The sequence below is a fragment of the Sneathia sanguinegens genome, from assembly GCF_001517935.1.
Taxonomy (GTDB): Bacteria; Fusobacteriota; Fusobacteriia; order Fusobacteriales; family Leptotrichiaceae; genus Sneathia; species Sneathia sanguinegens.
Window position 1 is genome coordinate 1 of the sequence record NZ_LOQF01000001.1, and the last position, 57,671, is coordinate 57,671.

54 protein-coding genes, 2 rRNA genes and 1 other annotated feature (1 of these 57 running past the window's edge) are annotated in these 57,671 nt (G+C 27.5%); of the genes, 45 read left to right on the plus strand and 11 right to left on the minus strand.

Translation table 11 applies throughout. The features are described from left to right. Positions 1-55: 55 nt before the first annotated feature. The 8 genes from rrf (AWT65_RS00005) to AWT65_RS00035 all read left to right on the plus strand — a co-directional run bounded on the left by rrf (AWT65_RS00005) (position 56) and on the right by AWT65_RS00035 (position 6,334). A 5S ribosomal RNA gene (gene rrf, locus AWT65_RS00005) occupies positions 56-163 on the plus strand. Positions 164-174: 11 nt separating this feature from the next. Continuing rightward, positions 175-282, plus strand: a 5S ribosomal RNA gene (gene rrf, locus AWT65_RS00010). Positions 283-311: 29 nt separating this feature from the next. Beyond that, positions 312-764, plus strand: coding sequence for a PTS sugar transporter subunit IIA (locus tag AWT65_RS00015; protein WP_066728030.1), 453 nt, complete (start codon positions 312-314; stop codon positions 762-764). A gap of 37 nt (positions 765-801) precedes the next feature. Then, a complete protein-coding gene (locus AWT65_RS00020; RefSeq protein ID WP_066728034.1) occupies positions 802-1,836 on the plus strand; it encodes a Y-family DNA polymerase in 1,035 nt (344 codons plus the stop codon). A gap of 1 nt (position 1,837) precedes the next feature. Beyond that, entirely contained in the window at positions 1,838-1,987 is a 150-nt protein-coding gene (locus AWT65_RS06545) for a hypothetical protein (RefSeq protein ID WP_198142918.1), read from the plus strand. Positions 1,988-1,997: 10 nt separating this feature from the next. Beyond that, positions 1,998-3,464, plus strand: coding sequence for an aminoacyl-histidine dipeptidase (locus AWT65_RS00025; protein ID WP_066728036.1), 1,467 nt, complete (start codon positions 1,998-2,000; stop codon positions 3,462-3,464). Then, on the plus strand, positions 3,457-4,536 hold the full coding sequence (rnmV, locus tag AWT65_RS00030) for a ribonuclease M5 (protein WP_066728037.1): 1,080 nt from the start codon (positions 3,457-3,459) through the stop codon (positions 4,534-4,536). The genes AWT65_RS00025 and rnmV overlap by 8 nt, the downstream gene beginning before the upstream one ends. Before the next feature lies 1 nt (position 4,537). Further along, positions 4,538-6,334 (plus strand): hypothetical protein, encoded by a 1,797-nt coding sequence (locus AWT65_RS00035; protein ID WP_066728038.1) that lies wholly within the window; start codon positions 4,538-4,540, stop codon positions 6,332-6,334. Positions 6,335-6,371: 37 nt separating this feature from the next. Here the strand turns inward: AWT65_RS00035 and AWT65_RS00040 are convergent, their stop codons facing one another. From AWT65_RS00040 to AWT65_RS00050, 3 genes are read right to left on the minus strand one after another with little or no spacing between them, the layout of a single operon-like run. Beyond that, positions 6,372-7,367 (minus strand): AEC family transporter, encoded by a 996-nt coding sequence (locus tag AWT65_RS00040; protein WP_066728039.1) that lies wholly within the window; start codon positions 7,365-7,367, stop codon positions 6,372-6,374. Positions 7,368-7,380: 13 nt separating this feature from the next. After that, positions 7,381-8,376 carry a 2-hydroxyacid dehydrogenase gene (locus AWT65_RS00045; protein WP_066728040.1) on the minus strand — a complete coding sequence of 332 codons (996 nt, stop codon included), beginning with the start codon at positions 8,374-8,376 and terminating at the stop codon, positions 7,381-7,383. A 13-nt stretch (positions 8,377-8,389) separates the two neighbouring features. Beyond that, a complete protein-coding gene (locus AWT65_RS00050; protein WP_066728041.1) occupies positions 8,390-9,385 on the minus strand; it encodes an AEC family transporter in 996 nt (331 codons plus the stop codon). Positions 9,386-9,514: 129 nt separating this feature from the next. Here AWT65_RS00050 and recA point away from each other — a divergent pair, with 129 nt between their 5' ends. From recA to spoVG, 7 genes are all read left to right on the plus strand, one after another. After that, positions 9,515-10,600: a recombinase RecA gene (gene recA / locus AWT65_RS00055; RefSeq protein WP_066728042.1), complete on the plus strand. Its 1,086-nt coding sequence runs from the start codon at positions 9,515-9,517 to the stop codon at positions 10,598-10,600. Continuing rightward, positions 10,572-11,123: a regulatory protein RecX gene (locus tag AWT65_RS00060; RefSeq protein WP_066728044.1), complete on the plus strand. Its 552-nt coding sequence runs from the start codon at positions 10,572-10,574 to the stop codon at positions 11,121-11,123. The genes recA and AWT65_RS00060 overlap by 29 nt, the downstream gene beginning before the upstream one ends. A 43-nt stretch (positions 11,124-11,166) precedes the next feature. Next, positions 11,167-11,751, plus strand: coding sequence for an RdgB/HAM1 family non-canonical purine NTP pyrophosphatase (gene rdgB / locus AWT65_RS00065; protein WP_066728045.1), 585 nt, complete (start codon positions 11,167-11,169; stop codon positions 11,749-11,751). Then, positions 11,741-13,798, plus strand: a complete 2,058-nt coding sequence (gene recG, locus AWT65_RS00070; RefSeq protein WP_066728046.1) for an ATP-dependent DNA helicase RecG — start codon at positions 11,741-11,743, stop codon at positions 13,796-13,798. The genes rdgB and recG overlap by 11 nt, the downstream gene beginning before the upstream one ends. A gap of 3 nt (positions 13,799-13,801) precedes the next feature. Then, positions 13,802-14,710 carry a DMT family transporter gene (locus tag AWT65_RS00075; protein ID WP_066728048.1) on the plus strand — a complete coding sequence of 303 codons (909 nt, stop codon included), beginning with the start codon at positions 13,802-13,804 and terminating at the stop codon, positions 14,708-14,710. Then, positions 14,711-16,417, plus strand: coding sequence for a proline--tRNA ligase (locus AWT65_RS00080; protein WP_066728050.1), 1,707 nt, complete (start codon positions 14,711-14,713; stop codon positions 16,415-16,417). A 71-nt stretch (positions 16,418-16,488) separates the two neighbouring features. Then, positions 16,489-16,758, plus strand: a complete 270-nt coding sequence (gene spoVG / locus AWT65_RS00085) for a septation regulator SpoVG (protein ID WP_066728052.1) — start codon at positions 16,489-16,491, stop codon at positions 16,756-16,758. A gap of 146 nt (positions 16,759-16,904) precedes the next feature. Here spoVG and AWT65_RS00090 read toward each other — a convergent pair whose 3' ends face one another. From AWT65_RS00090 to rpsO, 5 genes are read right to left on the minus strand one after another with little or no spacing between them, the layout of a single operon-like run. Further along, on the minus strand, positions 16,905-17,690 hold the full coding sequence (locus tag AWT65_RS00090) for a TrmH family RNA methyltransferase (protein WP_232292766.1): 786 nt from the start codon (positions 17,688-17,690) through the stop codon (positions 16,905-16,907). Beyond that, positions 17,671-18,012: a histidine triad nucleotide-binding protein gene (locus tag AWT65_RS00095; protein ID WP_066728053.1), complete on the minus strand. Its 342-nt coding sequence runs from the start codon at positions 18,010-18,012 to the stop codon at positions 17,671-17,673. The genes AWT65_RS00090 and AWT65_RS00095 overlap by 20 nt, the downstream gene beginning before the upstream one ends. Before the next feature lies 1 nt (position 18,013). Continuing rightward, positions 18,014-18,451, minus strand: a complete 438-nt coding sequence (gene rpiB, locus AWT65_RS00100) for a ribose 5-phosphate isomerase B (protein WP_066728055.1) — start codon at positions 18,449-18,451, stop codon at positions 18,014-18,016. Further along, positions 18,432-19,799 carry an MATE family efflux transporter gene (locus tag AWT65_RS00105; protein WP_066728057.1) on the minus strand — a complete coding sequence of 456 codons (1,368 nt, stop codon included), beginning with the start codon at positions 19,797-19,799 and terminating at the stop codon, positions 18,432-18,434. Before AWT65_RS00105 ends, rpiB begins: the two co-directional genes overlap by 20 nt. 54 nt (positions 19,800-19,853) lie before the next feature. Further along, positions 19,854-20,111, minus strand: coding sequence for a 30S ribosomal protein S15 (gene rpsO, locus AWT65_RS00110; RefSeq protein ID WP_066728059.1), 258 nt, complete (start codon positions 20,109-20,111; stop codon positions 19,854-19,856). 175 nt (positions 20,112-20,286) lie between these two features. Between rpsO and AWT65_RS00115 the strand changes: the two genes are divergently transcribed. The 23 genes from AWT65_RS00115 (at position 20,287) to AWT65_RS00225 (ending at position 47,177) form a co-directional block, all read left to right on the plus strand. Beyond that, positions 20,287-20,484: a hypothetical protein gene (locus tag AWT65_RS00115; protein WP_066728063.1), complete on the plus strand. Its 198-nt coding sequence runs from the start codon at positions 20,287-20,289 to the stop codon at positions 20,482-20,484. A gap of 17 nt (positions 20,485-20,501) precedes the next feature. Next, on the plus strand, positions 20,502-21,605 hold the full coding sequence (tnpB, locus tag AWT65_RS00120) for an IS200/IS605 family element RNA-guided endonuclease TnpB (RefSeq protein ID WP_066728065.1): 1,104 nt from the start codon (positions 20,502-20,504) through the stop codon (positions 21,603-21,605). A 129-nt stretch (positions 21,606-21,734) separates the two neighbouring features. Further along, positions 21,735-22,655: a carbon-nitrogen hydrolase family protein gene (locus AWT65_RS00125; protein ID WP_066728067.1), complete on the plus strand. Its 921-nt coding sequence runs from the start codon at positions 21,735-21,737 to the stop codon at positions 22,653-22,655. Between the two features lie 63 nt (positions 22,656-22,718). Further along, positions 22,719-23,051: an SdpI family protein gene (locus tag AWT65_RS00130; RefSeq protein WP_066728068.1), complete on the plus strand. Its 333-nt coding sequence runs from the start codon at positions 22,719-22,721 to the stop codon at positions 23,049-23,051. 106 nt (positions 23,052-23,157) lie between these two features. Beyond that, on the plus strand, positions 23,158-24,306 hold the full coding sequence (locus AWT65_RS00135) for an MFS transporter (protein ID WP_198142919.1): 1,149 nt from the start codon (positions 23,158-23,160) through the stop codon (positions 24,304-24,306). Between the two features lie 20 nt (positions 24,307-24,326). Continuing rightward, positions 24,327-24,441 (plus strand) — a sequence feature (ribosomal protein L10 leader region). A gap of 15 nt (positions 24,442-24,456) precedes the next feature. Continuing rightward, a complete protein-coding gene (gene rplJ / locus AWT65_RS00140) occupies positions 24,457-24,939 on the plus strand; it encodes a 50S ribosomal protein L10 (protein WP_066728071.1) in 483 nt (160 codons plus the stop codon). Between the two features lie 20 nt (positions 24,940-24,959). Then, on the plus strand, positions 24,960-25,328 hold the full coding sequence (rplL, locus tag AWT65_RS00145) for a 50S ribosomal protein L7/L12 (RefSeq protein ID WP_066728073.1): 369 nt from the start codon (positions 24,960-24,962) through the stop codon (positions 25,326-25,328). Positions 25,329-25,461: 133 nt separating this feature from the next. Continuing rightward, positions 25,462-28,899 carry a DNA-directed RNA polymerase subunit beta gene (rpoB, locus tag AWT65_RS00150; protein WP_066728075.1) on the plus strand — a complete coding sequence of 1,146 codons (3,438 nt, stop codon included), beginning with the start codon at positions 25,462-25,464 and terminating at the stop codon, positions 28,897-28,899. A 13-nt stretch (positions 28,900-28,912) separates the two neighbouring features. Further along, on the plus strand, positions 28,913-32,884 hold the full coding sequence (gene rpoC, locus AWT65_RS00155) for a DNA-directed RNA polymerase subunit beta' (protein WP_066728077.1): 3,972 nt from the start codon (positions 28,913-28,915) through the stop codon (positions 32,882-32,884). An 8-nt stretch (positions 32,885-32,892) separates the two neighbouring features. After that, positions 32,893-33,462, plus strand: coding sequence for a guanylate kinase (gene gmk / locus AWT65_RS00160; protein WP_066728079.1), 570 nt, complete (start codon positions 32,893-32,895; stop codon positions 33,460-33,462). Next, complete coding sequence (locus AWT65_RS00165; RefSeq protein ID WP_066728081.1) at positions 33,446-33,631, plus strand: DNA-directed RNA polymerase subunit omega; 186 nt, start codon at positions 33,446-33,448, stop codon at positions 33,629-33,631. The genes gmk and AWT65_RS00165 overlap by 17 nt, the downstream gene beginning before the upstream one ends. 55 nt (positions 33,632-33,686) lie before the next feature. Next, positions 33,687-35,459, plus strand: a complete 1,773-nt coding sequence (gene dnaG / locus AWT65_RS00170; protein WP_066728082.1) for a DNA primase — start codon at positions 33,687-33,689, stop codon at positions 35,457-35,459. Beyond that, the gene (gene rpoD / locus AWT65_RS00175; protein WP_066728084.1) at positions 35,449-36,555 is read left to right on the plus strand and encodes an RNA polymerase sigma factor RpoD; all 1,107 of its coding nucleotides are present in this window, start codon (positions 35,449-35,451) and stop codon (positions 36,553-36,555) included. Before dnaG ends, rpoD begins: the two co-directional genes overlap by 11 nt. A 12-nt stretch (positions 36,556-36,567) precedes the next feature. Next, positions 36,568-36,927, plus strand: coding sequence for a Rid family detoxifying hydrolase (locus tag AWT65_RS00180; protein ID WP_066728086.1), 360 nt, complete (start codon positions 36,568-36,570; stop codon positions 36,925-36,927). Between the two features lie 155 nt (positions 36,928-37,082). Beyond that, positions 37,083-38,198 carry a hypothetical protein gene (locus AWT65_RS00185; protein WP_066728093.1) on the plus strand — a complete coding sequence of 372 codons (1,116 nt, stop codon included), beginning with the start codon at positions 37,083-37,085 and terminating at the stop codon, positions 38,196-38,198. 205 nt (positions 38,199-38,403) lie between these two features. Next, the gene (locus tag AWT65_RS00190; protein ID WP_066728095.1) at positions 38,404-39,987 is read left to right on the plus strand and encodes an ABC transporter substrate-binding protein; all 1,584 of its coding nucleotides are present in this window, start codon (positions 38,404-38,406) and stop codon (positions 39,985-39,987) included. Continuing rightward, positions 39,987-40,925: an ABC transporter permease gene (locus AWT65_RS00195; RefSeq protein ID WP_066728098.1), complete on the plus strand. Its 939-nt coding sequence runs from the start codon at positions 39,987-39,989 to the stop codon at positions 40,923-40,925. Before AWT65_RS00190 ends, AWT65_RS00195 begins: the two co-directional genes overlap by 1 nt. 9 nt (positions 40,926-40,934) lie before the next feature. Then, positions 40,935-41,771, plus strand: coding sequence for an ABC transporter permease (locus AWT65_RS00200; RefSeq protein ID WP_066728104.1), 837 nt, complete (start codon positions 40,935-40,937; stop codon positions 41,769-41,771). A gap of 1 nt (position 41,772) precedes the next feature. Next, positions 41,773-43,641, plus strand: a complete 1,869-nt coding sequence (locus tag AWT65_RS00205; protein WP_066728106.1) for a dipeptide ABC transporter ATP-binding protein — start codon at positions 41,773-41,775, stop codon at positions 43,639-43,641. Beyond that, positions 43,619-44,914, plus strand: a complete 1,296-nt coding sequence (locus tag AWT65_RS00210) for a glycoside hydrolase family protein (protein WP_198142920.1) — start codon at positions 43,619-43,621, stop codon at positions 44,912-44,914. Before AWT65_RS00205 ends, AWT65_RS00210 begins: the two co-directional genes overlap by 23 nt. Beyond that, positions 44,911-45,396, plus strand: coding sequence for a phosphatidylglycerophosphatase A family protein (locus tag AWT65_RS00215; RefSeq protein WP_066728113.1), 486 nt, complete (start codon positions 44,911-44,913; stop codon positions 45,394-45,396). The genes AWT65_RS00210 and AWT65_RS00215 overlap by 4 nt, the downstream gene beginning before the upstream one ends. Before the next feature lie 105 nt (positions 45,397-45,501). Continuing rightward, entirely contained in the window at positions 45,502-46,593 is a 1,092-nt protein-coding gene (locus AWT65_RS00220; protein WP_066728115.1) for an ABC transporter ATP-binding protein, read from the plus strand. Continuing rightward, positions 46,590-47,177: a LacI family DNA-binding transcriptional regulator gene (locus AWT65_RS00225; protein WP_066728119.1), complete on the plus strand. Its 588-nt coding sequence runs from the start codon at positions 46,590-46,592 to the stop codon at positions 47,175-47,177. Before AWT65_RS00220 ends, AWT65_RS00225 begins: the two co-directional genes overlap by 4 nt. Here AWT65_RS00225 and AWT65_RS00230 read toward each other — a convergent pair whose 3' ends face one another. The 3 genes from AWT65_RS00230 to AWT65_RS00240 form a co-directional block, all read right to left on the minus strand. After that, a complete protein-coding gene (locus AWT65_RS00230; RefSeq protein WP_066728125.1) occupies positions 47,178-47,867 on the minus strand; it encodes a GTP pyrophosphokinase in 690 nt (229 codons plus the stop codon). Positions 47,868-47,944: 77 nt separating this feature from the next. Beyond that, positions 47,945-49,528 (minus strand): hypothetical protein, encoded by a 1,584-nt coding sequence (locus AWT65_RS00235; RefSeq protein ID WP_066728127.1) that lies wholly within the window; start codon positions 49,526-49,528, stop codon positions 47,945-47,947. Between the two features lie 167 nt (positions 49,529-49,695). Next, complete coding sequence (locus AWT65_RS00240) at positions 49,696-51,237, minus strand: hypothetical protein (RefSeq protein WP_066728129.1); 1,542 nt, start codon at positions 51,235-51,237, stop codon at positions 49,696-49,698. A gap of 223 nt (positions 51,238-51,460) precedes the next feature. Here AWT65_RS00240 and AWT65_RS00245 point away from each other — a divergent pair, with 223 nt between their 5' ends. The 7 genes from AWT65_RS00245 to AWT65_RS00275 all read left to right on the plus strand — a co-directional run. Then, positions 51,461-53,251 (plus strand): peptidylprolyl isomerase, encoded by a 1,791-nt coding sequence (locus AWT65_RS00245; protein ID WP_066728131.1) that lies wholly within the window; start codon positions 51,461-51,463, stop codon positions 53,249-53,251. 86 nt (positions 53,252-53,337) lie between these two features. Then, positions 53,338-54,258: an ABC transporter permease gene (locus AWT65_RS00250; protein WP_066728133.1), complete on the plus strand. Its 921-nt coding sequence runs from the start codon at positions 53,338-53,340 to the stop codon at positions 54,256-54,258. After that, complete coding sequence (locus AWT65_RS00255; RefSeq protein WP_066728135.1) at positions 54,255-55,022, plus strand: ABC transporter permease; 768 nt, start codon at positions 54,255-54,257, stop codon at positions 55,020-55,022. Before AWT65_RS00250 ends, AWT65_RS00255 begins: the two co-directional genes overlap by 4 nt. Next, positions 55,003-55,725, plus strand: coding sequence for an ATP-binding cassette domain-containing protein (locus tag AWT65_RS00260; RefSeq protein ID WP_066728137.1), 723 nt, complete (start codon positions 55,003-55,005; stop codon positions 55,723-55,725). Before AWT65_RS00255 ends, AWT65_RS00260 begins: the two co-directional genes overlap by 20 nt. Before the next feature lie 14 nt (positions 55,726-55,739). After that, complete coding sequence (locus AWT65_RS00265; protein ID WP_066728139.1) at positions 55,740-56,513, plus strand: undecaprenyl-diphosphate phosphatase; 774 nt, start codon at positions 55,740-55,742, stop codon at positions 56,511-56,513. 18 nt (positions 56,514-56,531) lie between these two features. Next, positions 56,532-57,044, plus strand: coding sequence for a hypothetical protein (locus AWT65_RS00270; RefSeq protein WP_066728141.1), 513 nt, complete (start codon positions 56,532-56,534; stop codon positions 57,042-57,044). Between the two features lie 38 nt (positions 57,045-57,082). Beyond that, positions 57,083-57,671, plus strand: partial view of an Mbeg1-like protein gene (locus AWT65_RS00275; protein WP_066728143.1) — the 5' portion only. The gene runs 398 nt beyond the window's last position; the window shows 589 of its 987 coding nt (coding positions 1-589); its start codon is at positions 57,083-57,085; the stop codon falls past the right edge of the window.

Here is a 57,671-nt window from a genome sequence, read left to right on the forward strand (position 1 = left end):
TTTACTAAAGGATCTTTTTTACAACTACTATTTATTTCTAATTGTCTTATTAAAACTTGGTGGCAAAGCTATAGGGGTACACCTAGCAACATACCGAACCTAGAAGTTAAGCCTATATACGCCTAAAATACTCAGTAATGGGGAAGATTGGTAACTGCCAAGTTTGTTTTGAAATTTGGTGATTTGGCTACAGTGATACACCTAGTAACATACCGAACCTAGAAGTTAAGACTGTGTGCGTCGAAGATACTCAGAAATGGGGAAAATAGATGATTGCCAAATTTTTTTTTAAGAAAGGGTTGGGGATGAGAATGAAGTTAAGTGAGTATTTACATACTGAAAATATTAAGCTTGAACTAACAGCTAATAATAAGGAAGAAGCTTTGAGAGAATTAGCAGGTCTTTTGAAAGATAAGGTAAATGATTTTGAAGGCTTTGTATCAGCAATACTAGCTCGTGAAAGTGCTGGGTCTACAGCAATGGAATATGGATTATGCATACCTCATGTTAGAACAAAATACGTAAATGAATTTGCAATTGCTGTTGGTACAAAAAAAGAAGGTATAGACTGTGATTCATTAGATAAAAAGAAATCTACTGTATTCTTTTTGATAGCAAGTAATGATGAAACAAAATTATTACATTTAGATGCTTTAGTTAAGATTAGTAGATTATTAAAATCAGATGTAGAAACTGATTTACTTTGTAATACTAAATCAAAAGAAGGATTTATAGAATTAATAAAAAAAATGGAAGAAAAATGACAAAATATTTTGTCATTTTTTTGACATAAGGAGCTTTATGTTTTTACATTATGATATGGATTGCTTTTTTGCTTCAATTGAAATGAGAGATAGACCTGAATTAAAATCTAAAGCTTTGGTTGTAGGAGATCATGTAGTTGCAACTTGTAACTATATTGCAAGAAAATATGGAATACATTCTGCAATGACGGTGAGTATGGCAAAAAAAATATTTCCTAAGATTTTAGTTATAACTCCTAGGAAAGAATATTATCTTTCTATTTCAAAAAAAATACAGGAAGTAATATGCAAAAAATTTAAAAAAGTAAAATTTTTATCCTGTGATGAAGGATATATACAGATTGATATTGATAAAAAAAATATATATGAATTTAGTTTAAAATTTCAAAAATTAATAGAGGATAAATTTAATTTGCCTGTTTCTATTGGCGTTGGATACAATAGACTTGCTGCTAAAATTGCAAGTGAAGTTAATAAGCCAAATGGAATATATGCTATAACAAGCAAGGAAGAGTTTATTGATTATGTATATGATAAAAATGTTAAAATATTTCCAGGTATAGGAGAAAAGGCAAGAGAAGTATTATATAATTTGAACGTAAGCTATACAAAAGAACTTTATGCAATTTCAAAAGAAGATTTAAGAAAAGCCTTAGGCAAGGCAAGAGCAGATATGATTTATATGATGATAAGAGGAAATTCAGATGAGTATTTTGATATAGAAAAAATTGAAAAATCTATAAGTAAAGAAAGAACTTTTTATCCAGCTTTAAAAAATTTTAATGAAATTTATAGAGAACTAGAAAGCCTAGTTGTGGAAATTAGGAGTGAAATTTTATCAAAGAATATTTATCCTTTAACATTAGTTATAAAGATAAGAAATGAAGAATTTGAAACTATTACAAAAAGTAAAACATTTTTTTCGCCAATTAATGAAAATAGTGATATACTATTACTAGCTAAAGAGTTATTAATTAATATATATAAAGGTGAAAATATTAGGCTTTTAGGTTTATCAATTAGTAATTTTACAAAGTGTAATTATGAGTATCTTAAATTATTTGGAGATTGATATGGATTATTATAAAAGATTGATAATAAAGATAATGGAAAGAAGTCTTGTTGGAAATGATGATCATATTTTAAAAAAATTAAAGCAAGGTCGTGATTTGAATCAAGAAGAAATGAGATATTTAGAAGAATTATTAGATAATATATTATAGGGGAGGAACAATGAATATAGAAAAATTATATCCACAAAGAGTATTTCACTATTTTTTAGAAATTTCAAAGATACCAAGAGGTTCTGGAAATGAAAAGCAAGTTAGTGATTATTTAGTATCATTTGCAAAAAAGCACAATTTATTTGTTTATCAAGATGAAAATAATAATATCTTAATTAGAAAAGAAGCAACAAAGGGTTATGAAAAATACAAATCTATCTGTATTCAAGGGCATATGGACATGGTTTGTGAAAAAAACAAAGAAGTAGAATTTGATTTTGAAAAACAAGGGATAAATGTTTTAATTAAAGATGGCTTTTTAACAGCAGATGGAACTACTTTGGGTGCAGATAATGGTATATCTATGGGAATGACTTTAGCAATATTAGAATCAGATACTATTCCTCATCCAAAATTAGAAGTATTAATTACTACAGATGAAGAAGTTAGCATGAAGGGTGCAACAAAATTTGATATATCAAAATTAGAATCAGATATTTTGGTTAATATAGATAGTGAAGAATATGGTTCTATTTATGTAAGTAGTGCAGGTTGTTCAAGAGTTAGAACATTTTTAGAATTTGATGCTGAAGAAATTGTTTTAAAAGATAATATATACAACTTAGAAATTAAAGGTTTACAAGGTGGACATAGTGGAGCAGACATACATGAAAATCATGCAAATGCTATAAAAATATTGAATGAAATTTTAAGAAGAGTTTCAATAATGTGTGATGTAAATTATGTTAGTATAAATTGTGGAAGTAAAAATAATACTATACCTAGAGAAGGGCAAGTAACTTTTGTTGCAGATGAAAATATTGATAAATTAAAGGAATATATAGATTTAGCAGTAGATTCATTGAATTATGAATACAAGGCAAGTGAAAGTGGTATGCAAGCTATACTTACTAAAGAAAATTATATGGCACAAAAACAATTTAGTAAAAAATCAACAGTTAAATTATTAAGATATTTGGAAGGATATTTAACAGGAGTTATTAGATTTTCAAAAGATATAGAAGGTTTGGTACAAACATCACTTAATTTGGGTATAATAACAACAATAGATGACGATAAAAAGAAATTTGTAACAGTTAATGCCTTAGTTAGAAGTGGAATTCTTTATGAACAAGAAGAATTATGTAAATATCTTGTAAATTATGGTGAAAAATATGATAGCAAGACTGTTATAGATGATAGTTGTAATCCTTGGGAATATAGAAAAGACTCAAAGATAAGAGACTATTTTGCAAGAATTTTTGAAGAACAAACAGGTAAAAAACCTAAGATAGCAGCTATACATGCTGGTCTTGAATGTGGAATTTTCTTTGAAAAAAATCCTAATTTAGATGTAATTTCTATAGGACCAGATATTAAAAATCCTCATACACCTGATGAAAGAATGAGTATAGAAGCTGTAGGGCAAACTTATGAATATTTATTAAAAGCATTGAAGGATTATAACATTGATTAAAATAGATGGTATTGTAGTAGTTGAAGGTAAAGATGATAAAACAGCCCTAAGTAGAGTAATTGAACCAGAAAAAATATATATATTAAATGGAATGAGTGGAGCAAATCAAAAAAAAATTGACGATTTAAAAAGATTGGCAAAAAATAATAAAATATATATTTTAACAGATCCAGATTATGCTGGTAAAAAAATAAGGGAAAAGATAAATAAGAATATTCCAAATGCTATAAATATATATGCAAATAAATTTTTAGCAACAAAAAAGGATAATGTTGGAGTTGAAAATTTAAATGCAGATGATATTTTTGATTTATTTAAAAATATACATGAAGTTGAAAAGAATAAGAAAGATAAATTTACAATAACAGAATTAATGGATGCAGGACTATTAGTAGGTAATAATAGTAGAATTAAAAGAGAATTACTGGGAGATATTTTGGCTATAGGTTATTGTAATGGTAAAAAATTATTGAATTTATTAAACAGTCTTAATATATCAAGAAAAGATTTTGATGCTGCAGTTGAAATAGTAAATAAAATGTATAAATTTAAGGATAAAAATGCAGCAATATTTGGTAAGTTTTTTCCTGTACATAAGGGACATATTAAATTTATTAAATTAGTTGCAAGATATTGCAAAAATGTATATGTTTTTGTTTGTTCTGAAACAGAAAGAGATAAAAAATTAAATGAAAAATCAAAATTAGCTAATTTAACGATAAATGATAGAAAAAGATTTGTTGAATTGGAAGTTAAGGGTTATAAGAATATAAAGGTATTAGAATTAAATGAAGATGGAATAGAGCCATATCCTAATGGCTGGGAAGCTTGGTCAAAAAGAGTTAATGAAAAAATAGAAAAAAATTCATTAAAGATAGATTGTATTTTTACAAATGAAGTTCAAGATCAAGAAAAGTATAATAAGTATTTTAATATAAAAGCCTATTTATTAGATCCTAAAAGAGAAGATTATTCTATATCTTCTACAATGATTAGAAATGATCCAGAAAAATATATAGATTATTTTCCAGAAAGTGTAAAAAAGTGGTATTTTAAATTTAAGGAGAAATAAAATGAAATTGAAAGTAATGGCAAGTTTAGTTATGCTATCAAGTATTATTGCTTATTCAGAAACTATTTCTGAAATACAAGGTACAACTCATACCTCACCTTATAATAATAAAGAAGTAACAAAGGTAAAAGGTGTAGTTACAGCTATAGTTGGTAAAGGTTTTTATATGCAAAGTTTAAAAGCTGATAATAATCAAACAACTTCTGAAGGTATTTATGTAGAAACTAAGGGAGAATTGCCTAATAAGGGTGATTATGTAAGTGTTGATGGGCTTGTAAAAGAAATTCAATTTGGAAGACCTAATCCTTCAGATTTAACAGTTACAAGTATACAAGCTAGTAATCTACAACTTATATCTAAAAATCATAAAGTAAAAGCTACAGTAATTGATCCACATAAAATACCTAAAAAAGTATATATAGGTAAATTTAATGAAAAGTTGAATATAAAGAAAAATGCGATGGATTATTATGAATCTCTTGAATCAATGTTAGTTAAAGTTAATAAACCTATGGTTACAGGTGTATCAGAAGATCATGGAGAAATAAGCGTAGTACCAGAATATGGTAAATATGTAACAAATAAAACTAATAATGGTGGAATAAGATATACATATGATAATGAACAAACTCAAAGAGTGTTAGTTCAAGATAAATTATTCAAAATAACAGAAGGACCTAGATATGATGGTAGATATAAAGATCCAAGTTTTACACCTAATCCAGGAGATGTATTTACAGCTCCAATAGAAGGAATATTAACATATAATTATTCAAATTATAAGCTAATAAATACAAATGAATTGCCTAAATTAAAGGATATGGGCTTCAAAAGAGATAAAAATAAATTTAATTATGATAAAAATAAATTAAATGTAGTTTCATATAATATAGAAAATTTCACTATAGCAGATGGTGGTGAAAAAAGAGTTGAAATTTTAGCAAAACAAGTTAGAGATTATCTTAAAACTCCAGATATCATAGGTCTAGCAGAAGTTGGAGATGACGATGGAGGTAATGTAAAAGATAGAACTGTAGTATCTTCTGAAAAAACTTTAACTGCTATAGTAAATGAAATAAAGAAAGTTACTGGAGTAGAATATAAATATATGGTTATAAATCCAGAAGATGGAAAAGATGGTGGTTGGCCAGAAATGCATATTAGAAATGCAATATTATACAGAACTGACAAATTAGAAGCACCATATATTAATCAAGGAAATGCAATAGTAGATACAGATATACAAAATGGTAAATTAACATATAATCCAGGTAGATTAGGAAATGGTAAAGATTTCTTCAAAGATGTTAGAAAATCTCTTGTTGCACATCTTCAATTAAAAAATAGTAAAAAAGATGTATTTGTTGTAGTAAATCATTTAAAATCTAAGAGATTTGATGATAAAATTTATTCAAAGAATCAACCAGTAAAAAGAGCATCTGAAAATTTAAGAATACCTGAAGGGGAATATATAGGAGCATTTTTAAAGAAAATTAATAAACAAAAACCAAATGCAATAATTTTGTCAATGGGAGACATGAATGACTTTGAATTTTCACCAACTTTAAAGGCAATGAAAACTGATGTGATGGTTAGTGCTGTAGAACAATTACCAAAGAATCAAAGACATACATATATATATCAAGGTAATGCACAAGTATTAGATAATTTATTGGTTAATAATAAATATGCTAAAAAAATGAAAGTAGATATTTTAAATATAAACTCAGAATCAACAAAGGCACAAGGATATTTCAGTGATCATGATCCAATATTTATACAAATAGATGTTAAATAAAAAAAAAGAAAAACTAGAATTAAATTTCTAGTTTTTTTTATACTAAATATAGACTATGTGTATAATTTAAAATGACTAACCAAAATATCATCATAATAATAGAAATAAAGGTTCCTATTAAAGAAATATTAGAAGCTAGTAAAGCTTCATTATCATATTTAATTGCATAAGAAACAGCAACAGTAGCTGGAGGAGTTGTAAGCATTATTATTATTGCAACAACAGCTTCATATTTAAAAATAATACCAAAGTAATTAAATAAAATTAATATTACTAAGAAAATAGCTGGAATTATAATTAAACGGAAAACGCAATATATAATAGTCATTTTTTCCTTTAAAGCTTCCTTTAAGGGTACGGTTGCTAATGTCATTCCTATAGCTAAAAAGGCTAAAGGAGATGATGTTTCAGCTAAACATTTTAGTACAAAAAATATTGGCTTTGCACTTCTATCTATTCTCAATATTGGAAAAGTATTTTGGAATATCCAACAGAATAGACCTAAAAAAGTAGCTATAATAATAGGATTTACTATAATTTTTTTTATATTTTTTCTTTCAAATTTTATACCACTCATCATAACTAAACCAAATGTATATAAAAAGACTCTATAACCTATATTGAATATATTAGCATATAAAGTACCAGTAGAACCTATAATTCCATCAATTATTGGAATAGCAAAAAAAGTTGTAGAACCAAAAGCAGTAAACACTATTAAGGCTTTTTTTAATTTACCCGAATATTTATAATAAAAGACATAGCCTAATAAAATTAACAAAACATATGCTATAAAGCTAAAAATTAAGACATTTATTCCTGTTGTAAATGTTTCTTTTTTTATATCTTGCATAAAGGCAGTGAAGGCTAATGCAGGTAGTGTAGCACTAAGTGATACACTACTAATTGCATGAGCACAATTATCTGGAACTAAGTTCTCTTTTAAAAGAAAATAACCCAGAAGTATTATAAATATGCTACAAAAAATTGCGGATAAAAAACTGGTATTTAATATTATATTCAACTGATTCATAGAGCCTCTTTCCTTATTTTATATTATTTTTACACTTGTCTGTTGTAATATATTCTTGTAAATTTTCAAAACTTGTTTCTATCATATTAGTAACAGCTTCATCAGTGTATGAACCTATATGTGGTGATAATAGAACCTTAGGATAAAGTTCAACTAGAGCTTCAAAGTCTTCATTTTCTATTGTAGAATTTGATAAATCTTTGAAGAAAATTCCAGCTTCTTTATCAACTGTATCAAGACCAGCTCCAGCAAGATGACCAGACTTAATTGCAGCTATTAATGCCTTAGTGTCTACAACTTCTCCACGACCAGTATTAATTAATATAGAATTAGGTTTCATTTTTTCAATGAAGTCCTTATTAACAACTTTACCTTGTTCTTTGATAAAAGGAATATGTAAAGAAATTATATCACTTTTTTGTATAAGTTCTTCCATGCTAACTTGTGTTAAAATATCATCAACATTTTCTTTTTTCATTATGTCATAACCAAGTACAGTTGCTCCTAAACCTTTAAATAATTTTGCTGCTGTGAAACCTATTTTACCTAAACCAATTACACCTACTGTACATTTTCTAATTTCTCTTGAGAACATATTAGCTGTACAACGGAAATCTTTTTTAGAAGTTTGACTTGTAGTTAATGCCATATTTCTAAGTAACATCATAGCATGAGTTATTGCTAATTCAGCTATAGCATTAGGTGAATAAAAAGGTACATATGCTAATTTGAAACCTAAGCTCTTTGCATAAGCAATATCTATATGATTAACACCAACAGTTCTTGTTAAAACATATTTAACACCTAATTTTTTATAAATATCAAGATTTTCTTTGTTAGCAAAGCAATTACCACGAAGAATAACAGCATCAAAACCTTTAGCTAATTCAGCAGTTTCTTTACTATTTAAATATTCAGGTATTAAACTTAATTCAAAATTAAATCTTTCATTTATTTTTTTAAAGAATTTTTTTTCAACATCTCTAACACCGTAACATAATACTTTCATTTTTTCCTCTTTTCTATATCAATGCATAAGCATGAGTTATTGCTAATACTATTATCCATATAATTATAGCAAATACAGATAAAACAGTATTTACTAATGAAATATCTGAAGCAAGTATAGCTTCTTTTTCAAATTTAATTGCATAAGCAACAGCAACAGTTGCAGGTGGTGTTGCAAGCATGATGATTATAGCAACAATTGCATCATATTGGAAAGTAATTCCAACGAAATTTAGAATTATTAATAAAATTAAGAATAAAGCTGGGATTATAATTAATTTTATTGCACCATATACTAAAGTTTTTGTTTCTTTTAAAGCATCTTTTAAAGAAATATTAGCTAAAGTCATACCTATTGCAAGCCAAGCTAAAGGAGATGATAAACCACCTAAATACTTCAATGCAGCAAATATTGGTTTAGCAGTTTTATCTATTCTTGCAAAGGGTATTTCTTTTTGGAATATCCAAACAATAAGTCCCAAGAAAGTTGCTATTATTATAGGATTTAGAAAAATTTGTTTTAAATTTTTCTTTTCAAATTTTATACCACTCATCATTATTAAACCGAATGAATATAAGAAAACTCTATAAGCAATATTGAAAATATTTGCATATAAAGTACCAGTATTACCAAGTAATCCATTGATTATTGGTATACCGAAGAATGTTGTAGAACCAAAGGCTGTTAAAACTATCATAGTTTTTTTAGTATCACCATGGTAGTTTATATAAAATAAATAACCTAGTAGAATCAACAAAATGTATGCCACAAAACCAAATATTAAAACATTTATACCTGTAGTATAAGTTTCCTTTTTAATATCTTGCATAAAGGCTGTAAATGCTAAAGCTGGTAAAGCAGCTGATAATAAAATTGAACTTAGAACCTTTGCTCCATGTTCATTAACTAAATTTTTTCTTCTTAAGTAATATCCAAGAAGGATAATAAATATTGTAGAAAAAATTGCTGATAAAAATTTAGTACTCAAAATTACACTTAGTTGTGTCATCGTTGTCCCCCCTTTTTGAATAAATAAAGTATATAATATATTGCATTCAAAAGTCAATTATTCTCTTTTTTTAACCATTAAAATATGATATAATTAGGTTGATATTTTGAACTTAGAGAAAGGACAAATATGGCAAAGAAAAAAGAAGAAAATGTAGAAAATATTTCTAAAGATCAATCAATAGCACTTGCTATGAAAGAGGTACTTAAAGTATTTGGAAATGAATCAATAATGCGACTTGGAGAAAATAAGAGAATGAATGTGAGCTGTATTTCTACAGGAAGTATAAATTTGGATTTAGCCTTAGGTGTAGGAGGAGTTCCAAGAGGCCGTATAGTAGAGGTTTATGGAGCAGAATCATCAGGTAAAACAACTTTGGCCTTGAGTATTATAGCTGAAGCACAAAAAATAGGAGGTATAGCAGCATTTATTGATGCAGAACATGCACTAGACCCAGTATATGCAAAGGCCTTAGGAGTTAATATAGATGAATTACTAATATCTCAACCAGATAGTGGGGAACAAGCTCTAGAAATAGCTGATTTGTTAGTTAGAAGTTCAACAGTAGATGTTGTAGTAGTAGATTCAGTTGCAGCTTTAGTTCCAAAAAATGAAATAGATGGAGATATGAGTGATTTGCAAGTTGGGCTACAAGCCAGACTTATGTCAAAAGCCTTAAGAAAATTAACTAGCTCTATAGGAAAATCAAAAACTGTTCTTATATTTATAAATCAAATAAGAGAAAAAATAGGGGGATTTAGCTTTATGCCTGGACCTCAAACAACTACATCAGGAGGAAGAGCTTTAAAATTTTTCTCAACTGTTCGTATGGAAGTTAAAAGAATTGGGCAAATTAAGCAAGGAGATGACCTTGTAGGTAATGAAGTTTTAGTTAAGGTTACTAAAAATAAGGTTGCACCACCATTTAGAGAAGCTAGATTTAGTATTATGTATGGAACAGGTATTTCAAAGATTGGAGAAATTATAGACTTAGCTATAAACTATAATATTTGTAAAAAAAGTGGGTCATGGTTTAGTTATGGTGATACAAAACTTGGTCAAGGTAAGGCAAATGTTGAAAAATTATTAAAGGAAAATGAAGAATTATTTGAAGAAATAAAAGCAAAAGTTTTAGAAAAAATCTCAGCTGAACCAACTAATAATTTTGGAGAAAAAATAGAAGAAAATGTTGATACAGAACTTAACGAAGAATAAGTTATATCTACAAAATGATGAAATTATTGATGTTAGTCCTGATATAATACACGAGTATGGTTTGAAAATAGGGAAAGATATTAGTAATATTTATATAGATGTATTAAAAGCTTCAATCAAACATAAAGCCTTATTTTATATTTATTTAAAAGCTAGAACAAAATATGAATTAATATGTAAATTAAAGGCAAAGTATAAACAGGTAGAATATATTGAAGAAGTAGTTGAAGAACTAGAAAAATTAGGATATATTGATGATGTTGATTATGCCTTATCATATATAATGACACATAGTAATAGTAAACAAAAAAATATATTTAAATTAATGCAAAAAGGAATAAGTAGATCTAATATAGAGAGAGCTTATGAAGATGCACCTAATGAAATTGAAGATGACTTATTAGAAAAAGAAATAAAGAAATTACAAAATAAGAATTTAGAGTTGGCACAGATAATAGTAAAATTAACAAGAAAAGGTTACGCATATTCCAAAATAAAAAAAATTATAGAAATAATAAAATAACTATGCACACTTTTTAAGTGTGCATTTTAAAAAAAGGAGATATATGAAAGAAATAATTTTAGCTACTAGTAATAAAGGGAAAGTGAAAGAATTTAATGAAATGGCTAATAAATATGGAGTTAACTTTGTAAGTATAACTATGCCTTCTGTTGTAGAAGATGGTTTAACTTTTGAAGAAAATTCATTAATAAAGGCAAAGGCTGTTAGAGAATTAAATAAAGATAAGGCTATAGTTTCTGATGATTCAGGGCTTTGTATAGATTGCCTTGATGGAAAACCAGGTATACATACAGCTAGATATAGAAATGACCTTGAAACATATAAAGAAAGGGGTCAAGCTTTAATAGAAGAAGTTAATAAAAAAAATACAACAAGAACAGCTCATTTTGTTTGTGTTATAACTTTATTAAAGACAAATGGTGAGTATATAACATTTAGAGGAGAAACCGAAGGAGAAATAGCAAAGGAAAGTATGGGTACTAAGGGACATGGTTATGATCCAATTTTCTTTAGTTATGATTTGAATAAAACTTTTGGTATGGCAGATATAGAAGAAAAAGATAGGGTTAGTCATAGAGCAAGAGCTTTTCAAAAATTTATACAATGGTTAAAAGAAAATGAGCTATGATATATTATTTGAAGATATAAATAACCTTAAATTAAAAGGTTTAAATGCAAGTACACTAAAGGCATTAAAAAAATTAGAAATAGATAATTTGTATGATCTTTTTTATTATTTTCCAAAATATTATGAAAATAGTGCAGTGTATAAAAAAATAGCAGAAGTTAAAAATGAAGAGGTAGCTATTATAGAAGGTAAAGTAGTTAGTATTAATAAAAAATTTTTACCAGGCAAAAGAATAATGGTTACCATACAATTAATGGATCAAACAGGAATTATAGATTTACTATGGTTTAATAATAGATATATTTATTCAAATATAAAATATGACGATAAAATTTTGGTAACAGGTAAAATAAAAAAATTTCCTAAATGTCAAATGATTAATCCAAGTTATAAAAAAGTATATAATGAAAATAATTTTAAGGAAGATTCACAATTAGAGCCAATTTATTCGTTGACTAAGGGAATAACACAAAATAAGATAAGAACACTTATTAAAAATGCTATAGATAAATTTGGTAATTTATTACAGGAAAATATGCCCCTAGATTTTATATATAACAATAAAATAATGTCAAGAATGACTTCAATATTGAATATTCATTTCCCAAGTAATGAAAAAGCATTAAAATTAGCTGTTAGAAGATTTACTTTTGAAGAAATAATGATACTTGAAATGGGTATTTTAGAAAAAAGATATATTGATAATAAGAAAAATATTAATAGATATAAATTGGAAGATACCAAAAATATAGTAAAAGAATATATAAAATCTCTACCTTTTACCTTGACTAGTTCACAAAAAAAAGTCATTACTTCAATTTATAAGGAATTAAAAGAGGGCAAATATATTAATAGATTAATACAAGGGGATGTTGGTTCAGGAAAGACTGTAGTCGTTCTTGTAATAATGCTATATATGGCTGAAAATAAGTACCAATCAGCTTTTTTAGCACCTACAGAAATTTTAGCCACACAACATTACAATAATATTGTGACAAAATTTAAAAATTTTAATATAAGAGTAGAGCTTTTAACAAGTTCTGTTAAGGGCAAAAAAAGAGAAAAAATATTAGAAGATATAAAAAATGGAAAAGTTGATATAGTTATTGGGACACATTCTTTGATTAATAAGGAAGTAGAATTTTTCAATTTGGGTTTATCTGTAATTGATGAACAACATAAATTTGGTGTGGAACAAAGAAATGAATTAAGAAAAAGAGCAAAATTAGCCAATGTAATAGTTATGAGTGCAACACCTATACCTAGATCTTTAGCCTTGACAATATATGGAGATCTGGATGTTAGTATAATTAATGAAATGCCAAGTGGAAGAAAGAAAACTATTACTAAGTGGATAAAAACAGCTGAAGAAGAAAAGAAAATGTATTCCTTTATTAATGAAAAATTAATTAAGGGAGAACAAGTATATATTGTCGCTTATCTTATAGAAGATAGTACAAGTATTAATGCAAAATCAGCTTTTGCAACATATGAAGAAATAAAGGAAAAATTTCCTGATCAGAATATAGGCTTAATTCATGGAAAAATGTCTGCAAAGGAAAAAAATGAAATAATGAATAAATTTATAACTAAAGAAATAAGTGTATTAGTATCTACGACTGTAATTGAAGTTGGTGTTGATGTTAGTAATGCTAATATTATAGTTATAAAGAATGCAGAAAGATTTGGTTTATCGACTTTACATCAATTAAGAGGTAGAGTTGGAAGAGGTGAAAAAAGAGGATATTGCTTTTTAGAATCTGAAAGTGAAAATGAAATATCAAAAAAGAGATTAGAAGTTTTAGAAAAAGAAATTGATGGTTTTAAAATAGCTGAAGAAGATTTAAAACTTAGAAATTCTGGAGAAATATTCGGTGTTAGACAAAGTGGAATTTCTGATTTAGTTTTGTCGGATATAGTAAGAAATATTAAAGAAATAGAACAAGTTAAAGAATTTGTAAATTGCTATTTAGAAGAACATGAAGGTAAAATTGATAATAATTATTTAATAAAGGACATCGAAAATAAGCAAAGAATAGGAGACTAACAAATGAGAAAAGGTATTGCAGATATAGGATTATTATTAGTAGGATTGCTTTGGGGCTTAGGATTTATTGCAACCAAAATAGGCTTAAATGAGGGGATTAGCCCCATATATATGTTAGCACTTAGGTTTACAATAGCAAGTATATTCTTATTATTTATATTTCATGGTACAATAAAGAAAATAACAAAAAAAGATATAAGGAAAATGTTTTTAATATCTATTGTGATATTTTTTGCTTATGGATTTCAGATAGTTGGAAGTAAATATACAACGGCATCAAAGGCAGCTTTTTATACAGGACTTAATGTAATGTTTGTCCCATATATATCGTGGATGTTAAATAGAAAAGCACCTGATGTATACACATATATTTCAACATTATTATGCCTAGTAGGGGTAGGCTTTATATCATATGTTCCTAATCAAAATTTATTTACTTTGAATATGGGAGATATGCTGATAATAATTTCAGCTATTTTTTATGGGATACATATAGCTCTAACAGGTTTTTATTCAAAAAAATATACAGTAGAAAAAATGATATTAATACAAAATACTATAGCAGCATTACTTTTTTTAATAACCTTAGGCTTGTCTAGTGTAACAGGAATTGGCGGAGAAAATGTAAGATTTTTGTCTGTAAATGAAATGCTAGCTGTTGCCTACATAGGATTAGTAACTACGGGTATTTGTTTATTCTTACAAGCCTTATTTCAAAGATATACTAGCTCAGTTAAAGCATCAATTTTTTTAGGAACTGAATCAGTGTTTGCCCCTTTATTTGCAAGCTTAATATTGAAGGAAGTTTTAACGAAAAATGTAATAATTGGTGGAGTATTAATACTTATAGCAGTTGTTTTAACTGAAATGGAAATAATAATTAAAAATATAAAAAAAAGGAGGAAAAATTAAATGAGATTCTCAAAAACATTTATAAAAACATATAAGGAAAGCCCAAAAGAGGCAGAAGTAACTAGTCATAAATTAATGCTAAGAGCAGGTATGATAAAACAAGTTTCAAGAGGTAATTATACTTATTTGCCTTTAGGTTTGAGAGTTTTACAAAAAATTGAAAAAATAGTTAGAGAAGAAATGGAAAAATCAGGTGCTATTGAATTATTAATGCCTATTATGCAACCTGCAGATTTATGGATGGAATCAGGAAGATGGTCAGCATATGGACCTGAACTTATGAGATTTAAGGATAGAAACCAAAGAGATTTTGTATTAGGGCCTACACATGAAGAAATAGTAACATATTTATTCAGAGAATTGGTAAAATCATATAAAGAATTACCTGTTAATTTTTATCAAATTCAAACTAAGTTTAGAGATGAAATAAGACCTAGATTTGGACTTATGCGTGGTCGTGAATTTATTATGAAAGATGGATATAGTTTTCACTTAACAAAAGAAAGTTTGGATAAAGAATATCTTAATATGAAAAAAACATATTGTAATATTTTTACAAGATGTGGACTTAATTTTAGACCAGTTGAAGCAGATACTGGTTCTATAGGTGGAGCAGAAAGCCATGAATTTATGGTTTTAGCAAAAGCTGGGGAAGATGATATCCTATATTCTGATACAGCTGATTATGCAGCAAATGTAGAAAAGGCAACAAGTAAAATAGATTTAATTATGCCAAAAGAAGAAGAAAAACAAAAAACTTTAGTTGAAACTGTTGATAAAACAAGCATTGATAGTTTGGCAACATATCTTAATATACCTAAGCAAAAAATAGTAAAATCTATACTATTTAAGGAAATTTGTGAAGATGATATAAAATACTATCTAGCTTTAATTAGGGGAGATTTGGATATAAATGAAATTAAGGTTAAAAATGCCTTTAATTTAAATACTGAATTAGAATTAGTAACAGATGAAGAAATAGAAAAATTAGGACTTGTTAAGGGGTATATTGGTGCATTAGAAGGTATCAATGAAAATATACAAATTGTAATGGATGAAAGTGTTAAATATTTATTTAATTTCGTTACAGGTGCAAATAAAGAAAATTATCATTATATTAATGTTAATATTAAAGATTTAAAATATGATATTATTGCAGATATTAGACTAGCCAAAGCAGGAGATTTATCACCTAAAGGAGATGGAGTTTTAAAAATAGCAAGAGGTATAGAAGTAGGACATATATTTAAATTAGGAGATAAATATAGTAAAAAAATGAATGCTAAGGTATTAGATGAAAATGGTAAATTACAAACAGTTATTATGGGTTGCTATGGAATAGGTGTTTCAAGAGTAGCAGCAGCTACTGTTGAACAAAATAATGATGAAAATGGAATTATTTGGCCAAGAAGTATAGCACCATATGAAATTGATTTAATTGCAACTAATATGAAAAATGAAAAAATAGTGGAAATTTCTGAAAAAATATATGAAAAATTAAAGGTTAATAAATTTGATGTAATTTATGATGATAGAAATGAAAAACCTGGCTTTAAATTTAAGGATGCAGATCTTATAGGTTTCCCAATAAAAATAATAGTTGGAAACAAAGCAGAAGAAGGTTTTGTTGAAATAAAATATAGAAAAAATTCAGAATCAAAATTAATAAAAATTGAAGATGTTCTTGAATACTGTAAAGAAAAATAAAAAAAAAGTTTGCATTTTTTGAAAAATAGGGTATACTTTACTAACAGATTATTTTAAAGTGAGGTACAGAAATGACTATTACAGATGTAAGAATTAGAATCGTAAAGGGAACAGAAAGCGAATTGAAATTAAAGGCTTATGCAGATATTACTTTTGATGACTGCTTTGTGGTACATGGATTAAAATTAATTGATGGGCAAAATGGATTATTTGTTGCAATGCCATCAAAGAAATTAAGCAATAATGAATTCAAGGATATAGTTCATCCTATACAACCAGAATTTAGAGCTCAAATTACTGAAGTAATTTTGAAAAAGTATGAAGAAGAAAAGAATAATTAAGAAAAAGAGCTATATTAATATAGCTCTTTAATGAAAAAAAACATTTTATTAATTACTTATTACTACAATGTAATTATATCAAGCTTATCTTAGAATAAGCTTATTTTTTTATTATAAATGTCATATAAATTAATTAAATTTCTCTTTCATTTTTCAAGTTCTCTCATTTTATACAAAAATACAGCAGTAGCGACACTGACATTCAGTGAATTTACCTTATCTGATATTGGAATTATTACATTGTAATTGCAAAAATCTAGTAAAGTTTTAGAAACTCCACCACCTTCATTTCCAAAAATATATGCATTTTTATCTTTATTTAATTTACAATTTGTATATTCTATAGAATTTTTTGCTAAATTTGTAGCAAAACTAATATATGAATTTTTTTCTATAAATTCTTTTATTTCATCATAAGTTGCATAAATAATATTTAATTTAAAAATGCTCCCCATAGAAGCACGAACAGCTTTTGGAGTGTAAACATCACAGCTACCTTTAGTTAATATTAAGTTTTCATAATTAAGTGCAACTAAGGTTCTAATTATTGTCCCAATATTTCCTGGATCTTGTACATCGTCTAATATAACAATATCACCCTTTATTTCATCAAGAGAAATTGTATTTTTTGAATGTATAAAAAGAATACCTTGACTATTTTCTTGACTAGAAATTTCTGAAAATAATTTATCATTAAGTATAGTTATTTTAATAAAGTTATCTAAATTATATTTTTTTTCAAAATAGTCAAATCTACTTTTTTGTATAATACAGTGTGAAGCAGTTTTGCACTCTTTTATGAATTTTTCGCCTTCAGCTATGAAAATATTATTCAAATCTCTATATTTTTTTTGACTTAATTTTTTTAATAATTTGTATTTTCTATTTTCTTTGCTTTCTATATACTCAATATTAGTCCATTTTTGTTCCAAGTTTTTTACCACCTAATAAATGATAGTGCATTTGTTGAACAGTTTGTCCTCCAAAATCACCTATATTTGAAATAACTCTATATCCATCTTTATCCATACCTAAATCTCTAGCGACTTTAGCAATGGTTAATTGTATTTTTCCTAATAATAGGATATCTTCATCAGTAGTATAAGCTAAATTTTGAATTTCTTTTTTAGGAACAAATAAAATATGTATAGGAGCAGCTGGATAAATATCTTTAAATGCTATTATATCATCATCTTCATAAACAATATCAGCTTTAATTTCTTTTTTTATTATTTTTGTAAAAACTGTTTCCATTTTAACACCCACAACTTTCTAACATATCTAATCTTCTTTGATGTCTTCCACCTTCATATTCACTTGACATATATGCTTTTATGCAAGAGATTGCTAAATCTACACCCATAACTCTAGCACCAAAAGCAATGATATTAGCATTATTATGTTGTTTTGTAAGTCTTGCAGAATATTCATTTGTTACTAAAGCAGCACGAATTCCATGAATTTTATTTGCAGCAATTGAAATACCTATTCCTGTACCACAAATTAAAATACCAAAATCAGCTTTTTTATCTAAAATAGCTTGACTAACTTTTTTTGCAAAAACTGGATAATCTACAGAACTATATTCATCTGTACCATAATTTAAAACTTCATGACCTTCTTTTTCTAAAAAAGCAACAATTTCTTTTTTAAAATCTGTAGCAGCATGGTCATTACCTATTGCAATTTTCATATTTTTTTTCCTCCTTTAAATACATAAATTTGTTCCAAATATACATAAATAATATGAAACTAATAGTTCCTTTTACTATCATTGTTGAACAAATAACCCACCAAATAGCAGTTATACCAAATAAAGGAGCTAAAAAGTAAGCTAAGGGAATTCTAGCAGCTGTACCTAGTACACCTATTATTGTAGGTTCATTTATTTTACCTATTCCATTGAAAGCACCATTTGTTATTATTTCTACACTTTGAAATATTTGTGCAAAGCCGACTATCGTTAAATAATTAATACCTTGTTGTATAAGTCTTTCATTGTGAAGAAAAGCTCTGAATAAAGGTTCTGCACAAGTTACAAACACTAAGGTTATTATTATAGAAAATATTGTTATACCCTTTAGGGAAATATAGTAGACTTTCTTTATACGATTGAACTGTTTTGCACCATAATTTTGAGCTATATATGTAGCTACAGCACTTGAAAATCCTCCAGATATATTCCAAGAAAAAGATTCAAATTGCACACCTAGTCTTTGTACAGCTAAGACTTCTTCATCATATCTTGCAATAATATTTGCCAAAATTATGGCTATTATTGTGAATAAAGCTTGACTTATACCACCAGGCAAACCTATTTTGAATAATTTTATATACATTTTAAAAGGATCTAACTTGAATAATTTCATTTTTCTAAACTTAGATTTTGGTGATAAAAAATATATTGTAAGTAAAGTAAAAGAAATTATTTGTGACATAACAGTAGCTATTGCGGCACCAAAAATTCCAAATTTCAAAACACCAAGGAAAAAATAATCTAAAAATATATTGATTATTACCCCTAAGGAGTTGAATATAAAAGGACCAAATGTATCTCCATCTGCACTTATTATAGCAGAAATAGTATTAGAAAGAAATAGAAAAGGAATACCTAGACAACAACAAGTTAAAAAGGTTTTTGCATCCTGTAATATTTCTGGATTAGATATACCAACTAATCTAATTAATTGTTCCGAAAAGATTAGTCCAACTGAAACACAAAAAGCAGAAAATAAAAGAGTTAAAAATATTGCAATTCTAGCATAGCTACGGGCAATTCTATTTAATTTTGCACCTATGGATTGGGCGACAAGAATTTGTGCACCATTTTTCGGTATTATTAACAAGGCAAAACCTAAAACTAAAAAGAAAGTTGCTGCCGCTGCTGCTGCAACAGCTCTATCTCCTAGATACACACTTATAAATTTTATATCTGTCAAATTATATAATATTGATATTAAAGAGGTAAGAACTATAGGCAAACCTAATTTAAATAAATTTGTTGCAATATTACCTGATAATATATCTACTTTTTTACGCAATAATTTCTCTCCTTTCAATGAAAAAAGAACAACACTTAGTGTTGCTCTTTTTTACTATTTTCTTAATCCTAATTTTTCAATAAGAACTCTGTAATCATCAATTCTCTTAGTTTTGATGTAGTTTAACATTCTTTTTCTTTTACCAACCATTTTTAATAGTCCAACTCTTGAGTGAACATCTTTTGGATGGATTTTTAAATGAGCAGTTAAGTGGTTAATTCTTTCTGTTAAAATAGCTATTTGTACTTCTGATGAACCTGTATCGTGTTCATTTTTACCAAATTCTGCAATTAATTCTTTTGTTGATTTCATTTGCCTTCCTCCTTTAAATATTATTTAATCTAAGAATATATTTGGCGGATATATTCTGAGAAAAAATTCATATTTACTTTAACATAAAAAAAGTAAATTGTCAAATAGATGTATAGGCATAAAGATAAATTTCAAGGTATAATTTTAATATATTTTAAAAGGAGAGAAAGCTACTATGAAACAAGTATTTTTATTCTTAATCTTATTATCAATGATAAATTTCGGTTCTGAATTCAGTCAAGAAAGTATTGTAGAAAAACTTAAACCATTTCTTGAAAATGCTAGAGTATATAAGAAATTTAAAAAAGTTTATGCAAGATCAGGGAAATTAAATGAAGAAATATTAAAGCAATACATAGAAAATCAAGGGTAGAAAGGCAGGTAAGCTGAATGTTAAAAGCATATAAATATCGGATTTATCCAAGTAAAGAGCAAGAAATACAGTTGGAAAAGACATTTGGCTGTTGCCGTTTTGTATATAATCAGACCCTTGCATACAGGAAAGATGCTTATGAAAAAGAAAAAAACTCTATCAGTAAAACAGACTGTAATAATTATTGCAATAGAGAGCTGAAAAAAGTTTATGAATGGCTGAAAGAAGTAGACAAATTTGCTTTAACAAATGCAATTCATCATATGGATAGTGCTTATCAAAAGTTTTTCAAAGAGCATGCAGGTTACCCAAAGTTTAAGAGTAAACACGATAGGCATAAATCCTACACAACTAATTTTACAAATGGGAATATAACTGTAGATTTTGATAGAGAAAGAATAAAGTTGCCAAAGTTAAAAGAGATAAAAGCAAAAATTCATAGGAATTTTGCAGGGCAAATAAAATCGGCAACTATATCACAACTGCCGAGTGGAAAGTATTATGTAGCAATCTTAGTAGAAACAGAGAATGTAAAAAAGCAGGAGACAAGAGGTAAAATAGGTTTAGATTTAGGGATAAAGGATTTGTGTATTACATCAGATGGGAGAAAATACGAAAATCCAAAGACAATAAAGAAGTATGAGAGAAATCTTACAAAATTGCAAAGACAGCTTGCACATAAAATAAAAGGGAGCAGGAACTATCAGAAAAAAAGAAAGCAAATAGCATTATGCCATGAGAAAATAACAAATACCAGAAAAGATTATCTTCATAAGATTTCAAGTGAAATAATAAGCGAAAACCAAGTGATTGTTTCAGAAAACTTGCAGATAAAAAATATGATAAAAAACCATAAATTGGCTAAGTCTATAAGTGACGTTTCATGGTATGAGCTTACAAGACAGCTAGAGTATAAAGCAAAGTGGAACAATAGAATATATGTTAAGGTAGATAGTTTTTACGCAAGTAGTCAGTTATGTTCTTGTTGTGGTTGCCAAAATAAGAACATAAAAGATTTATCCGTAAGGCAATGGAAATGTCCAAATTGTGGGGAAATACACGATAGAGATGTCAATGCCGCAAAGAATATATTAGCAGAAGGATTAAGACAAATAGCGTAATAAAAAAAATATAGGGTAGGGACTACCCAAATTAACGCCTGTGGAGATAGTAGGTTACGAGGTCAGCGAAGCAGGAAGCCCATAGGCTTTAGACTATGGGTAGTTCACACATATAGATAGGAAGTAAATATGAAGAAAATGAAGAATCCTAAAGTTGCAATAATTCAAGCAGAGCCTATTTTGTTTGATAAAGAAGCAACCCTAAGTAAGGCTATTAGCTTAATTGAAAAAGCAAGTAAAAAACAAGTAGATTTAATTGTGTTTCCAGAACTATTTATACCGGGCTATCCCTATGGTATGAATTTTGGCTTTAAAATTGGTTGTAGAAAAAATAGTGCAAGAGCAGATTTTAAACGATATTACGATAATTCAATAAGTATTCCAAGTAAAGAAATTGATATTTTAGAAGAAATAGCAAAAAAAGTTGGAGCATATATTAGTATTGGAATTAGTGAAAAAGATGAAAATAATGCAAGTCTATATAATACAAATTTAATTTTTTCACCTGAGGGAAAGTTGGTTTATCGACATAGAAAATTAAAACCCACTGGAAGTGAAAGATTAATATATGCTGATGCTAATAAAGACTATTTACCTATATTAGATACAGAATATGGCAAAATAGGTAGTTTGATTTGTTGGGAATCATATATGCTACTAGCTAGATTTGCTTTATTAAACCAGGGAATGTCTATTTTAATAGCACCCAATACAAATGATAATCAAGAATGGCAAGATACGATAAAACATATAGCAATAGAGGGGCACATATACTACATTAATTGCAATATGCTAATAAATAAATCTAATTATCCAAAAAATTTAGATGAATATTCTGAAATTGAAAAATTAGATGAAAATTTATGCAGAGGTGGAAGCTGTATAATTGATCCTTATGGTCATTATTTAACAGAACCAGTTTGGGATAAAGAAGAAATAATTTATGCCGAACTAGATATGGCAAAAGTAATAGAATCAAGAATGGAATTTGACCAATGTGGACATTATAATCGTTCTGATATATTCGACTTTTCTTTTAAAGATATTTAGGAGGTAATTTTGAAAAAATAAGTGAAATATATTATAATAAGTTAAAAAGATTTGGAGGATATTATGAAATATTTCTTTTTAATAATTGATTATTTAATACCTATGTTATTGATTATCTCATATCCATATTGGAAAAAAATTGCAAATGGACCTATTAATAATATGTCTGGAGTAAGAACAGAAAATTCAATGAAAAATCAAGAAAATTGGAGAAAAATAAATATGCTTTGTGGAAAATATTCTATAATTCTAGGGATTGTGTTATTTATTTTTGTTTCAGTAGTCCTATATTTTAATGTATTGCCTATGGAGTGGAATGCACTTATGTTGACAGTTATCTGTGCAAGTGCTTTTGTATTTATGTGTATATTTATTAATAATAAATTCAATAAATGAAATAGTATTTAAGTCTACTTGTCGTATAGTAGACTTCTTTTTTATTTTTATTTACAAAATGCCATTAAAAGTAATATAATATACAAGGAAAGGTTTAGGGTGGAAAATGAATAATAAAAAAAATTTATCACTATTAATACTTATGTCAAGTATTACTTTGATGGCAATATTATGTGAACTTATGCCTACTGGTTTTTTGCCTCAAATAGGTAGTGTATATGGAAAAAGTATTTCTGAAACAGGAAGATTAGTAGGTATTTATGCACTAGCATCTGCAATTTTTGGAATACCTATAATATCTTTTACAGTTTCTTGGGATAGAAAAAAACTTTTGACAACACTTTTAGCAGGTTTTGCTATTTCAAATTTAATTGTAGGATTGGCACCATCATTTGGTTTTATGTTATTTGGAAGATTAATTGGTGGGCTTTGTGCTGGAACACTTTGGCCTATGATAACTGCATATGGTATGAAATTAGTCGATAAAAATGAAGAAGGTAGAGCAGTTACAATAATTATGTCAGGAATAACCATAGGGATGTCTATTGGTTTACCAATTATGACTATTATAGGGAATTTATTGACTTATAGGGCTATTTTTTTAATTTTAGGTATTTCTTTAGTGCTAATAGGAATATTATGCCATTTTAAATTACCTAATATCAAAGGAGAAAATAAGAGTAAAAGTAATTCTCCTATAACAATGCTTAAAAATCCGGGAGTATTATTAGTTATTGCATTAACTTTTTTAGGAGTAGGTGCTAATTATGGAGTTTATACTTTTATAACTAATCTTATAAAAAATGCAACTTATCCGGGTGTTGCGATGGCACAATTTTTTATAGGTATAGGGTCAATAATTTCAGTAATTATGACTATAAAATTTATAGATAAGTATTTGCACATCATGATTTTAACATTATTCGCATTGACAGCCGTAGTATTTTTAATATTCATTGGCTTTAAAAATGTAATGTTATTACATTTAGTATTTTTCTTATGGGGATTGGAATTTGGATCTTTGAGTAGTATATTTCAAACAGCTACAGCTTACCAAGTTACAAAGGGTGTTGAAGTTGCAAATTCATTACAATCATCATCATTTAATTTTTCTATTATGATAGGTTCAACAATTACAGGATATTTGCTTGAAAGCAAAGGAGTTAGTGCAATGCTATTTTTTGCCTTAGTACTATCAATAATAGGTTTAGTAGTTGCCTTTTTAAATAAAAGAAAATTTATTGACAAAGCCTGAAAAATATGCTAACATAACTTGAAGTAGAAAAAACAAAGCCAAAGACAGTAGGTACAAAGATAAATCCTACCGAGGTAGAGTATGAATATATAGCATATATGTTTACCTCTGGCTTAGAGGTTTTTTTGTTTAAGTAGGAGGTGAAACAGTATGCCAGCACAATACAAAGTTGACGAAGTAAAAAAATTAGTTTCTAAATTAGAAAATGCTAAAGCAGTAGTCTTTGTTGATTACAAGGGAATAACTGTTAATGAAGATACAGAATTAAGAAGAATTGCAAGAAATAATAATGTAGAATATTTCGTAGCAAAGAATAGATTAGTTCAATTAGCCTTAAAAGAAGTTGGAATGGAAGCAGATTATGGTACTTTATTAGAAGGTACAACTTCATATGTTGTAGGTTATGAAGATGGTGTAGCACCATCAAAAACTATATATGAATATAGTAATAAGATAGACAAATTAGAAATTAAAGGTGGTTATGTTGACGGAGGTTTAGTTGATAAAGCAATGATAGAAGCCTTAGCTAAGTTACCATCAAGAGAAGAATTACTATCTCAAATAGCTTATGGATTATTAAGTCCAGTTCGTATGTTAGCAGTAGCATTAACAAATGTTGCTGAACAAAAATAATAAAATAGGAGGAAAATATTATGGCGTTCAATAAAGAACAATTTATAGAAGATTTAAAAGCAATGAGTGTTTTAGAATTAAAAGAAGTAGTAGAAGCAATTGAAGAAACATTTGGTGTTTCAGCACAACCAGTTGCAGTAGCAGGTGCAGCAGCAGGTGCAGCAGCAGCTGAAGAAAAGACAGAATTTGATGTAATATTAGCATCAGCAGGTGCTTCAAAGATTAATGTAATTAAAGAAGTAAGAGGAATTACAGGATTAGGATTAAAAGAAGCTAAGGAATTAGCAGAAACAGCAGGAGCTAAAGTTAAAGAAGGTGTTTCTAAAGAAGAAGCTGAAGAAATTAAGGCTAAATTAGAAGCAGCAGGAGCTACTGTAGAAATTAAGTAATAAACTAACATATATTTAGACACTCTACAATAGTATAGGTGTAGAGTGTCTTTTGTGCATTTCAAAAATTTTCAAAAAAATCGTTAATTTATATTTTTAAAATATTTTAAGCATCTTTTATGGGAGGAAATAAATGAGTAAACTGATAGAAAGATACAGTTTCGGTAAGATTAAAGACAGAGGACAAATGCCTAGCTTTCTTGAATTTCAAATAGATTCATATGAAGATTTTCTACAAGCTAGAGTTAAGCCTGAAGAAAGAGAAGTTAAAGGTTTAGAAGCAATCTTCAGGGAAATATTTGGGGAAATATCACATGGTGATATTCAATTGAAATATTCAAGTTATGAAATTCGTGATAATGATGAACCATTAAATGATGAACTTGAATGCAAAAGAAGAGGAAAAACTTATTCAGGACAATTAAAAGTTAAATTTACTTTAAAGAATAAAGATGGGGAGATACCATCAGAATTTGTTCACTTTGGTGAAATACCAATAATGACTGATAAAGGGTCTTTCATAATAAATGGAGCAGAAAGAGTTGTAGTTTCACAATTACATAGAGCACCAGGGATAACTTTTAATAAGGAAATGGATATGCAAACAGGTAAAGACTTATTTGTTGGTAAAATTATCCCATATAAAGGAACTTGGTTAGAATTTGAAGTAGACAAAAAAGATGTTTTAAATGTAAAAATTGACAGAAGAAAAAAAGTCCCAGCAACAGTTTTTATGAAAGCAATTGAATTTTTCCATGATAATATTGAAATAATGTCAGAATTCTTTGAAGAAAAAACAATAGACTTAACAGAAATCTATAAATATCATAAAGATGAAATGCTAAGTGTTATAAAATCAAAATTAGAAGGATCTTTTTCAAGAGAAGATAAGATAGATGGAGAAACTGGAGAATTTATAGTTGAAATAGGTAAGAGAATAGGAGAAACAACTATACAAAGATTAATAGATTTAAAAGAACCATCTATACAAATATGGGAAGTTAAACCAGAAGATATACCTTTAGCAAATTCAATACAATTAGATTTAACAAGAGATTCTGACGAAGCTGTAGTTGAAATTTATAGAAAATTAAGACCAGGAGATTTGGTAACTGTTTCAAGTGCAAAGCAATTGATTATACCTATGTTTACTAATGTACAAAGATATGATTTAGCAAATGTAGGAAGATATAAGATAAATAAAAGACTTAAATTAAATTTACCAGATACAGATGTAGTATTGAAAAAAGAAGATGTTGTTGCAACAGTAAATTATATTAAGAAATTAATTAGTGGTAATGGTGTAACAGATGACATAGATAATTTATCAAATAGAAGAGTTAGAGGTGTAGGAGAACTATTAGCTATTCAAATAAAAGGTGGAATGATTAAATTAGCTAAAATGGCTAAGGAAAAAATGACAACTATACAAGATTTAAAGGCTTTATCTGTACAAAGCTTACTTAATACTAAACCTTTAAATGCTTTAATTCTTGAATTCTTTGGTAGTGGGCAATTATCACAATTCATGGATCAATCTAATCCATTAAGTGAATTAACACATAAAAGAAGAATATCGGCCTTAGGACCTGGAGGTTTATCAAGAGATAGAGCTGGGTTTGAAGTTCGGGATGTACACAATTCGCATTATGGTAGAATTTGTCCTATTGAAACTCCAGAAGGACCAAATATAGGGCTTATAGCATCACTTTCAACTTATGGTAAGGTTAATAAATATGGATTTATAGAAACACCTTATGTAAAGGTAGAAAATGGAGTTGCCAACTTCGATAAAATTGAATATTTAGGTGCAGATGAAGAAGAAGGACTATTTATAGCACAAGCAGATACACCTATAGATGAAGAAGGAAGATTATTAACTAATCCTGTATGTAGATATGATGATGAAATAGTTACAATAGATAAAACAAAGGTAGATTTAATGGATGTGTCTCCTAAACAATTAGTTTCTGTTTCAGCAGCATTAATACCATTCTTGGAACATGATGATGCCAACCGTGCTTTGATGGGTTCAAATATGCAAAGACAAGCAGTACCTTTACTTAAAACAGAAGCTCCATTAGTAGGAACTGGACTAGAAAGAAAGGTAGCAATAGATTCAGGAGCAGTAATATGTTCTAAAGCAAGTGGTATTGTAACAGCAGTAGATGCTAAGAAAATTATTGTAACAGACAAAAAAGGTAAAGAATATCTACATAGATTATTAAACTTTGAAAAATCAAATCAATCTATGTGTTTGCATCAAAAACCTATAGTAGATTTGAATGAAAAAGTTAAAAAAGGACAAATATTAGCAGATGGTCCAGCAACTTCAGGTGGAGATTTAGCCTTAGGTAAAAATATCTTAATTGCTTTCATTCCTTGGGAAGGATACAATTATGAAGATGCGATATTAATTTCAGAAAGATTAAGAAAAGATGATGTATTAACTTCATTACATGTTGAAGAATTTGATATAGAATCAAGAACAACAAAATTAGGTGATGAAGAAATTACAAGAGAAATACCTAATGTATCTGAAGACGCTTTAAGAAATCTTGATGAACATGGAATTATTAGAGTGGGAGCTTATGTTAAACCTGATGACATTTTAGTTGGTAAAGTTACTCCTAAGGGAGAAACAGAACCACCTGCAGAAGAAAAATTATTAAGAGCAATTTTTGGAGATAAGGCTAAAGATGTAAGGGATACTTCACTTAGATTACCACATGGTGTTAAGGGAACTGTAGTAGAAGTTTTAGAATTATCAAAAGAAAATGGAGATGATTTAAAAGCTGGAGTAAATAAATTAATCAGAATTTATGTAGCAGAAAAGAGAAAAATAACAGTTGGGGATAAAATTTCAGGAAGACATGGAAATAAAGGTATTGTTTCAAGAATTTTACCAGTTGAAGATATGCCACATTTAGAAGATGGAACTCCAGTAGATATATGCTTAAATCCATTGGGTGTGCCATCTCGGATGAATATAGGTCAAGTACTTGAAGTTCACCTTGGTTTGGCTTTAGGAAAATTAAAGAAACACATTTCAACACCAGTTTTCGATGGAGCAAGTGAAGAAGAAGTTAAAGATATGCTAGAAAAAGCAGGATTTAATAGAACTGGTAAAGTAAAATTAATAGATGGAAGAACAGGGCAACCATTTGATAGCGAAATAACAGTTGGATATATGTATATCTTGAAATTGCATCACTTAGTAGAAGATAAGATGCACGCAAGAGCAATAGGACCTTATTCATTAGTTACTCAACAACCATTAGGAGGTAAAGCACAATTTGGTGGTCAAAGATTAGGAGAAATGGAAGTTTGGGCACTTGAAGCATATGGAGCATCTAATGTATTACAAGAAATGTTAACAGTTAAATCAGATGATATTAATGGAAGAACAAAGAGTTATGAAGCAATTGTAAAAGGGCAACCAATGCCAGAAGCAGATGCACCTGAATCATTTAAAGTTCTTATGAAAGAATTTCAATCATTAGGACTAGATATTAATTTATATAGTGCAGATGGTGAAAAAATTGAATTAGACAATAATGTAGATATGTAAGGAGCTTATTTTAATGAGTATTAAAGATTTTGATAGCATACAAATAAAATTAGCTTCTCCAGAAAAAATAAGGGAATGGTCTTATGGAGAAGTTACTAAAGCTGAAACTATAAATTATAGAACATTAAAACCTGAACCAAATGGGTTATTCTGTGAAAAAATATTTGGTCCAGCTAAAGATTATGAATGTTCATGTGGAAAGTATAAAAGATTAAAACATAAAGGAATAAAGTGTGAAAAATGTGGTGTAGATGTTACAACTTCTAAGGTAAGAAGAGAAAGAATGGGGCATATAGAGTTAGCAGCACCAGTAGCACATATTTGGTATTCAAAAGGAACACCTAATAAAATGAGTCTATTACTTGGAATTTCTACTAAAGATTTAGAAGCTGTGCTTTATCATTCAAAATATATAGTAATTAATGGGGATAAAGAATATCCTACAGGAAGTGTAATACAAAGTAGAGAATACGAATTAATAAAAACACAAAATCGTGAAGGTTTTGAAGCAAAAATGGGAGCTGAAGGTGTTCTTGAACTACTTAAGGCAATAGATCTTGATAAAGCTGAAGAAAAATTAGAAGAAGAATTAGAAGAAGCAAATTCTGTACAAAAAAAGAAAAAACTTGTTAAGAGATTAAAAGTAATAAGAGATTTCAAGAATTCAGGAAATAGACCTGAATGGATGATTTTAACAGTTTTACCAGTTATGCCAGCTGATTTAAGACCAATGGTTCAATTAGATGGTGGTCGTTTTGCAACTTCAGATTTGAATGATTTATATAGAAGAGTAATAAATAGAAATGCAAGATTGTATAAATTATTAGAAATTAATGCACCAGAAACTATGATAAAGAATGAAAAAAGAATGCTTCAAGAAGCTGTTGACTGTTTAATTGACAATGGTAGAAGAGGTAAAGCAATATTATCACAAAATAATAGAGAATTAAAATCTTTATCATCTATGTTAAAGGGTAAACAAGGAAGATTTAGACAAAATCTATTAGGTAAGCGGGTTGACTATTCAGGAAGATCTGTTATAGTAGTTGGACCAAGTCTTAAGATAAGTCAATGTGGTATACCTAAAAAAATGGCATTAGAATTATATAAACCATTTTTAATGAGAGAATTGGTAAAAAGAGAATTAGCTATTAATATAAAGATAGCTAAAAAGATGGTTGAAGAAGAAGATGAAAATGTTTGGGAATTAATAGAAGAAATTATAAAGAATCACCCAATATTACTTAATAGAGCACCGACTTTGCATAGACTATCTATTCAAGCTTTTGAACCAGTATTAATAGAAGGTAAGGCAATGAGATTGCATCCTTTAGTTTGTGCAGCCTTCAATGCTGACTTTGATGGTGACCAAATGGCAGTCCACTTGGTATTATCACCTGAATCACAAATGGAAGCAAAATTATTGATGTTATCAACAAATAATTTATTATCACCTTCAAGTGGAAAACCTATAGCTGTTCCATCACAAGATATGGTTATGGGATGTTACTATATGACAACAACAAGAAAAGGTGAAAAGGGAGAAGGTTTAGTATTCTCAAGTAAGAACCAATTAATAACAGCATATCAAGCTGGAAAAGTTGGTACACATGCTGTTGTAAAAGCAAGAATCGATGGCGAATTAATAGAAACTACACCAGGTAGATTGATGTTTTCAACAATGTTACCTAAGGAAGTAAGAGACTATAATCAAACTTATGGTAAAAAGCAAATAGCTCAATTAATAACTATTCTATATAAAAAGTTTGGTCCAGAAAAGACTGCTGAATTATTAGATAAAATAAAAGAATTTGGATACCACTATGGTACTTTAGCTGGTGTTACAGTCAGTGTTGAGGACCTTGAAATTCCAGCTACTAAAAAAGGTTTACTTGAAGAAGCAGATAAGCAAGTTCAAGAAGTAGAAGAAGAATATAGACAAGGAAAAATCATTAATGATGAAAGATATAGAAAGATAGTTGAAATTTGGTCAGAAGTTACTGAAAAAGTTACTAATGATATGATGAATAATCTTGATGAATTTAATCCAGTATATATGATGGCAAACTCAGGAGCCAGAGGTAGTATAGCACAAATGCGTCAACTTGCAGGTATGAGAGGATTAATGTCAGATACACAAGGAAGAATTATGGAAAAACCTATAAGAGTAAACTTTAGGGAAGGACTTAGTGTATTAGACTTCTTTATGTCTTCACATGGTGCGAGAAAAGGAGCTTCAGATAGAGCGTTAAGAACTGCTGACTCAGGATATTTAACAAGAAGATTGGTTGATATATCACATGAAGTTATTATTAAAAAAGATGACTGTGGTTGCAAGGGTGTCGGAATTTTAGTATCTAATCTAGTTGATTCAGGTGAAGTAATAGAACCTTTAGCAGAAAGAATATATGGAAGAAGATTAGCAAAAGACTTAGTATATAATGGAGAAGTAATAGCAGAATATAATACTATAATTACAGATGAACTTAATAAAAAGATAAAAGATTTAGGTATAACTGAAGTTATGGTAAGAAGTCCATTAACATGTACTTTGGAAAATAAGGGAGTATGTAGAAAATGTTATGGTATAGATTTATCTAATCATAAAGAAATTCTAAAAGGGGAAGCAGTAGGAGTTATAGCAGCTCAATCAATTGGTGAGCCAGGTACTCAACTTACAATGCGTACTTTCCATACAGGAGGTGTTGCTCAAGCAGCAGCTGTTCAATCAAGTTATAAGGCATTTGAATCTGGAAAAATAAAATATGTTGACTTAGAATTAATTAAGGATGAAACAGGAAAAGAAATTGTTGCATCTCAAACAGCTAAGGCAATAATAGGAAAACATAAATATGAAATTCCTAGTGGTTCAGTAGTTAAATTTAAAAATGGTGACAAGGTTAAAAAAGGTGATTTGATTGTAGAATTTGATCCTTTCCAAACACCTATAATTACTACAAAATCTGGTAGAATAGAATATAGAGATATTTATATAAAAGAAAATGTAGATATAAAATATAATGTTGTAGAAAGATTAGCAATTAAACCTATAGAAAATAATGAAGTAAATCCTCGTGCAATAATTTATGATGAAGAAAATAAAAAAATTGCAGAATATAGTATTCCTTATGGAGCATATTTAATGTATGGTGAAAAGGAAAAAGTTAATTCTGGGGATATAATAGCTAAAATTTTAAAAACAGCAGAAGGAACAAAGGATATTACAGGTGGTCTACCAAGAGTACAAGAATTATTTGAAGCTAGAAATCCTAAAGGTAAAGCCCTATTAGCAGATGTAAGTGGAAGAGTAATTTTCAAGGAAGATCCTAAGAATAAAAAAGGAGCTCGTAGTATTTCAATAATTGATCCAGAAACTGGAAATGAAATAAAACAATATGTAATTCAAGGTGGAGAAAGATTAGTTGTAACAAATGAAATGCTAATTGAAAAAGGTGCTAAAATTACAGATGGACCTATATCACCACATGATATGTTAAGAGTTAAGGGAGAAGTTGCAGCACAACAATTTATACTTGAATCTGTACAAGGTGTATATAGAAGTCAAGGAGTTACTGTTAATGATAAACATATAGAAATTATCGTTAAACAAATGTTCCAAAAAGTTAGAATACTTGAATCAGGATCTACTTTATTCTTAGAAGATGAATTAGTTGATAAAAAGATAATAGAAAATATAAATAAAAAGAAAATAGAAGAAGGTAAAAAACCAGCTAAATATGAACCTATCATACAAGGTATAACTAAGGCTGCGGTTAATACTGAAAGCTTTATTTCAGCTTCTTCATTCCAAGAAACAACTAAAGTTCTAGCAAATGCTGCAATAGAAGGAAAAGTTGATAGATTGGAAGGATTAAAGGAAAATGTAATAATTGGTAAGAAGATACCAGGAGGTACAGGTTTCAAAGATTATGCAGATTTAAAAGTTACAGAATTAGAAGAAATTGATGAAAATGAAATTCTTTAGGAGTTTAAATGAAAAGTAAATTATTTGTTGTTTCAGGGCCTTCGGGCTCTGGAAAATCAACTATTACTAAGGAAGTATGCAAAAGATTAGGTGTTGTTTTATCTATTTCTGCTACCTCAAGAAAGGCAAGAGTAGGAGAGGTAGATGGAAAAGACTACTATTTCTTATCTAATGAGGAATTCGAGAAAAAAATTAAAAATGATGAATTTTTTGAGTATGCTAAAGTACATGGAAACTATTATGGAACTTTAGTTAGTACAGTTGAGAAAAATTTAGCAGAAGGTAAAAGTGTACTTCTTGAAATTGATGTTCAAGGTGGACTTATAGTCAAAAAAAAGAAAAAAGATGCAGTATTAATTTTTTGTAAAACAGAAAATGAAGAAATCTTAGAAAAAAGACTTAGAAGCAGAAATACAGATGCTGAAGATGTTATACAATTGAGATTGAATAATGCAAAAAAAGAAATGAAATATATAGATAAATATGACTATGTAATAGTCAATAAAGACTTAGAAATTTCTATTGAAAATTTAATGAGTATTATACTAGAGGAAGAAAAAGATGAAAAAAAATCATAAAATAACAGTTAATGAATTATTTGCTAAATTTCCTAATAAATATGAATTAGCAATAGCTTGTGGGAAATTAGCTAGAAAGAAACTACAAGAAGGTGTTTCAAAATCAAAAGTTATGGATATAGTCTTTGAAGAAATTATGGAAGATAAGGTTAAAATCGAAGAAAATTAAAATATCATGTTGACAAAAGAAAATATCACAATATACTATAGCATGAGGGTAAAAGATGTTGAAAGATGAAGATAAACAACTATTGTTATCTAAGATAGACATAGTTGAATTAATATCACAATATGTTGATTTAAAAAAATCTGGTTCAGGATACAAGGGGTTGTCACCTTTTAAGGATGAAAAGACCCCGTCTTTTATGGTAAGCCCAACAAAGAAAATTTTCAAAGATTTTAGTTCAGATATAGGTGGAGATGCAATTCGTTTCTATATGTTAATTAATAAAATTAGTTACTTAGAAGCAATAGAACAACTAGCGAAAAAATATAATGTGAATATAAATCTTGCTAGAAGTAATGCTAATTACTATGATAAATACTATAACTTAACTAAAAAAATTTGTGAATATTATGCTACTAATCTTTTAAATTCTCCTATAGCACAGAATTATTTAAAAAATAGAGGCTATAGCTTAGAAGATATAAAGAAGTTTAAATTAGGCTATGCTAAAAATACTTGGGATGATATTTATAAGGCATTTTCTAAAGAAGATATAAATATTTTATTAGAATTAGGACTTGTAGCTAAAGGTGAAAATGGCTATTATGATATTTTTAGAGATAGAATTATGATACCTATATTTAATAAAAAAGGTGATATAGTAGGTTTTGGTGGTAGAGATATTTCAGCAAAGCCAGAAGTAGCAAAATATATTAATTCTAAAGAATCTAAAATATTTAAAAAAAGTAATGAATTATATGGGATCTTTGATGGCGGAAATATAATAGAAAAATATAATTCATGTATGCTAGTTGAAGGATATTTTGATGTTCTAGCCTTACATAAGGCGGATATAAGAAATTCAATAGCTAGTTTGGGAACAGCACTAACAGCAAATCAAGTGAAATATATAAAAAAATTAACCGAAAATATTCTTATAGCTTATGATAATGATAGTGCAGGTTTGGCTGCAAAAATTAGAGCGATACTTTTATTGAATAATTATGGCTTTAATGTAAAAGTTATGGATTATTCAAATATGGGCAAAGACCCAGATGAAATTTTAAAGAATTATGGAAAAGATGCTTTTATTGAAGAAATAAAAAAATCTGAAGATGCTTTTGACTTTCTATATAAATATTATTTGGCAGAAGGAGATATAGAAAAGTTAGGTGTAAAAAGAAAGTTAATAAAAGAAATGAATTCATATTTTGCTTCAATTAAAAATCCGATTTACTATGAAGAATTTATAAAAAAATTTGCTAAAAAGTTAAATATTTCTATTGAAGCATTAAAATCTAATTTAGTTAAATCAGCAAAAATGCCAGTTGAAGAAAGAAAAGTTACAACTAAAAGTAAAAAACAAATAAATAATAGACAAAGACAATTAGAAGAAATGACCATATTTTTACTCTATAAAGATTTCAAAAAGGGCATAAAAGAGAAATTATCTTTGTTTGAAAAAATTTCTTTTTCAAATATATATTTCTCACAAATGTTTGAGAAGTTATATCAAAATGATTTTAAAGTTGAAAATCTAAGTAATGAAGAGTCGAGAATATTATTTGATTTAACCTTGAAGTATGATGATATTAAAATAGACTATGTAATTCTCTATAGAGAATGGATTTTACAATATATTAAAAATTCAAGAGAAATGATAGTAAACTATTTTGAAGGCTATGATAATATGAATGATGAAGACTACGCTAGCTACATGTCTTTTGTGAGCCGTGTGAAACATATTGAAAAGAGCGTGGATTTACCAAAAATAAAGAAAGTATATGACGATTATTTGGAATATGAAAAGGGGAAAATGCATGCTTTATGATAAAAAAAATAATAGTTTAAAAGAAGATATATCTAAAATATTAAAAGATGCACGAGAAAAAAAAGAAATAAGTAGATCTAAGATTGATAGTATTTTAAAGAATAGAATATCAACTGAAAAAATAGATCAAATAGCAAATAAATTAAAAAAAGAAGGTATTATAGTAATTGAAGATGTAGATTCAGATGTTCCATATGATAAATTAGATGATGCAGAAGTTCAAAAAATGTTAAATGATGACATTATGAAACTTGCAGAATACATGGATGTGGATGAACCTATAAAAATGTATCTTCGTGAAATAGGGCAAATTCCCTTGCTTTCTCATGAAGAAGAAATTGCTTTAGCCCAAAGAGTAGTTAAGGGTGATGCTGCTGCTAAACAAAAATTAATAGAGTCAAATTTAAGATTAGTTGTAAGTATTGCTAAAAAACATACGAATAGAGGGCTTAAATTGTTAGATCTTATTCAAGAAGGCAATATGGGTCTTATGAAAGCGGTTGAAAAATTTGAATATGAAAAGGGATTTAAATTTTCAACTTATGCCACTTGGTGGATAAGACAAGCTATAACAAGGGCAATAGCAGATCAAGGAAGAACAATTAGAATACCAGTACATATGATAGAAACAATAAATAAGATAAAAAAAGCAAGTAGAATTATACTACAAGAAACAGGAAAAGATCCTACTCCAGAAGAACTTGCTAAGAAATTGAATATACCAATAGATAAGGTAAAAAGTATTTTGGAAATGAACCAAGATCCAATATCTTTAGAAACCCCAGTAGGTAGTGAGGAAGATAGTGAATTAGGAGACTTTGTTGAAGATGACAAATTCTTAAATCCATATGATGCTACTGCTAGAGTTTTACTTCGTGAAAAATTAGAAGGAATTTTAAAAGATGCTCTTAATGAAAGGGAAGAACAAGTCTTAAGACATAGATTTGGTCTTGATGATGGAGCACCAAAAACATTAGAAGAAGTAGGAAAAATTTTCAATGTTACAAGGGAAAGAATTAGACAAATTGAAGTTAAGGCTATTAATAAATTAAAAAGCAAAAAATATACAAGCAATTTGGAAAATTATAGAAAATAGGGGGAAGATATTATGGAAAATTTAATTCCTAAGGCTGTAGGGCCTTATTCAGCTTATAGAATGGTTGGTGATTATCTATATGTTTCAGGACAAATAGGTTTAGATCCAGCTGTTAATGAATTGAAGGAAGGCTTGGAAGAACAAGCTAAACAAGTTTTCACTAATATAAAGAATATATTAGCAGTTAATGGTATGACTATGGACAATGTAGTTAAAACCACAGTATTATTAGATGACATAAAGGATTTTGTTAAAGTTAATGAAATTTATGCAACATTCTTTAAAGAACCTTATCCTACAAGATCAGCTTTTTCTGTTAAGGCATTACCTAAGGGAGCATTGGTTGAAGTAGAAGTATTGGCACATAAGTAAAATATTAAAGAATAGAGTATGAACTGACCTCAAAAAGTAATTAAAGGAGGTCAGTTTTTTTATAGTAAAATATAGATAAAAACTTCGGATTATATAATATTTATTGACTTTTTATTATAAATTAGAGTAAGATTATGTAGAGAGGAGAATATACTATGAAAAAAACATTCTTAATTATTTTATCTATTTTATCAACTATAATTTATTCAGAAGAAACAAAAGGTTATGAAGTAGGTGGTGGAAGTGCAAGTGGAAATGATGCAATAGCTATAGGTAAAAATTCTAAGGCTAATGAACAATATTCCATAGCTATAGGTAAGGATGCAAGTACAAATAATGCAACTACTCCAAAAGATAAAAAAGAAAATAAGGAAATAATTAGTGATAAAGCTATAGCAATAGGATATAGTTCAAAAACTATTGGAAGAGAAGGAGTTGCTATAGGATCTTCAGCAGAAGTTGTAGGACAAGAAGGTATAGCAATAGGAAATAGTTCGAGTTCTGAAAGTACAGCAGTTGCTATTGGAGGTTTGGCTGATGCTACAAAAGGGACTTCAGTAGCTATAGGATATATGTCAAAAGCAGATGAAGCTATGACAGTTTCTGTAGGAAGAATATCTAAAAAGGATGGATTTACTAGAAGAATAGTAAATGTAGGAGATGGTATAAATCCAAATGATGCTCCAACAATGAGACAGTTGGTATATGCTACAGCAATACAAGTATCCGCAGACAAGACATCAGATATGGCATATTTATCTAAAGATGGAAATAATAATTTAACACATGTAGGGTTTAATGTTTTGAAAATTTATGGTAAAAATGGAATTTCTACAGAAGTAAATAATAAAGGAGAAATTACAATTAGTTTAAAAAATACAAGTATGAATGGTATTGATAAAGAAACAATAAAAAAAATAGATGATAGTTTATCAAAATCAGATTTAGCAATAAATGGAATATCTAATGCAGTAGCAATTGCAAATTTGATTCAAACTTATGGGCATAATTTAAGTGCAGCTTATGGATACTATGGAGGGGCTCATTCTGTAGCTATAGGTTTTACTGGAGTTGAAGGCAAATTAGGATATAAATTAAGTGGATCTTTAAATAATAAAGGGAATTTAGCTTTAGGATTAGGAATTAGTGTGAATTTAGATAAAAAAAATAATGAAGATCTTCGTAAAATAGTAAAAGAACAAAAAAAAGAAATTGAGGAACTTAAAGAAAAATATGATAAGTTAATAGAAATTTTAAAAAGTTTACATTAAGAGTTAAATTTTCTATATTTAGTTCAAGTTAAATAGTTAGTTATTTGCTAGCTATTTTTTTATATTTTTGATATAATTAAGAGGCACTCATAGTGTGCCGTTGGCATAGTTATGAGTTTTTTTAATTATTTGATGTTTACTTTTGAAATATTTCAAGGTATAACATTATCCCAATATAAAATAAATAAGAATTTAGGAGGCTTATATGAAAAAAATTATTTCTTACATTATGTTATTATTCACACTTTTTTCTTGTGGAGTTGCTAGCAAGAATGCTGATACATTTGAATTAGCAGGATTTTTAGTAGGTACAGGAGATAAGATTAATTATTACTGGCAAAGTGGGGATGGATTAATGCCATATTTACTTTATCGTGGGCTAGTAATATCATCTTCAAATTTCAAAGAAGTTAAACCTGATTTAGCTGAAAAATATGAAATTTCTAAAGATGAAAAGACTTATACTTTTACTATGAAGCCTAATTTAAAATGGTCAGATGGACAAGCATTAACTGCAGAAGATGTTAAATTCAGTATTGAAGAAGCTCTTAAAGTTTCATTAATAAATGGTATTTTTACAGAAGCATTTACAAAAATAGAAGGAGCTAAGGATTTAAAGGACGAAAAAGCTAAAGATTTGAAGGGTGTAATTGTTGATAAAGATAAGGTAACAATTAAATTAACAAAACCTATAGGTAATTTTATGAATGTTTTAGCACAATTCTATATTTTACCTAAACATTGCTTAGAAAAAGAAAATCCACTTGAATTACATAATAGTTCATTTTGGTCAAAACCAGTTACAAGTGGTATGTACAAAGTAGATAAAATACAAGTTGGAAACTATATTGAATTAGGTATAAATCCAAATTATGAAGGAACAAAGCCTAAGATAAAAAAAGTAGTATATAATTTTGTACAAGATCATACTTTAGCAGTACAAAATGGAAATGAATATATTTTCCAAACAAATAAACCTAAAGAAATTCAAGAAATAAGTAAAATAAAAGGAATGAAAAAAATACCAGTAGATGCTTTATTTTATAGATATTTTATAGTTAATTTAGCAGGTATAGATGGTAAAGGAAATTCTAAATTATCAGATGTAAGAGTAAGACAAGCCTTATTATATGCAATAGATAAGGTTACGTTAGGTAATAAGCTATATCCAGAAGTAGCAAAGGCAAATTATACTGCAGTACCTGATGGTAAGCCAGAAGAATTAAAAGATGTTAATAAATTTGAATTTAATCAAGAAAAGGCAAAGGCTTTATTAAAAGAAGCAAACTATAATTTTAATGATCCTTTGGTTATAACATACTACTATAAAGATCAAACATCAGTAGACTTTATGCAAGCAATTAGTTATCAATTAAATCAAATAGGAATTAAAACAAAATTAGTTCAAATACAATCAAGTTCAACACCAGCATTATTTAAACAAAGAAAGTATGATATAGCATATAAAGGCTTCTCATCATTTGGATATGAAAGTTGGTATGGAGAATATACTTCAAATAATGTAAACTTCAAAAATATATATAATGGAGATACATCTTTTGATGCTCTAGTTGAAAAATTATCACAAACAAGTGATGAAACTGAAAGAAATAATATATTACAACAATTACAAAAATTAGAACAAGAAAAATTATATAAATTACCATTATATACTTTCAATAACTATTTATTCATAAATGAAAATAAGGTTAAAATACCAAGTGATGTAACTTTTGCTAATACATTCTACAGATATGATTACAACTTTGAAAAATGGGAATTAAGATAATGAAAAAATATATTGTAAAAAAAATATTACTCATAATACCAACAATGATATTAATAAGTTTTTTAGTATTTGTTGGCTTACAATTAGTTCCGGTTGATCCAATAACATATATTGTTCCTCCAGATATGGCAGCTAATGTTGAACAAATTAATAAATTGAGAGTGCAATTAGGATTGGATAAACCAATAATATATAGATATTTTAAGTGGCTAATAGGAATTTTAAAAGGCGATTTTGGCTATAGTATAGTTTCAGGTACTGCTATTAAAGATATAATTAAGCAAGCTTTACCTGCAACTTTCATATTAGCCTTTACAGCTTTAATATTTTCAACAATTATTGGTATAGCTATAGGGATACTTGCAGCTATAAAGCAAAATAGTATAGTGGATAATATAGTTAGATTTTTTTCAGTATTAGCTGCTGCTATACCGAGTTTTTTCTTTGGAATTTTATTACTTAATATATTTGCAATAAAATTACAACTATTTCCAATAAGTGGTAGATATTCTTCTAGTTATAGCTCGATAAGACATTTAGTCTTACCGAGTTTAACTCTATCACTAGCTCTAGTTTCAGCTGTAATGAGATATACAAGAAATTCAATATTAGATATTTGTAATATGCCTTATGTTAAAACAGCTAGAGCTAAAGGGATTTCAGAATTTAAGGTATATTTTAAACATATTTTAAAAAATGCATTAAGACCTATCTTAGTTTTATTAATTTTCAGATTACCTATACTTGTAGGAGGTTCAGTAATAATAGAAAATATTTTTGCTTGGCCTGGAATAAGTCGTGTAATATTAGAAGGCATTACAGCAGGGGATTATCCTGTGATAATGATGACAACTTTGATGGTGGCTTTTGTTATGCTAGCTTGTAGTTTGATAGTTGATATAGTTATGGCTATATTAGATCCAAGAATAAGATATTAGGTGATATGAATGAGAAAAAAATTAAAAAAACTTTTGAATAATAATTTGGCTATTTTTGGATTGATACTTTGCATAATATTAACCTTAGCCTGTATTTTTGCCCCTTTATTAACAAAGTATGGAGCAAATACTGTAGAAGTTAATGAAATATTACTTGCACCATCAAAAAAACATATAATGGGAACAGATCAATTAGGTAGAGATGTTTTTGCAAGATTACTTTATGGAGGAAGAGTCTCCATAGCTGTTGGGGTTATAAGTGCAATATTTGGAGCATTGATAGGAACAATTTTAGGTAGCATATCTGGTTACTTTTCAGGGAAAATAGATGAATTTTTTGTTAAATTATCAGAACTATTTCAAATATTTCCTAGTATAATATTGATACTTTTAATTTCTAGTATCATAGGACAAGGAGTTAAAAATATTATATTCATTTTTTCTATAACAGGTTGGATGACAACATTTAGAATGGTAAGAAATGAATTTTTATCTTTGAAACAAGAAAATTATGTTCAAGTTTCTAAAGCTATTGGAATGTCTAATTTAAGAATAATATTTAAACATATATTACCCAATGCAATGTCTCCAGTTATAGTGGCACTTAGTCTTAATGTTGCTGGCTTCATATTAGGAGAAGCAGGGCTTAGTTTTTTAGGAGTAGGTGTTCCGGTAGATGTTCCAACTTGGGGAAATATAATAAATGCAGCAAAATCTTTAGATGTTATACAAAATAATTGGTGGTTATGGCTAATACCAGGTATTACTATATCTCTATTTATTCTATCTATTAATTTTATAGGTGATGGTTTAAGAGATATAATGGATCCAAAACAAGGAGAATAAAATGAGAGAAAATATATTAGAAGTTAAAGAATTAAATACTTATCTAAAAAAAGACAAAAAAGAACTTAGAATATTAAAAGATATTTCATTTAACCTAAAAAAAGGAAAAATACTTGGTATAGTTGGTGAATCAGGTTGTGGAAAGAGCTTAACAGTCAATTCTATCATAAATTTACTTGAAAATTGCAAGATAGAAGGAGAAATAAAGTACTATAACAAAGATGAAGAAATTACCTTAAATAAATTAAAGCAATATGGAAAAATTTTTAGAAATATACGTGGAAATAAGATTTCTATGATATTTCAAGATCCAATGGCTGCTTTGAATCCAGTATATACAATAGCTAATCAAATAATAGAAGTGTTATTAGAACATAAAGATATAAAAAAAAGTGAAGCCTTGAAAGAAGCAATAGAACTTTTAGAAAAATTAGGTATAAAGAATGCAAAGGATAGAATTAATGATTATCCTCATCAATTTAGTGGGGGGCAATTACAAAGGATAATCATAGCTATGGCGATGATATGTAAACCTGATATTTTGATAGCAGATGAACCAACAACAGCATTAGATGTAACAATACAAGCACAGATACTAAAGTTACTTAAAGATTTAAAAGAAGAATATAATATGTCAATAATTTTAATAACTCATGATCTTGGAGTAATAGCTGAAATGGCAGATGAGGTATTGGTCATGTATGCAGGTGAAGTTGTTGAAGGAGCTACTGCTTATGAAATATTCAAAAATCCTCTACATCCTTACACTCGTTCTTTATTACAGGCTATACCTACAAAAGGAAATAAGGGGAAAAAGCTATATGTAATAGATGGTATTGTTCCACCTATAACAGAATTTACTGAAAATGTTTGTAGATTTTCAAATAGAATTCCTTTTTTACCTAAAGAAGCTCATGAAATCAATCCTAGTTTACATGAAGTAGAAAAAGACCATTTTGTTCGTTGTACTTGCTATAAGTCATTTAAGTTAAATAATAGAAATGAAGAAATATTAGAGAAAAATAAGTTTGATGAAGTAGTTTTAGAGGTTAAAAATTTAAAAAAATACTATAACCCCAAAAGATCAATTTTTAGAAAAAAAGAACCAATAAAGGCTCTTGAAGATATTAATTTTAATGTAAAAAAAGGACAAACTATAGGTATAATAGGAGAATCAGGTTGTGGTAAATCTACTTTAGCAAAATCAATTATGAAATTGCATGACATAACGGATGGAGAAATAAATATAGACTTGGGAAAAGGCTTGCAAAATATATATAAGCTGTCAAAAGGAAAAGATTTACTTTTTAGAAAAAAGGTACAAATGGTATTTCAAGATCCATATTCTTCTCTTAATCCATCAAAAAAAATATATGAAGCCTTAGATGAACCAATGAGAGTACATAAAATGGGAGATAAAAATAAAAGATATGAAAAAATCTTAGAGGCTTTAAAAATGGTTAATTTACCAAAAGAATATCTGGACAGATATCCTCATGAGTTTTCAGGAGGTCAAAGACAAAGAATTTGTATAGCAAGGGCTTTGTGTCTTGAACCAGAATTACTTATACTTGATGAACCTGTTTCAGCACTTGATTTATCAGTACAAGCACAGGTACTTAACTATTTGATAGAAATACAACAAAAAAAGAGTATAAGCTATATTTTCATTTCACATGATTTGGGTGTAGTGAAATATATGTGTGACTATATCTATATAATAAATAATGGAAAATTTGTGGAAAAAGGAACAACGGAAGAAATCTTTAATTCACCTAAAAATGCTTATACTAAGAAATTATTAGAGTCTATTCCAGACATATCTAAAATATATGGAAAGGATAAAAATGAAAGTAATACACTTGTTTGATTTGAGTTTTTACTATCCTCATAATATGAATAATGCAAAAATATATATAAATAAGGCAATAAAGGAAGAAAAAATACTTTTCACAGAAGAAAAAGCTTGGGAAATAAGATTTGATAATTCATATCCTAATGTATTTTACGATAAACAACAAAAAAAATACCGTTGCTATTATTCAACTTTTACAAAAGATGATAATAATGGGAAAGAACCATATATACCAACAAATAATAGAATAGTTTCTTTATGTTATGCAGAAAGTATAGATGGTGTAAATTGGATAAAACCTAATTTAGGTTTAGTTGAATTCAATGCGAGCAAAGAAAATAATATTATTGCTAATTTTTTTCATGGAACTTCTGTTTTTTTTGATGAAAAAGAAAAAGATGAAAATAAAAAATATAAATTATTCACTAAAATAGATTATGGCAATGAAGTAACATATTTAGCAGTTGCTTTTTCAAAAGATGGGATAAATTTCTCAGAACCAATTAAATTAGAAAATTTTAATCCTCGTGCAGATACTCATAATCAAATAATTTATGATGAATATTTAAAAGAATATATTTTGGTTACAAGAATTTGGAAAGATGCAATGAGATATCCATTACTTGCAACAAGCAAAGATTTTTTTAAATGGGAAAATAAGGAAATTATACCACTAACTCAAACTTATGAAAAACAAGTATATTCTATGCCAATTTTTAAATTGGCAGACTATACCTTGGGTTTAGCCTCAATATATAACGAAGGAAATATGTTAGATAAAGAATATGATACAGTTTCTTTGCATTTGACATATTCTAATGATTATACTACGTGGCATTATATAGATCAAACACCATTTATAGATATTAAGGGTTGTATTTTTAGTTCTACTCCAATTAAAATAGCTAATAGATTGTATTTTTACTATATTTCTTCTGAAGGTAAACATACAGGAAATAGAAAAGGTAGCTTGATGAGAGCCTATGTTGAAGATGATAGATTAGCATACTTGGGGCAATTAGATAATGGTAAAGAGGCAAGTATTACTACATGCAAAATGTTTTTTATGGAAGATAAATTCTATATTGATGCAGATATAGAAGAAGATGGATATATTTTAATAAGTACAGATAATCACGAGGAAGTAGAAGTAAAAAAAGGAAAAAATATTTATGTAGCTACTTTTAAAGAAGCAACAAATAGACAATTAATTAGATTAAATATTAGGTTTAAAAAGGCGAAGATATATAAAATTTATGGAGAATTAGAAAAAAAGGAGTTTAAATGAAATATGAATTATATGATTTAACTATTAGCCTTATAGAACAACGAGGGGTAAAAATTCGAGATATCGCAGAATTAGTTTTAATTTCTCAAAAAAAATATTATAAGGATCTTACTATAGAAGAAGCAGAATTCAATGTAGAAAGAGTATTAAGAAAAAGAGAAGTTCAAAATGTAATAATTACAGGAATACAATTAGATAAATTAGCAGAAGAAGGAAAGATATCAAGTCCATTAGATAAGATTTTAATGGAAGATAATCCTCTTTATGGTGTAGATGAAATAATGGCTTTATCTATTTGCAATATATATGGAAGTATAGGTTTTACTAATTATGGTTATTTAGATAAACTTAAACCTGGGATATTAGAAAAAATAGACAAAAAAGTTGAAGGTAAATGCAATGTTTTCCTTGATGATTTAATAGGAGCAGTAGCTGCAGCTGCTTGCAGTAGATTAGCACACAATTATGGTTGGGAAATATAGTTGATAAAAAATTTTGCAAATTAAAAAAAACAGGATATACTCTTAATATAATGAACAAAACTAGATAATTTTACAGAAAAATAATTTATCAAGGAGTTGAAATAAATGGCTTGTGTTATTTTAAAAAATGTTGAAAAGCAATATCCTAATGGATTTAAAGCAGTGCATGGAATTAATTTGGAAATCAAAGATGGAGAATTTATGGTATTTGTAGGTCCATCTGGTTGTGCAAAATCTACTACATTAAGAATGATAGCAGGTTTAGAAGAAATAACTGGTGGTGAAATATATATAGGTGATACCCTAGTTAATGATGTTGCACCAAAGGATAGAGGAATAGCTATGGTTTTCCAAAATTATGCACTTTATCCACATATGACAGTATATGAAAATATGGCATTTGGTCTTAAATTAAGAAAGATATCTAAGCAAGAAATTGATAAAAGGGTTAAGGAAGCAGCGGAAAAATTGGAAATAACAGAGTTGTTGAATAGAAAACCAAAGGAAATGTCAGGAGGACAAAGACAAAGGGTAGCCTTAGGAAGAGCAATAGTTAGACATCCTAAAGTATTTCTTTTTGATGAACCTTTATCTAATTTGGATGCCAAATTAAGAGTGTCTATGCGTGTAAGAATAACTCAATTACATAAAGAACTTAAAACTACAATGATATATGTTACTCATGATCAAGTTGAAGCGATGACAATGGGAGAAAGAATAACAGTTTTAAATTATGGTAAAATTATGCAAGTAGATACACCTTTGAATCTTTATCATAGACCAGCAAACAAATTCGTTGCAGGTTTCATTGGTTCGCCAACAATGAATTTGATAGAGGCAGATTTAATAGAAGAAGATTCAAAAATATATGTAAAAATAGCTGACCAAAAGATACCTTTAAATGCAGATAAGGCAGCTAAAGTTAAATCATATATTGGAAAAAGAGTAATTTTTGGAATAAGACCAGAGTCAATATCTTTGGGAACAGAATTAGACATTAAAGGGGAAGTAACTGTTGTAGAACAAATGGGAAATGAAGAATATATTTATTTTAATATGGGAATGAAACAATGGACTTCAAGAATAAATGTTGAAGGAATAGATCTTAGTAAGAAATCAGGAACTTGCTATTTTAAATTTGATACAAGCAAGTGCCATATATTTGATATTGAAACAGAAAAGAATGTTAGTTTATGAAAATAAGGGTAAAGGATATCGCAGATAAATTAGGCTTATCAACATCAACTGTTAGTGTTGTTTTGAATAATAGACCTTCTAGAGTTTCAGAAAAAACAAAACAGAAGATATTTGATATGGCAAATAAGTTAAATTATCAAAAAGATATAGATGTTAATATAGAGGATAAATTAAGAGCAAAAACTATTGCAATTTTAATAGTTTCATTTTCTTGTGAAGAACAGATGAAAATTGTAGTTAAATTAGTAGAGGAATTAAAAAAAATTAATTATACAAGTTTAGTAATTCAAACTAAGGATGAAGATATTTTGAATGTTTTGGATATAGTAGTTTCAAAAGCAGTAGATGGTATTATACTACTAGAGCCAAATGAATTAGATATTTTGGAACAATATTTTGAAATTTTTAGTTTGCCAAAGGTTATATTCACTAGAAGTGATAAGATATTTAATTTTAATTGCTTTAGCATAGATAAAGAAGAAAAAATAAATGAAAAGAATATAGAATATATTATAAAAAAACTTATTGATTTAGTTCTATATCCTGAAGAAAAAGCAGTTAATATACATTTAAAAAGGCTATAATCATAGCCTTTTTTGTTGAGTAATTAAATTTTTAACATTACGCATTTTATCGTCTAAATTTGCACTCAATTTTGCACATTCAAGTAAGAGTTCTTGAATTTTTTCTGTATTATCAATATCTTTTTTATAGCGAATTTTATGCTCTATAGTTGCCCAAAAATCCATACCTATAGTTCTAAATTGAATTTCAACTTTTCTATATATCATTTTTTCATATAGAAAAATGGGAATTTCAACAATTAGATGATAGCTTCTATAACCATTAGGTTTTGGATTTTTAATATAGTCTTTCTCTTCAAATATTTTCAAATCATATTGTGCCTTAAGTGATTCAATGATGCTATAAACATCATCAACAAAGTGACAAATAACTCTTATTCCAGCAATATCAAAAATATTTTCTTCTATATCTTTTTTTGTTAAAGCAATGCCCCTTCTTTTTAGCTTTGAAATTAAACTTATAGGGGTTTTGATCCTACTTTTTATGCTTTCTATTGGATTCCCTTCTTTTCTAACAGAAAATTCTACATTCAAAACTTTTAATTTAGTTTCAACTTCTAATAAGGCACATTCATGCTCAGCAATTAATTTTTGATAGGGATAAGAGCTTTTTAAAATAACTTCAAATTGCTCATCATCTAAAGTTTCATAGAGTGTTTGTAACTGTTCAAAAACAGTAAAATCAAGCATTTAATTCACCACCTTTACTATATTTTAGCATAAAAAAAACAAACAAGCTAGAAAATCTAACTTGTTTGTAATTATTTTTACCATTCATATTTAACATTTACACTTGGTTTAATTTGAACATTTCTAAATTCAAATTTATCTCTCTTATCATTTTTCTTATTATCCAAAGTAATAGGTAATTCAGCATTAGCACTTACAGTGAATTTAGAAATTGGTTTGTATGCAACTGATAATTTAGGTGTAATTTCTAATGAAACAAAGTTGTAATTTGTATTGTCAACGCCATTAGTCTTAAATTCATGTTGACTTCTCTTCTTAGCTAATGGAGATTTCAATTCAGTAGCTTCAACCTTAACATTAAGTTCTGGAGTTAAAGTAACTGCATCTATTAATTCATAATCATATTTAGCACCTAAAGCAACTTTTACATAACCAGCATGTAGAGTATGGTTAGTTTCATTTGTTTTACCATCTTTATCAAGGTGATCACTATTGTTCTTTTCTAATTTTCTTTCAATCTTATTATCTTTTTTAGTTAAAGTAGTTTTAATATCAATATTACTGCTTGTTCCACCAAATGTAGTATCAGCAGTCAATGTTAATTTGTCAATAGCAGTATATGTAGCCTTTATATTTGTTCCGTAGTGGAATTTTAAAAGAGTTTCAAAAGATGTAGGGTTATTAGCATCAGTAGAAATACTGTTTATATCTATCATACCAAAATTATTTCTAGTAATTGTATCATCTTGAAGTTCAAATATATTTTGTAAGAATACCTTATTTTCTAATTTTAATTTATCTTTTTCGTATGTAAGATTTAAAGCAACAGCACCTGTTCCAGTATGTTTTACACCTTCAGCAAACTCGGCATCATCCTTACCAATTAAGAAGTCTTTATATTTTCCTTTATCATTACCATCGATAAAGTTAATATATTTGACATATGCTTCTCCACCTAAAACTAAGTTATTAAGAACTTTGTAATTTAATTTAGCTTCTCCTCTAATATCTTTAACTGATTTAAAGAATTCAGGTTCATAATATGTGAATTTCTTTTTATCTTTAGTAACTTCTTTCTTTTCAAATTGCCAATCATGTTTAACTTCAGCTTCAAGTTTAGAATCAACAAATTTAGGGTTTGTAACATTTAAATAAACCTTTTGAGTAGATGTTATGCTTTTACCTTCAACTTTTTCAGTTCCACCTAACTTTAATTCGTGAGTAGTGTTATATCCTAATGTAGCTTTGTTCTTTATTTCATAATTTGCATCTAATTCAGCTTTAATTTTTTCTGGAATATTGTATTCAGCTTTAACTGATGAATGGAAACCTTTTAATTCAGGGAATTCATATTTAGCCCAAACTTTTGAACCATCATTTTTTTCTTTTAAAGTTTTGAACCCTTCAAATTGAGTAGAATCTTTTTTACCTAATTTAAATAATGTCAATTCTTTTAATCCTAATTCAGTACCAAAACTAAATCCTGAATTTGCAACCTTAACTTCAGATTTTAATTTAGCAGAAGTCTTATTTTCAGTTAGCACTTCATTTACTTTTTCAGCTTTCATTTCATTTTTTACTTCTAATTCAACTGTTCCTGTAGTAGCAGCTAATGAAGCAACACTTGCTATTAATGCAGTTAATAATAGTGATTTTTTCATATTGTATATCTCCTTTTCACGATATTTACTAAATATATTATACCTCAAAAAACGAGGATTAGAAAGTGAATAATTAGTTTATCCTTAGTATTTTTATTAACCAATTTATTTTATTATAAATTAAATGTAATAAAAACGGTATTTAACTAATTTAACTAATTTAACAATTACCATACATATTTAATATTTAATCCACTCTTAACAACTTGAGTGTAATAAATTGATAATGCTGATTTCTTAACTGTGTCATTTCCATTTTTTTCTTCTTTAAAATTAATGAATTTGGCTGGTGCACTAACAAAACCAGTTAATGTTAAGCTTTTAACAGGTGTGTAAGCTACTGTTAATTTAGGTTCTACTTCAGCTGTAGTTAAGAAAAACTTATTGAATTGATCTGCTGTTGCTGCATTTTTTCTAGCGTTTTCATCCTTCAACATTTTAAATCCTTCTTTAACCTTAGTATAATCAAATTTATCTACTGAAGCAGATAATACTAATTCAGGGCTTACAATTAATTTGTTCTTAACAGCATTTATGTTGTATTTAAGACCTAATTTAGTTTTCCAATATCCTAAAGTATTGCAATTATTTTTATCTAAAATATTTTCACTTGTTGCAGCAAATACATTATTGAAATCTACATTCATACCAAATTTATTATTATATTTAACACCTAAAATAGCACCATATTTTAAATCGTGTATAGAATCATTACCAGAATTTTCAATTTTTTTAAAGTGTTGTATGAATAATTTACCTATTAAATTAGTTTTTGTATTTGCCTTATATGTAGCTTCTCCTATAACTGATTCTAGGTGTCTAACATCTTTTACTTTTTCAACATCTTTTTCTAACATGAAATCAAAATATTTAAGTTCAGTTGCACCGAATCTGTATTTGAAGTATGATCTTGCATCTAATGATAATTTATCAAAAGCATTGTAATATACTAAAGCTTGTCCACGAAGATTTTTAACAGCTTTTTCAGGTTCTTGACCATAGTCATGTTCTACACTGAATGAAAGCTTTGAGTTCTTGAACATAGGATGTGCAGTTTCAACTGATATAGTATGTTCAGATCTAATATCTTTGTCTGCTGTAAATTTTTCATTGGCATTAAAAGTAGTTTTAGTTAAGAATTTAAATGTATTTTCTTCATACATAGTCTTAAATTCAGCTTCTCCAGTAACTGGTACAACATATTTGTTGTCTTTATATTTAGCACCAACTTTTAATTTACCAGACATAATGAAGTTGTTATATTCAGGTAAAGTTAATTTTGCCCAAATATTTGAATTGTCATCAAAATCTGTTAAGTAATCTTTTAAAGATATAGTTTTATTATCATCAGCAAATTTAAATAATTTTAAATCTTTACCTTTAATATCAGCACCAAAACTAAAACCAGTGTCTTTAATGTTTACTTGAGTTTTAACACCTAATTTTGTTTTATGTTCTTTTAAACCAAATTTTTGTTCATCTTTTTTTTCTGTTGGTTTTTTTTGATTTGGATCTTTTTTTCCTAAAACAGTAGTAGATTGAATAGCTACACCACTAGTTTTAGGTTTAGGTTTATTACTGTCATCAAGCAATTTCTTCTCATAAGTTCCGAATTCAGTTTCATTTTCAATATATGATTCAACAAAACCAGTAGTTGAGGCTAAAGCAACTGAGGCTAGTAAAGTTGACAATAAAATTGTTTTTTTCATTATTTTTCTCCTTATCTAAAAATATATATTTACGAAAATTTTTAAAGCTGCTTTCTGCAACTGCATATATCTATATTTTAACCAAAAAAACACTTAAAGTAAAGAGATTAAAGAATAATTTATTTTATTTTTTTAATAAAAGATAAAGAAGGGAGCAAACATTGCAATTTGTTAATTGAGATGATATAATTGATAACATAAATGAGAATTTTGGGAGGAAACAATGGCACTTAGAAAATTTAGCAAATATATGAAAATAATGACAATATTAATAATAGTTTCAGCTGTCTTGTCTGCTGGATTTGCGGGATATCAATATTTAACAGCATATTTTCATAATAGAAAAGAAGTTTTGTGTGTAATCAATGGCGAAAAAGTGTATAAGCAAGACTATGAAAATGAATACAAAAATATTAAAGAAAATATAGAAAATGTATATCGTCAATATGGAAGAGAAAAAGATAAAGACTTTGTTAAAGTACCAGATAAAGTTGTTAAAGAAATGGCAATGGCATCTATTACTAATAGTACTTTATCAAAAGTTTTGGCACATAATTTAAAAATTGAAGTTAGTTCTGTAGATGTAAATGCAAAAATGACTGAAATAGAAAATAAATATGGTGGTAAGGAAACTTTATCTTTATTATTAGCACAAAAGGGAGCTACTATAGCTGATTTGAAAGCAAATATTAAAGATTCATTGATAGCTCAAAAAACAATTGAAAAATTCAAAGAAAAGATAAGACCTACAGATAAGCAATTAGCAGATTTGTATAATAGATTTAAATATACTGAATTTGATTCAAGACAATTTTCAGAAGTTAAAGATCAAGTAGAAGATATGTATTATAAGCAAAATCTTGATTATTTACTTAATTCTAGTGTAGAAGAACTATTTAATAAAGCAACAATTAAGACTAAGAATAAGGAAATAAAGGAATTATTTGATAATATAAAGAAGATTGAAGTTCAAGTTTCAGATGTTAAGGTTTCAAGAAAAGATATGTTAAACATGTATGTAACATTAGCAGTACAAAGTGAAAAAGGATATTCTGCTGATCTAGAAGCTAAGACTAATGAAGAACAAAAGAAAGAAATTGAAAAATTAATTGAAAAAGAAAAAATTGCAAATGAACATGGAATAAAAGGTATGGCAGGTGTTACACCAATTAATAGAATACATAGTGCATTGCAAAACTATTATTACTACTTAGTTGATACATATAAACCAAGTGAAGAAGAAATGAAAGCATGGTTTGCAAAAAATAAAAGTAGATATGATATAAAGAATACTGTAGCTGGTGAAATATTTGGTAAAGATTATAAAACATCAGAAATAGACTTGAAAAATACTGAAAACAAGGCTAAAGAATTAATGAAGACAATAACAAAAGGTAATTTTGCAAGCAAAGCAAAAGAAAATTCAGATGATACTGGAACAAAGAAAGTCGGTGGAGAATTAGGTTGGGTTGATATAGATAGCTTAGTTAAGGAATTTAGAGTAGTTGAAGGTAAAAAAGCTGGAACTATAGTTGGACCTATAAAGACTGTTTATGGATATCATATTGTTTTAGTAGAAGATGTTGATGCAAAAAATTCTAAGAGGGTAAAATTAAGACATATACTTTTAAAACCAATTAGTTCAGAAGATACAAAAAATAAGGTAAAGAAAGAAGTTGTTGATATAGAAAATCAAATTAAAGCAGGTAAATTAACTTGGGAACAAATAACAACAGATAAGACACAAAAATATAGTGAATTTAATATAAGAGAACAATTTTCATTAATAGAAAGAAATTCAGCACTACCTAAAGTAGGATATTCAAAAGAATTAATGGATGAATTATTCAAAATAAAAGTTGGTGAATTTTTAGAAAAAGATTTAGGAAATTGTTTTGTAATAATACAAAAAACACAAGAAATTCCATATAAAGAAGCAAAATTTGATGATCTTAAAGATAGAATTAGGGTAGAAATGGGATTCAAATATGCTGATAGCGAATTAGGTAAATAGAAAATGCTCGAAAGAGCATTTTTTTATGGAGAACTATTTGAAAATATAGTATAATAAGTATATTAAATTTGAAAAGAGGCATCGGCATGTATTATCTAAAAAAAATAATAAAGGGAATATTCAGTATTTATATAATAACAACAATATCATTTTTTTTGATATCGATAATACCAGGCAATCCTGCAACAGTAATTCTGGGTGTTGACGCTTCTCAAGATAGGATAGATGCATTTATAAGAAACTTTGGTTTAGATAAACCATTGGGAATAAGATATGTTCTGTGGTTAAAAAAAGTTTTACATGGTGATATGGGTATATCATTAAAATTACAAATACCTGTAAAAGAATTGATTTTAGATAAATTACCCATAACAATATTAACCAGTCTTATAACTTTGCTTATAATCTTTATAGTGTCTATACCTTTATCTTTTTATTTAAATAAAATAAAAGATGAAAAAATAATAAAAAGATGGAATAAAATTTTGGCACTAACTATATCTATACCTTCATTTTGGTTAGCTATTTTAATAATTTATGTATTCAGTGTAGTTTTAAAAGTGGCTCAATTAAGTTATGATGATAGTATTTTTTCTCTATTTATTCCTTGTCTAATAATTTCATTATCAAAAATAGGACAATTAACATATAATTTGAAAAAAAATTTATATCACGAAACTAGAGAAGAATATATAAAATATCTATATTCAAATGGAATGAAACTTAAATATCTTAATATGTATGTTTTAAAAAATGCAATTTTACCAGTGATACCATTAATAGGTCTAATGTTAATTGACTTAATAACAGGAGTTGTAATTATAGAACAAATTTTTGCTATACCGGGTATAGGAAGATTATTGCTACTTTCTGTATATACAAGGGATATTCCTTTATTACAAGGCTTAATAATTTATACTTCAACAGCTGTAATTGCCATTAATGTAGTCATAGATATACTTTATGGACTTTTAGACAAGAGAATAGTGCTAGGTGATAAAAAATGAAAAAATTAAAATACATACTTTTTCTTATTCCAATAATTTTTTTAAGAAATCCTTATACAATATCTGATAGTAAAATTTTATTAGCACCAAGTTTTAGAAATATATTAGGTACAGATAATTTAGGAAGAGATATTTATACGAGATTATTAATAGGAACTTGTAATACACTTTTGATAGTTTTAATATCTATTGTACTTGCTAGTCTTTTAGGGATTTTATTAGGAGCAATATCTGGGTATTATTCAGGAACCTTAGATAATATCATTCAAATGTTTATAGAAATAATATTATCTATACCTTCAATTTTAATAGCAATTTCAGTGATTGTTATAATAGGAGTAGGGTATAAGGCACTAATTTTGGCAATAATGTTAATGTATTTACCTTCAATAACAAATTATTCAAGAGGACTTTTTATTAAAGAAAAAGATAAGGAATATATAATAGCTGCAAAGACATATGGAGTTAAAAGTTTTAGGATAATAACAAGGCATATATTACCTAATATTGCAAAATACATATTTTTGAACTTTGAAATTAATTTTTCAAAGGCAATTTTAACTGAAGCAGGACTTGGTTTTTTAGGTATAGGAATAGATCCTTCTATACCAACACTAGGAAATATGCTAAATAGCTCTCAAACATATTTTTTAACAGCTCCTTGGTTTCCACTATTTCCTGGTCTGACTATAATATACATAGTCTATTTGGTTAATAATTTTAGTTTGAAAAAAGGAAAAAAACATGGAAGAATTAGAAATTGAAAATTTGAATGTTACAATAGATTCAGAACATTTACTTAAAAATATTTGTATAAAGATTAATAAAAATGAAGTTGTAGGAATATTGGGAGAATCTGGTAGTGGAAAAACACTAACAACAAAATTTATGTTAAATATTTTACCAGAAAAAGCTATTGTAAGTTATGATAAATATATTAAAAATACAAGTATAGGTGCAATATTTCAAAATGCCTTTATAGTTTTTAATCCGACTATTAAACTTGGTAGACAATTGAAACATTTATACAAATCACACTATAATACTTTAAAGGGTTTTGATGAAAAAATAGAAGAAATATTTAAACAAGTTGGCTTAGATAAAAAAGATTTTTTAAAAAAATATTCTTTTGAATGTAGTGGTGGAGAAAGGCAAAGATTAGCTATAGCAGGAGCTTTGATAGGTAATCCTGGTATTTTAATAGCTGATGAAGTGACTACAGCTCTTGATACGGATACCAAAAATGAAGTTCTCAATTTGTTAAATAAGATTAGAGAAAAAACTTCTATCATATATATTTCACATGAAGTTAATACAATGAGAAATTTTGTAGATAGAATTTATGTGGTATATAAGGGTGAAATTATTGAAGAAAATAGTACAAAAGAGATTTTTGAAAATCCAAAACAAGAATATACGAAAAAATTAGTAGAATTAGCTAATAAATATAGCGATGATTTAAATTGAAAAAGGAGAAATAGATGTTTTTACAAATAATAAAAGTATTGATTTTAAGCTTTATAGAAGGATTAACAGAATTTATACCTGTTAGTAGTACAGGGCATATGATATTAATAGAACATTTTTTGAAATTATCAACTAATAAAAATTTTGTTAATTCTTTTGAAATAATTATACAACTAGGTGCTATTTTATCCGTAGTAATATATTTCAGAAAAAAAATATTTCCTATAAATATTTGTTTGTGGACAAAGATAATAATAGCAATGTTGCCTGCAGCTGTAATAGGAGTTTTAGCAGACGACTTTATAGATGCTCATTTATTCAATGTATATGTTGTGGTAGCAATGCTAATAATTTATGGAGTAATTTTAATATTTTTGGAAAAAATTACAAAGAATAAAAAAATTGAAAATTTAACACAAATTTCATATAAAAAAGCATTTATTATAGGTTTATTTCAATGTTTAGCAATGATACCTGGAACTTCAAGATCTGCTGCTACTATAATGGGAGCAATGTTAATGGGAATTTCAAGAATAGCAGCAACTGAGTTTTCATTCTTCTTGGCAATTCCAACAATGTTAGGTGCGACTGCTTTAAAATTATTGAAAATTAAAAGTATGGGAGCAATGGAATTATCATTAATAGCCTTAGGTTTTGTTCTTTCCTTTATATTTGCCTATATATTCATTGCTATATTTATGGATTATATAAAAAAGCACAATTTTAAAATATTTGGATATTATAGAATAATTCTTGGAATAATTGTTGCAATAATATTAGTTAGATAGGTGAATGATAGGTAGAATATGAAAAAAATAATATTTGCAATACTTTGTATAGTTGGTGTTATCTATATTTCTAAATATCTTGATATAATAAATCCAAGTGATACTTCAGAAAAAGTAGAAATAAATGAAAATGTTGTATATAAGGAATATAACACTCAAAAAAAGAAAAGTATAAATGATATAAGCTATTCTGATATGAAGTCAGTAGGTATATCAAAGAAAAAAATGGATAAATTTATGTTGTATAAAGATTATATGGGAGCTATAGAAAAACTTGAAGATCTTAATGTTATCCCCAGAGTTAGTGATGAGGATATAGCAAAATTAAACAAGATATATATAGATTCCAAAAATGTTAGTTATAAGGAACATAATATAAATAAGGCGACAGAAATGGAACTTAAATTTTTAGGCTTGAGTAATAGTAGCATAAAGAAAATAAAGAAAAAAGGTAAAATAAAAAATATGTTTGAATTAAAAGAGCTTATTAATTCAGATTATAACAATATAAAGGGTGCTATTACTTTTTAAAAAGCATTAATTATGGTATAATACAGTTTGGAGTAATTATGAAAACGATTTTTGATTATTTAAAAAATAATAATGATGAATTAAAAGAAACTAATTTTACAGCAGTAGATGCTTTAATTTTAGCTAGAATTTCTTATTTACCATTACAACATCTATTGAAAAAAGATGAAAAAAAGCCTTTAATTGAGCTTTTTGAAATATTAACTTGTTTTAGAGATGAATTTTTTGTTGTAGAAGATGACAGAAAATTTGTCAATTTTTTACTAAAAAATAAAAGATTTTCTAAATGTATGCTAAGTTACTGCGTAAATGAAGTAGATACTACTGATTGCATGCAATTTGGAGCAGTTTTAATAGACATAGGTTTTGCAAAATATGTGTCATTTAAAGGCACAGATAGGAGCTTAGTAGGTATAAAAGAAGACTTAGATATGTCATATAAGGAAATTCCAGCTCAAAAAAAAGCTTTGAAATATTTGGAAAATATTTTAGCAAAGACAGAAGGTAAATTCATTGTAGGTGGACATTCAAAAGGTGGAAATATGGCTATTTATTCTTGCATTTACTTAGATCCTGAGGATAAGAAAAGAATAATAAAAATATATAATTTTGATGGACCAGGTTTTT

Coding starts and splice junctions, on each gene's coding strand:
- AWT65_RS00015 (WP_066728030.1), top strand. CDS start 312: ATGAAGTTAAGTGAGTATTTACATACTGAAAATATTAAGCTTGAACTA.
- AWT65_RS00020 (WP_066728034.1), top strand. CDS start 802: ATGTTTTTACATTATGATATGGATTGCTTTTTTGCTTCAATTGAAATG.
- AWT65_RS06545 (WP_198142918.1), top strand. CDS start 1,838: ATGGATTATTATAAAAGATTGATAATAAAGATAATGGAAAGAAGTCTT.
- AWT65_RS00025 (WP_066728036.1), top strand. CDS start 1,998: ATGAATATAGAAAAATTATATCCACAAAGAGTATTTCACTATTTTTTA.
- AWT65_RS00035 (WP_066728038.1), top strand. CDS start 4,538: ATGAAATTGAAAGTAATGGCAAGTTTAGTTATGCTATCAAGTATTATT.
- AWT65_RS00040 (WP_066728039.1), bottom strand. CDS start 7,367: ATGAATCAGTTGAATATAATATTAAATACCAGTTTTTTATCCGCAATT.
- AWT65_RS00045 (WP_066728040.1), bottom strand. CDS start 8,376: ATGAAAGTATTATGTTACGGTGTTAGAGATGTTGAAAAAAAATTCTTT.
- AWT65_RS00050 (WP_066728041.1), bottom strand. CDS start 9,385: ATGACACAACTAAGTGTAATTTTGAGTACTAAATTTTTATCAGCAATT.
- recA (WP_066728042.1), top strand. CDS start 9,515: ATGGCAAAGAAAAAAGAAGAAAATGTAGAAAATATTTCTAAAGATCAA.
- AWT65_RS00060 (WP_066728044.1), top strand. CDS start 10,572: ATGTTGATACAGAACTTAACGAAGAATAAGTTATATCTACAAAATGAT.
- rdgB (WP_066728045.1), top strand. CDS start 11,167: ATGAAAGAAATAATTTTAGCTACTAGTAATAAAGGGAAAGTGAAAGAA.
- recG (WP_066728046.1), top strand. CDS start 11,741: ATGAGCTATGATATATTATTTGAAGATATAAATAACCTTAAATTAAAA.
- AWT65_RS00075 (WP_066728048.1), top strand. CDS start 13,802: ATGAGAAAAGGTATTGCAGATATAGGATTATTATTAGTAGGATTGCTT.
- AWT65_RS00080 (WP_066728050.1), top strand. CDS start 14,711: ATGAGATTCTCAAAAACATTTATAAAAACATATAAGGAAAGCCCAAAA.
- spoVG (WP_066728052.1), top strand. CDS start 16,489: ATGACTATTACAGATGTAAGAATTAGAATCGTAAAGGGAACAGAAAGC.
- AWT65_RS00095 (WP_066728053.1), bottom strand. CDS start 18,012: ATGGAAACAGTTTTTACAAAAATAATAAAAAAAGAAATTAAAGCTGAT.
- rpiB (WP_066728055.1), bottom strand. CDS start 18,451: ATGAAAATTGCAATAGGTAATGACCATGCTGCTACAGATTTTAAAAAA.
- rpsO (WP_066728059.1), bottom strand. CDS start 20,111: ATGAAATCAACAAAAGAATTAATTGCAGAATTTGGTAAAAATGAACAC.
- AWT65_RS00115 (WP_066728063.1), top strand. CDS start 20,287: ATGAAACAAGTATTTTTATTCTTAATCTTATTATCAATGATAAATTTC.
- tnpB (WP_066728065.1), top strand. CDS start 20,502: ATGTTAAAAGCATATAAATATCGGATTTATCCAAGTAAAGAGCAAGAA.
- AWT65_RS00125 (WP_066728067.1), top strand. CDS start 21,735: ATGAAGAAAATGAAGAATCCTAAAGTTGCAATAATTCAAGCAGAGCCT.
- AWT65_RS00130 (WP_066728068.1), top strand. CDS start 22,719: ATGAAATATTTCTTTTTAATAATTGATTATTTAATACCTATGTTATTG.
- AWT65_RS00135 (WP_198142919.1), top strand. CDS start 23,158: ATGAATAATAAAAAAAATTTATCACTATTAATACTTATGTCAAGTATT.
- rplJ (WP_066728071.1), top strand. CDS start 24,457: ATGCCAGCACAATACAAAGTTGACGAAGTAAAAAAATTAGTTTCTAAA.
- rplL (WP_066728073.1), top strand. CDS start 24,960: ATGGCGTTCAATAAAGAACAATTTATAGAAGATTTAAAAGCAATGAGT.
- rpoB (WP_066728075.1), top strand. CDS start 25,462: ATGAGTAAACTGATAGAAAGATACAGTTTCGGTAAGATTAAAGACAGA.
- rpoC (WP_066728077.1), top strand. CDS start 28,913: ATGAGTATTAAAGATTTTGATAGCATACAAATAAAATTAGCTTCTCCA.
- gmk (WP_066728079.1), top strand. CDS start 32,893: ATGAAAAGTAAATTATTTGTTGTTTCAGGGCCTTCGGGCTCTGGAAAA.
- AWT65_RS00165 (WP_066728081.1), top strand. CDS start 33,446: ATGAAAAAAAATCATAAAATAACAGTTAATGAATTATTTGCTAAATTT.
- dnaG (WP_066728082.1), top strand. CDS start 33,687: ATGTTGAAAGATGAAGATAAACAACTATTGTTATCTAAGATAGACATA.
- rpoD (WP_066728084.1), top strand. CDS start 35,449: ATGCTTTATGATAAAAAAAATAATAGTTTAAAAGAAGATATATCTAAA.
- AWT65_RS00180 (WP_066728086.1), top strand. CDS start 36,568: ATGGAAAATTTAATTCCTAAGGCTGTAGGGCCTTATTCAGCTTATAGA.
- AWT65_RS00185 (WP_066728093.1), top strand. CDS start 37,083: ATGAAAAAAACATTCTTAATTATTTTATCTATTTTATCAACTATAATT.
- AWT65_RS00190 (WP_066728095.1), top strand. CDS start 38,404: ATGAAAAAAATTATTTCTTACATTATGTTATTATTCACACTTTTTTCT.
- AWT65_RS00195 (WP_066728098.1), top strand. CDS start 39,987: ATGAAAAAATATATTGTAAAAAAAATATTACTCATAATACCAACAATG.
- AWT65_RS00200 (WP_066728104.1), top strand. CDS start 40,935: ATGAGAAAAAAATTAAAAAAACTTTTGAATAATAATTTGGCTATTTTT.
- AWT65_RS00205 (WP_066728106.1), top strand. CDS start 41,773: ATGAGAGAAAATATATTAGAAGTTAAAGAATTAAATACTTATCTAAAA.
- AWT65_RS00210 (WP_198142920.1), top strand. CDS start 43,619: ATGAAAGTAATACACTTGTTTGATTTGAGTTTTTACTATCCTCATAAT.
- AWT65_RS00215 (WP_066728113.1), top strand. CDS start 44,911: ATGAAATATGAATTATATGATTTAACTATTAGCCTTATAGAACAACGA.
- AWT65_RS00220 (WP_066728115.1), top strand. CDS start 45,502: ATGGCTTGTGTTATTTTAAAAAATGTTGAAAAGCAATATCCTAATGGA.
- AWT65_RS00225 (WP_066728119.1), top strand. CDS start 46,590: ATGAAAATAAGGGTAAAGGATATCGCAGATAAATTAGGCTTATCAACA.
- AWT65_RS00230 (WP_066728125.1), bottom strand. CDS start 47,867: ATGCTTGATTTTACTGTTTTTGAACAGTTACAAACACTCTATGAAACT.
- AWT65_RS00235 (WP_066728127.1), bottom strand. CDS start 49,528: ATGAAAAAATCACTATTATTAACTGCATTAATAGCAAGTGTTGCTTCA.
- AWT65_RS00240 (WP_066728129.1), bottom strand. CDS start 51,237: ATGAAAAAAACAATTTTATTGTCAACTTTACTAGCCTCAGTTGCTTTA.
- AWT65_RS00245 (WP_066728131.1), top strand. CDS start 51,461: ATGGCACTTAGAAAATTTAGCAAATATATGAAAATAATGACAATATTA.
- AWT65_RS00250 (WP_066728133.1), top strand. CDS start 53,338: ATGTATTATCTAAAAAAAATAATAAAGGGAATATTCAGTATTTATATA.
- AWT65_RS00255 (WP_066728135.1), top strand. CDS start 54,255: ATGAAAAAATTAAAATACATACTTTTTCTTATTCCAATAATTTTTTTA.
- AWT65_RS00260 (WP_066728137.1), top strand. CDS start 55,003: ATGGAAGAATTAGAAATTGAAAATTTGAATGTTACAATAGATTCAGAA.
- AWT65_RS00265 (WP_066728139.1), top strand. CDS start 55,740: ATGTTTTTACAAATAATAAAAGTATTGATTTTAAGCTTTATAGAAGGA.
- AWT65_RS00270 (WP_066728141.1), top strand. CDS start 56,532: ATGAAAAAAATAATATTTGCAATACTTTGTATAGTTGGTGTTATCTAT.